The sequence below is a fragment of the Nocardia barduliensis genome, assembly GCF_013315795.1.
Classification (GTDB): Bacteria; Actinomycetota; Actinomycetes; order Mycobacteriales; family Mycobacteriaceae; genus Nocardia; species Nocardia barduliensis.
In genome coordinates, this window is sequence record NZ_JABLTE010000008.1 from 55968 (window position 1) to 113638 (window position 57671).

Consider the following 57671-nt stretch of genomic DNA (forward strand, 5'->3'; position numbering starts at 1 on the left):
ACAGGACTTGTTGGTGCCGATGAAGCCGGTCGGCCCGCGCTTGATCCAGCCGGTCACATAGGTGCCGGTGACCACCGGGCCTTCCGCGCGCTCCGAGACCACCCGGCCCGCGTCGTTCGGGATCACCGCGGCTTGCTCGTCGAACGGCAGACCCGGCACGGCGACACCGCGGTAGCCGACCGAGGTCAGCACCAGGCCCGCCGCCAACCGCTCGGTCTCCCCGGTCGCGACGGCACGCACGCGACCGTCCGGGTCGGTGACCAGCTCGTTGCGTCCGACCTCGATGCCGGTCACCCGATCGGTCCCGAGGATCTCGGTGGGCGCGGACAGGTAGCGGAAGACGATGCGCTTGCGCTCGCCGACCGGTCGCGTGCGCGCGCTGTGCAGTAGCGCCAGCTTCTGTTCGACGTGGAAGGGCAGGTCCGCGCCGCGTTCGGGCAACTCCCCCTCGACCACGATGTCCACATCGCAGCCCAGCAACCCGACGAATTCGGGCACCGTGAAGGCGGATTCGAGCGGGCCGCGCCGGCCGAGCACGACCACTTCCTCGATCTTGCTCTCGCGCAGCGCGCGCAGCGCGTACGGCGCGATGTCGGTGCCCGCCAGCGTCTCCGGGTCGCTGGTCAGCACCCGGGCGACGTCGAGCGCGACATTGCCGTTGCCGACGATCACGGCCCGCTGGGCGGACAGATCGAAGGCATAGTCGGCGTAATCGGGATGCCCGTTGTACCAGGCGACGAAGTCGGTGGCCGACACCGTGCCCGCCAAGCCCTCACCCGGAATGCCGAGCTTGCGATCGGCGGAGGCACCGACCGCGTAGATCACCGCGTGGAAGTGGTCGAGCAGTTCGGCGTGCGAGATGTGCGCGCCGATCTCGACGTTGAGGTACGAACCGAAGCCCGGCTGCGCGGAGATGACGTCGAACAGCTCGCCGACCTTGCGGGTCTTGTCGTGGTCGGGCGCGACGCCGTGCCTGGCCAGCCCGTAGGGCACCGGCAGCCGGTCGAACACGGTCACCGACACGTCGGGCTGGGTCAGCAGTTCGTCGGCGGCGTACATCGCCGAGGGCCCCGACCCCACGATCGCCACCCGCAGCGGCGCGCCCTCGGTGTGGATCCGCGCCGCGGGCACCGGTCGCGCCAGCAGCGGGCGCGGGCGGGTCTGCCGGTAGAAATCGGCGTTGATCTCGATGAACGGCTTCTGCTCATCGGTCAGCTTCTTCGCTGACACGATGGCGTCGACCGGGCACGCGGTGGCGCAGGCTCCGCAGTCCACGCACGCCTTCGGGTCGACGTACAGCATCTCGGCCGTCCGGAAGTCCGGTTCGTCGGGCGTGGGATGGATGCAGTTGACCGGGCAGGCGTATACGCAGGACGCGTCGCTGCAACAGGATTGGGTGACGACGTACGGCATACCGGCTCAGGCGACCTTGCTCGCGGCGCGCAGGGGTTCCGACCGGTACCGGGTGCTGGGACCGTCGATGCCGAGCGCCTTCCACACCGCCTTGGCGACCGGGTTCATCAGTCCGATGTCCTTGGCCAGGGCGCGCACGTCGCAGAAGTAGTCGCTGAAGACCTGCTTGGCCTCCTTCGAACCGTAGAACAGCTCCTTGCGGACCTGCTCCGGGATGTCGAACTCGGTGAAGAACGAACGCGGCGGCGTGACGATGGCGCGGCCGAGGATCCACATGACGATCGGCATGGCCAGCGACAGGATGAACTTCTGCGCGGGCTTCGCCTCCGGGACGTGGTTCTTCAAGAACTCGTGCGCGAAGGAGATGTGCCTGGCCTCTTCGGCGACGTGAATGGCCATCACGCCGCGCATGATGGGGTGCACGTCTTCGCCCGAGCGCAGGATCTGCTTCTGGATGTGGTCGATCGGTTCCTCACCGGCCAGCACGGCCATGAAGAACAGGTTCGGGAACCAGGCCGCCACCGGCGCGCCCAGGTACTTGAACTTGCTGACCAGTGGGCCCATGCCGGGCACGTCCAGGCCGATCCGGTTGACCATCTCCTGGAACATCAGGGTGTGGTTGTGCTCCTCGATCATCTCGTGGGAGCAGTACCGGAATTCCGGCGAACCGTTCGGCAGGCCGAAGTTGTGGATCACCATGCCGCTGATCAAGATCGACTCGAACTGCAGACCGACCTTGGCGATGTTCGCCTGCCGGTACTTGCCGACGGCGATCTTCTGCTCCTCCGACAGCGCCTGGTACCAGGGATGGCGAGCCACCGTGTCGGCGGATGCGGGCAGAATCCAGCGCTCTTCACCCGTGTCGGCGGCGAAATCGGGGTTATCCCAGTCGATGTCCTCGAACGGGTCGAAATGCTTGTTGACCGATCCCTCGGAGAGCAGAAGAAGCTTCGCGGCGTACTCCTGCGCCTTCTCCAGATCGGGATCGACTGCGGGTGTCACGGCTGCGGACATCGTCGTCACTGCCTCTCCTCGATGGAACCGTTTAACTGTATCCCATAGTTACACCAACGGAGAGTCACGTCAACCCAGCAATTGCTAGGGCCGCCCGGCGATGCGCGCCCTCATCACGCGCACCGCCGGACGGCCCTGTTCCTCGCGAACCTTCGGGGCCTAACTCACCGGCACCCCGTCCCCGGCCGCCAAGATCGAGGTCCCGAAACCGAAGATCGCCGAGGCGCTCGTGAGGACCATCACCCGGCCCAGCCTGCGCCGGGTCCGGCGCGACAGCATCAGGGCACGCGTGGTGGCGCGACGACGGGCACGGCGGCGCCTGGCGTGCCGCTGTTCTGCCACGACCTCGGCCACCACGGCCGCCCGCCTGCCGATGATCGCGGCGCCGTCGGCGGTGGTCCGTTCCGGGTCCGGTGCGGTGATCACCGGCCTGGCCAGTTCCGCGGCGAGCACCTCCGCCACCTCCACCGGCCGCGCCGCCCCGCCGACCACCAGGACGCAATCGACGTCGGCCATGGTCACGTCCGCGACCCGAAGACAGCGGTAGACGAGTTCGATGGACTCGCGGACATGACGGGCGCGCAGTTCACCCGCGATCGTGTCGGCGACCGACTCCGAGACCGAGTTCGAGGTCAGGCCCGGTCCGGCATGTTCGGCGATCAACGCGCCGAACGCGCGTCCGCCGAATTCGGTCGATCGCAGCGACACCCCGACGATCGGATTGTGCGGGCAACCGGCACCCACCCGGACCAGCGTGACATCCAGTCCGGCGCCGCCGAGATCGTAGACCAGCGCGAGACCCGGCATCAACGGACCGCGGTCGGCTTCCAGCCAGGCCGCCGCCGCGACCGGTTCGGCGACCAGCGCGACCTGCGTGAGCTCGACCCCGTCCAGCGCCGCGCGCAGCGCGTCCACCTGCTCGTCCGCGTAGCGGGCCGGGTAGGTCAGCGCGATGCCGAGGCCGGCGGCACCCGCCGGACGATCCCGCACCGCCTCACCGATCAGGCACTTCGCCACCGTGGCGACGAGGTCCGCCGGCGCGAGCGCGCGGTTGCCCACCCGCGCCCACGTGCTGGAACGCTGCGTCAAGTCGGCGAATTCGGTGACCGCGCGACCGTGCCGGGAAATCATGCCGACCTTGGCAACGCCGGTGCTGTCGAAAGCCAGCGTCGTGCGCCGCGTGATGGTCTGCGGGCGCTGCGTTTTGCGGCGCCCCGGCGGAGCTTTGGCCGAACCTTCCTCCGCGAGAACGGAAACCGTGTTCACCGTACCGATGCTCAACCCGAGACCAACCGCCATCGCAATCCACCCGATCGCCGTGCCGATTTGCTTCGAACGTCGTCCAGGCAACCACTCCGCGATCTTCGTGCCAAGCCCGGACAACCGATTGTCCGCAAGCCGCCTGTCCGCGAGCGCGCCGTGTGCGGGCTCCGCGACGCCCTCACCTGGCCCGCCAGCACTACACATGCCGTCCAGTCGGATTTCCTTGCGACACGCGGGGATAGACGGTGCCCGGTGGAAGTTTGCCGGTTTCCCGCTTCCGCGACGGACCGCTATCGTCGATGCCTTCCCACATGCGGAGACTTTCGGCGACTAGCCCACACGGGATGGTGCGCGAAATTAGCCGAATCGGAAAGCTGCCGAGCGTGCGTCGGCAGCGGCACCGACACCGGTCGCCGAGCCCGGGTCGATCGCTGTTACGGAGGCGGTGTAGACCGCGCCTCCCCCAGGCCCGGCGGTCAACCGCGTCACAGCCCGAGAAAGATTGCCCACACCTAAAATGTCCGATAACGCAGCAATCTCCCAGCGTTACTACCCCTTCCGGAGCGCGGATGCGCCCGCCTCCCGCAACTCGCTGGTGGTGGGCAATTCCGGGATCCGGGTGGCACGCACGTAGACCGTCTCCCCGTCCGACAGGCGCAGTGCTTCCGCGTCGCCCCGGGTGACTTGCGCGGCGAACAGGTCACCGGTCGCGGCGTTGCGCAGCTCCACGCGCACCTCGAAACCGAGATGGACCACGCGCTCGACCGTCGCCCTGGTGACCCCCGCGGACTCCGCGGTGCCCTCGTGCTCGGCCAGCGCCATGCCGGGGTCACGGCCGACGCGAATGTCGTGCGGCCGCACCAGATGTCCGTTGAGCCGGGCCACCGCGCCGAGGAACGACATGACGAACTCGTTCGCGGGCCGGTCGTAGACGTCCTCCGGGGTGCCGATCTGCTCGATGCGGCCCTTGTTCATCACCGCGATCCGATCGGCGACGTCGAGCGCCTCCTCTTGGTCGTGGGTGACCAGCACGGTGGTCACGTGGACCTCCTCGTGCAGGCGGCGCAGCCAAGTGCGCAGGTCGGCGCGAACCTTCGCGTCCAGCGCGCCGAACGGTTCGTCCAGCAGCAGCACCTGCGGGTCGACGGCGAGCGCGCGGGCCAGCGCCATGCGCTGACGCTGGCCGCCCGACAACTGCGCCGGGTAGCGGTGCTGGAAGCCGTCGAGTCCCACGATGCCGAGCAATTCGTCGACCCGCTTGGCGATCTCGTTCTTCGGGCGCTTGCGGATCTTCAGGCCGAAGGCCACGTTGTCGCGCACGGTCATGTGCTTGAACGCCGCGTAGTGCTGGAACACGAAGCCGATGTCGCGCTTCTGCGGCGGCACCCGGGTGACATCGCGTCCCGCGATGCTGACCACGCCGGAGTCCAGCGACTCCAGCCCGGCGATCGAGCGCAGCAGCGTCGACTTGCCCGAACCGGAGGGGCCGAGCAGCGCGGTGAGCTCGCCGGAGGGTATGTCGATGGTCACGTTGTCGAGGGCCGCGAACGTACCGTAGTTCTTGTTCGCGTTGGTCACGGTGATCACTTGGCGCCCCGCTTACTTTCCAGGAGGGTCATCAGCAGAAGGGTGACGAGGGCGATGCCCATGAGCAAGGTCGCGGCGGAGTAGGCGCCGAAGGTGTTGTGGTCGTTGATGTAGCGGCCGTGCACGAGCAGCGTCAGCGTCTGCGACTTGCCGGGCAGCGCGGAGGACACCATGATCACGGCGCCGAACTCGCCCAGGGCGCGGGCCACGGTGAGCACCACGCCGTAGGTCAGGCCCCACCGGATCGCGGGAAGCGTGATCCGCCAGAACGTCTGCCACTTGGACGCGCCCAGGGTGGCCGCGGCCTGCTCCTGGTCGTCGCCGATCTCGTGCAGCACCGGCTCGACCTCGCGCACCACGAACGGCAGCGTGACGAAGATGGTGGCGATCACCATGCCCGGCAGGTTGAAGATGACCTTGAAACCGACATCCTCCAAGCCGCCGAACCAGCCGCCCACGCCCCAGAGCAGGATCAGCGAGACGCCGACCACCACCGGCGAGACCGCGAACGGCAGGTCGACGATGCCCTGGACCAGATTGCGGCCAGGGAACTTTCCGCGCACCAGCGCGAGCGCCGTCACGATGCCGAAGACGACGTTCACCGGTACCACGATCGCCACGATCAGAACGGACAGCTGGAACGCCGAGATCGCCGCGGGCGTGGTGATCGAGTCGACGAACGCGCCCACCCCCCGCTCGAAGGTGCGGTACAGGATGATGATCAGCGGCAGGACCAGCAGCACGAACAGGTAGCCGAGCGCCACCGTCCGCAACGAGACGCGGGTCAACGGATGCAGTCTCATCGGGCTCGCTCCGTCCCGTGGGAATGCCCGCTCCCCGGCGACGCGGGGAGCGCTGCGCGGTTGTTCGTCATCGGGTCGACTGCTCCTTGCGCGCGCTGCGTTCGGCGAGCAGCCGCAGCACCAGCAGCGTCGCGAACGAGATGGCCAGCAGCGCGACCGACACGGCCGCCGCGTTCACCGGCCGGTCGATCTCGATCTGCTTCTGGATGTACTGGGAGGCCATCTCGGTCTTGCGCGGAATCGCGCCGCCGATCAGCACCACCGAACCGTATTCACCGATCGCGCGGGCGAAGGCCAAGCCGCCCCCGCTGATGATCGCGGGCGTCAGCGCGGGCAGCACGATCCGGCGGAAGGTGGTCCAGTTGTTCGCCCCCAGCGACAGCGCCGCCTGCTCGACCTCCCGATCGGCCTCGATCAGCACCGGCTGCACCGAACGCACCACGAACGGCAACGTGACGAACGCCAGCGCCACCACCAGACCCGGCTGGGTCGCGTTGAGGTGGATGTCGATCGGGCTCTGCGGCCCGTACAGCGACAGCAGCACGATGCTGGCCACGATCGTCGGCAGCGCGAACGGCAGGTCGATCAGCGCGTTGACGATGCCTTTGCCGGGGAAGTGGTCGCGGACCAGCACCCAGGCGATCAGCGTGCCCATCACCACGTTGATCAGCGCCACCACCACCGAGACCAGCACGGTGATGCGCAGCGAGTCCAGCGCGGCGGGCGCGGTGACGGCGTCGGCGAAGCCGGACCAGCCGTCCTCGAAGCTCGTCACGGTGAGCGCCGCCAGCGGCAGCAACACGATGATGCTCAGCCACAGCACGGCGGTGGCGATGCCCAGCGGGCCCACCGAGCCGGTCACGCGCAGCCATGACCAGTTCCAGCGGCGGCCCTGGCGCGCGGCGTCGGAGACGCCGGGACCGTCCGCCTGCGCGGTCCCGGCGCTACTGCTGTTCGTCACAGTCGTCCAGTATCCCGTGTAACGGGGGTCACCCGGTCACTTGGTCGCGTTGTCATAGATCACCGCTACCGAGCCGGTGTTCGCGGTGAACAGTTCCTTGTCCACGGTCTTCCAGCCGCCGAGGTCGGCGATCGTCCACAGCTTCTGCGGGGCCGGGAAGTCCTTGGCGTAATCGGCGGCGACCTTCGGGTCGACCGGACGGAAGCCCGCGTCGGCCCAGGCCTTCTGACCTTCGGCGGTGAACAGGAAATCGCGGAAGGCGACGGCCTTCTGCTGGTTCTTGCTGTTCTTCAGCACCGCGACCGGGTTCTCGATCTTGAACGTGACCGGCGGGACGATGTGCTCGATCGGATCGCCGTTGCGCTCGGCGAAGATCGCCTCGTTCTCGTAGCTCAGCAGCACGTCGCCGGTGCCCTGCAAGAAGGTCTCGGTCGCCTCACGGCCGGACTTCGGCTGCACCTTCACGTGCTCGTTGGAGACCAGCTTGCTCAGGTAGTCCAGGCCGGCCTGCGGGTTCTTGCCGCCGTCGCTCTTGGCCGCGTAGGGCGCGAGCAGGTTCCACTTGGCCGAACCGGAGCTGAACGGGTTCGGGGTGACCACCTCGATGCCCGGCTTCAGAAGGTCGTCCCAATCCTTGATGCCCTTGGGGTTGCCCTTGCGCACGACGATAGCGACCACCGAGCCGAACGGGATTCCCTTGGTGGCATCGGCGTTCCAGCTCGCGTCCACCAGGCCCGCGTCGACGAGGCGGGTGATGTCCGGCTCGACCGAGAAGTTCACCACGTCGGCCTCGGCGCCGTCCTTCACCTTGCGGGACTGGTCGCCGGAGGCGCCGTAGGACTGCTGGATCTGCACGCCCTTGCCCTGCTCGGTCTTGTTGAACTCGGGAATCACCTTGTCGAAGCCGGGCTTCGGCACGGCGTAGGCGTAGAGATTGAGGGTGCCGCCGCTGCCGTCGGAATTGTCTCCCCCGACCGTGTCGCTGGCTCCACCGCCGCACGCGGTTAGCGCGACCGCGGCGAGTGCGGCGAGGGCAACGGCGCTGTAGCGCCGACGCGGCGAAAGCCAAGATTTGCGAGCCATCGGGGTGGACCTTTCGTACGGACCGCCAGTTGTCCGGTAATACATCGGTGGCGGGCGACAATCTATTCGGTTCAGCAGACCTGCCGGTCGAGCGATCCGGCAGCAGCGCGACTATCGGCCCAACGGGCCGCCGGGGAGAGGGGCATATCCGCGAGAAGCGCGCCAGTCTGCTGCGAAACGAGACGCGGATGTGCCCGGTTGCCGATCAGCGACAGTAGATGTCCGCGACCGCGAGATCGCCGACAGCAATCAACGCCAATTCATGGCGGACCTGCGGGACGGCGCTCGAAGACACGGGCAGACTTTATCAGAGCGGAGGACGGAGTTCGAATCGAAGAGTCGCAGGAAGAGGCGGGTTTCATCCGATGGCCAGCGGCCGGGATCGTCTACGCGCCGAGTTCCCCGGCCTGGGTACCCGCACTCGGACCCATCCCGCCGATCGCACCGCTTGGTTATCTCACGGTCACCGGCGGCTCGCTGTGATGCTGCCCACGCTGGGCATACCGGCCACGGCGGCGAGCACGTCGCCCATGTGCCGTCGCGATGTTCGGCGACCGGCGGAGCGGCGCGAGCCGACCGCACCGGGCGAACTCGGCAGGTGCGCGTCAGCGGGTGATCAGCCAGGCGACGACGATGAGCGCGAGCAGGGCGAGGAGGGCGAGCTGGACTCGCGAACGAGGCATCAGTGCGCCCCGCTCTGCACGGGGGTGCGGCCTTCGGCGACCGGCTCGGGCTCGAGCATCGCCGCCGCACCGGCCGGAACGGGCCGCACCGGCGCGCGCTGGCCGCCGTACCGGCGATCCCGCATGCGCAGCACGGCACGCAGCACCCGATCGAGCCCATAGGCGATGGCGAAGCTGATCGGGACCATGCCGACAAGGACGACGAGGAACTGCGGGATGAACGGCAGTCCCGCCACCCACAGCTCGAAGCCGTCCCACCATCCTGCGATGCGATGCACGACTCCAGCCTAGTGGGTCCGGCGGCCGGCCCCACCGGACCGCCGGCCGCGGCGGCCGACGGGCGGCGCCGAGCGGTGGACGCCGGGCGCGCATCGGCCCGAAGATGGGGTATGGCGTCCTCCGATGACCTCACCCTGAACGACTCCGACGGCCTGCCGACGAGCCTGTCCGAGCCGACCAGCCTGTCCGAACCGCACCGTCGCGGCGCCTACCCGCCGATCGACGACTACGCCTTCCTCTCCGACTGCGAGACCAACTGCCTCGTCGCCAGCAACGGTGCGGTGGAGTGGATGTGTGTGCCGCGCCCGGATTCGCCGAGCGTCTTCGGAGCCGTCCTGGACCGCAGCGCAGGCCACTTCCGGCTCGGGCCCTACGGCGTCAACGTGCCCGCCGCTCGCCGCTACCTGCCCGGCGGGATGATCCTGGAGACCACCTGGCAGACCGGCACGGGGTGGCTGATCGTGCGCGACGCCCTGGTGCTCGGGCGTTGGCACAACAACGATCAGCGCAGCAAGACCCATCGGCGCACCCCGATGGACTGGGATGCCGAGCACCTGCTGCTGCGCACGGTGAAATGCGTGAACGGCACCGTGGAGCTCGAGATGAGCTGCGAGCCCGCGTTCGACTTCCACCGGGCCACCGCCCGCTGGGAGTACACCGGCAAGGTGTACGAGGAGGCCACCGCGGTGCGCAGCGACGATCCGAGCGCGGGTCCGACGCTGGTGCTCACCACGGATCTGCGCCTCGGCCTGGAGGGCCGGGAAGCGCGCGCTCGCACCAGGATGACGGAGGGCGACGAGGTCTTCGTCGCGCTCACCTGGTCGGAGCTGCCCGCGCCGCGCACCTTCGAGGAGGCCGCGAACAAGATGTGGCAGACCACCGAATGCTGGCGCCAATGGATCACGCTCGGCAAATTCCCCGATCACCCGTGGCGCAACTACCTGCAGCGCAGCGCGCTCACCCTCAAGGGCCTCACCTACGCGCCGACCGGCGCGCTGATGGCGGCCGCGACCAACTCCCTGCCGGAAACCCCCGGCGGGGAACGCAACTGGGACTACCGCTACACCTGGGTGCGCGATTCCAGTTTCGCGCTGTGGGGCCTGTACACGCTGGGCCTGGACCGGGAGGCCGACGACTTCTTCGCGTTCCTCAACGACGCGACCACCGGCGACAACGGCGAACCGGTTCCGCTGCAGGTGCTCTACGGCATCGGCGGCGAACGGCAGCTCGACGAGTTCATCCTCGATCACCTCAGCGGCTACGACAATTCCCGGCCGGTGCGCGTCGGCAACAACGCCTACCAGCAGAACCAGCACGACATCTGGGGCACCATGCTCGACGCGGTGTACCTGCACGTGAAGTCGCGCCAGCAGGTGCCGGAGACCCTGTGGCCGCTGCTGGTCCGCCAAGTGCACGCCGCCATCGAGCACTGGCAGGACCCCGACCGGGGCATCTGGGAGGTGCGCGGCGAGCCGCAGCACTTCACCTCGTCCAAGGTGATGTGCTGGGTGGCCCTTGACCGCGGCGCGAAACTCGCCGAGCTGCACGGTCAGTACGAGCACGCAGGCGAGTGGTACGCGATCGCGGAGGAGATCAAGGCCGACGTCCTGGCCAACGGTGTCAACTCCGAAGGCGTGTTCACCCAGGTCTACGGCGGCGACACACTGGACGCCTCGCTGCTGCTGGTGGTGCTCACCCGCTTCCTGCCGCCCGAGGACGAACGCGTGCGCGCCACCGTGCTGGCCATCGCCGACCGGCTCACCGAGAACGGCTTGGTGCTGCGGTACCGCACGGAGACCACCGACGACGGCTTGAGCGGCGAAGAAGGCGCGTTCACCATCTGCTCGTTCTGGCTGGTCTCCGCGCTGGTCGAGATCGGGGAGATCCAGCGTGCCCGGCATCTGTGCGAACGCCTGCTCGGCTTCGCGAGCCCGCTGCGGCTGTACGCCGAGGAGATCGATCCGCGCAGCGGCCGCCACCTCGGCAACTTCCCGCAGGCGTTCACCCACCTCGCGCTGATCAACGCCGTGACCCACGTGATCCGCGCCGAGGATTCCCGGCACGCGGGCCGGTTCCAGCCCGCGCATACGCCGCAGGGTCATCCGGTCTGACCCGGCGACCGGCCTACGCGGGGACCAGCCCGTCGGCCTCCTCGCGCAGCACCCGCAGTTTCCCCAGCCGCGCCTCGAGGTCGGCGATCCGCTCCGGTGCGTGGTCGCCGTACTTGCCGTAGTTCTCCTCGGCCGAGCGCAGCGCCTCGTCCGCGCTACGGGAAACCTCGGTCGCGATGTCGGTGAAGTGGTCGCGCAGCACCCGCTGCATGGCGCGCAGGCGGTTGCGCGACTCCTTGCCGACCTGGAAGATCACGTCGTCCATCAGGCGGGCGACCGCCACCTTGGCCTCGGCGCGGCGGCGCAGCTTGCGGTTCTTGCGGTCGTCCCACAACGCGTTGACGCCCAGCAGCACGCCCGCGCCCGCCGAATACCAGTTCACCAGCGACATGCCCAGCAGGCTGGTGGCCAGACCGACCATCAGGATGCCGCCGTAGGAGCCGCGCAGACCGGTGAGGAACTGCTGGGTCACCCCCGCTTTGGCGCTCTCCAGCGGCTCCAAGGGCTGCACCGCCTCGAGCACCTCACCGGGGTTGTCCAAGCGCAGGTCCGGTAGCGGCGCGGCGCGGTTGTCGGCCGGGAATTTGGCGGCCACCTGCTCGCACAGCTCCATCGAGCGGTAGTGCGCCACGGCGAAGTTCTCCTCGACCGCCTCGCAGATGCGCGCGTCCAGATCGGCCCCGAAATCCTTCCACCGGCGCGCCGGATCGGTCTGCGCGATCTCGGCCTCGGCGTCGCGGATGAGGCTGCGCAACCGGTGGCGCAGATCGTGCTCGATGTCGGCCATCAGCTCCGTCGCGCCGTCGACCAGGGTGACCTGCCAGTTCGCGGTGCGCTGGCGCAACTGGTCGGCCTCGTCGCGGGCGCGCACGAGCTGGTCGGTGATCTCGGCCCGGCGGCGCGGATCGCGCAGCGCCTCGGCCTCGGTGCGCAGCGACAGCGCCAGGTGATCGCAGACCAGGCGGATGTCCTGGACGGCGGCTTCCAGTGCCACCGCGTCGGCGCGGGCGACCACGTAGTCGCGCAGGTGATCGATCAGCTGCGGCACGCCGGATTCGATGTCGCGCTGATAGTCACCGGTCAACCCGGCCTGCCGGTGCAACTCCGCCGACACCGGCGCCACCGCGAAACCGAGCCCCGCCGAGTCGAGCAGTTCCCGATTGCGCTGCTGGGTGTGCGACCAGTGCGGATAGACATCGATCTTGTTCAGCACGCAGACCACCGTCGGGCAGATCCGCTGGATGCGCTGCAATTCGGCGATCTGCTCCATGGTCAGCTCGGCGCTCGCGTCGCCGACGTAGAGCACGGCGTCGGCGGCGGCGATCATCGACCAGGTGGTGCGGTTGTCGCCGAGCGCGCCCGGGGCGTCCATGACCACGACACCGTCGGCGAGCAGCGGACTCGGCTGGGTGAACTCGGCGCGGACGACACCCTGGGTGGCCAGCGCCGGACCGGGATCGAGCGGATCGACCGACTGACGTTCGGTGCGGCCGTACTCGGTCTGCCGCACCAGCGTCGCGGTCGGCTCGGGGCCGTACTCGACGATCACCGGGACGCTCAGATCGCTGTTCGTCGCACTGACCGAGGCACCGACCAGGCTGTTGACCAGCGTGCTCATGCCGTTCTTCGGAGGGCCGACGACCACGAGCCGGACCCGGGGATCACTCACCCTGGCGCGGACCATACTCAGTCGGCTGCCGAGGTCGTCGCGTCCCGCGGATCGGGCCGTCTTCCGCAACTCGTCGAGGATTCGAATGAGCGGGGCCATCGCGTCCGGATGTTTCACCGTCGCAGCCTTCAGCCCGGCAGCGGCAGACAACCCTCCTCCTTACTCTCGGTGACTCTGGTTTGGTACCCCCTGCGGACGCTCCGCAGTCCTCGCCGACCTCTCGCGCCTGCTACATCAGCGAGACGTCCGACAAATCCGACGGCTGGTGGTGCATACCCGCGATGGCCGAGTCCGGCAGCAACCCGCTCGAGAGACCGCTGTAGGAGGCCGACGTCAGTCCGGAGTGGTCGTAGCCGTGCTCGGCGACCATCGAGGTGTCGGCTGTCATCGGCGCCGAGATCCCTTGCGGCTTCGGGTCGATCACTTGCGGCTTGATCGGCGCCTGGGTGGGCGCGGGCACCACCGGCGCCGGTGCCACCGGAGTGTGCGGCTCGACGGTGGGCGCGTGCGCCGGTGCGCTGTAGGTCGGCTGGTCCGGCGCGGTGTACGTCGGCTGCGACGGCCTGCTCACGGTCGGCACGTCGTCGGTCGGCAAGTTGTGCGTCGGCACGTCGTCGGTCGGGTAATTGCTGTGCGAGGTGCCACCGGTGCTGGGGCGGCCGGTGACGCCGCCCGGTGTCGTCACGTCGTCGTCCGGGGTGGTCGAGCCGTTCGTCGGCGCGGGGGGCTGCGTGACCGTCGCGCCCGGGGTCTTCGTGATGGGAGCGTCCGGCGGGTTGGTGACGCCCCCGTGCGGCAGCGTGGTGGCGCCCGGGAGCTTCGTGACGTCGTGATCCGGCGTCTTCGGCACGGACGGGGTGGTCACCTCACCCGGCACGCTCGGCGTCGGCGTGGTCTTCACGATTGTCGTCGGAGCCGTCGGCGTGGACGGCTGCGTCGGCTGGGACTGCTGCGGATCGGTCACCGGCGTGGGCTTCACCGCGGGCGTCGGGCGCACCGCGTCGAACAGCGCGGGGACCGCCGCCGCCGGAGCGGTCAGCACGGACGGACCCTCCGGCGCGGCGAGCACGTTCGCGATCGGGGTGGAAGCGGCATCGGGCTGGATCGTGGTCTGCAACGGGGTGACCGCGACCACCGGAGCGGCGGCGACCGCCGCGGGCGCGGCGGCAGGCGGCGGGGCGGCGGGAGCCACCGACGCGACCGGCGCGACCGCGGCAGCGGGGGCGGGCGCGACCGGCGCCGAGGCGGCCAGCGGCTGCGCGACGCCGGAGACGGCATGCGGCTGCGCGACTCCCGCCGACGCGGACTGCGCCACGCCGGCCTGCGTCCCGGACGTGCCCGGCGACGTGAGCCCGCCGAGCAGACCGGGATGGCCGTGGCCCGGCGCGTTCGTCTCGGTGACCGCGCGCTCGGTGCCGTCCGGCACGTGGATGCCGTCGGCCAGCCAGTCGGTGTACTGGTCGAGCTGGTCGCCGACGTCCCCGGCCGCGACGTCGACCTGCATCTCGGAGGTGAAGTAGATCCCGTTCGGGCCGATCCCGAAGTCGACCGACCACTGCGTGCCGACGAACATGCCGAGATCGCCGCCCTGACCGACACCGTCGAACGCGTCGTCCACCGGCTGCACCGCACCGAGTCCACTGTTGCCGGGCAGGTCGAAGACGGTGGAGCCGGGCGCGACGAAACCGTTCGGCCCGGGCAGGCCGAACCCGTGCCCGGCTTGGCCGAGCCCGTGGCCCGGCAGGCCGAACCCGTGCCCGCCGGGGGCGTCGAGCTCGTTCGCCGAGTCCGGCCGGGCTCCGGGCAGCGGCATACCGCTGGACACGTTGCCCTCGGTCCCCGGGATGGTCAGTCCGTTCCCCGAACCGCCGTCCGTGCCGGGGATGCCACCCAGGCCGGGGACACCGCCGCCGGAGTATCCGGGCAGGTGCATCCCGTGGCCGCCTGCGTCGCCACCGGGCAAGGTCGGCAGCGGGAATCCGGCGTCGGTGCCGCTGTAGTCGTCGCCGAACGCGGGCAGCGATCCGGCGGGCCCGACACCGGCGCCCGGCAGGGTGAACCCGGGCGTGGGAAGCGAGCCGGGCGCCGGATTCCCATGCGCGACCGGGACATTCGAGCCGTGCGAGGAAAACGGCGCAGGCTCGACGACCTGGTCCGGGAAGGTGATCACCGGACTCGGCTGGTCCGGATCGGGATCGGTGTTGTGCGCCCAGCCGGTCTGCCAGCTGTCGAGGCGGGACTCGCCGGGCTGCGCGGGAACACCGCCGCCGTTGGCGGCTACCAGGGCCCCGCCGGTGACATAAGCGCCCGCCCGCGCGACCCGCGCGACACCGGTGGCGACACGGTAGGCGGTGTCGCCGGCGCGCTCGGCCCCTTCGGTGTCTTCGTCGAAGGGCAGATCACGCGTCATAGAAGGCTCCACTCTCGGTTCTCCAGCATCCTCACCACGCCGGTCCGACAAGTGAAGATCACCCAACAGTATTTCAGGAATACTCCCCTGTCACATTCCCCAGGACTGTAGAGAATGCGACCGTGGTGAGCAACACAACCCTGCCATTCGAATTACCGGATCGGAAGCCCTATTTCCGGTGGGCTTCCGGACCGCGCTCCGTCCCGAATACGCGGCGCTACCAGGCCCGATCGCGAACGTCGTGATCGCGGCGGCGGGCGGCGGCGAACGCGCGGGGGAAAACTAATAGAACTCTAAGAGTTGCCAGAGGAGTGCTGAAGATCCGCGCCTTACTGTCGAATTCAGCGAACCACCCGTTCGGCAGCAACGACGCGGAGGAGACCACGCCGTGGGCGCATTAACCGGAGGACCCGGAGCCCGGGCCGCGACCGCCCGGCCGAAGCTCGTCGCACCCGCCTTTCCGGCCGGACCGTGGGATTAGATTGACGCCATGGCCGGACAACGAATCCTGGTCGTGGACGACGAGGTCCGCCTCCTCGCGTCACTGCGGCGCGGACTGGAACTTTCCGATTTCGAGGTCGTCACCGCGGCCGACGGCGCGGCGGCGCTGAGCATGGTCCGCACCGCAACGCCCGACGCGATGGTGCTCGACGTCAACCTGCCCGAACTCGACGGCGTCGGCGTGGTCACCGCGCTGCGCGCGATGGGCAACGACATCCCCATCTGCGTGCTCAGCGCGCGCACCGCGGTCAGCGACCGGATCGCCTGCCTGGAGCGCGGCGCCGACGACTACCTGACCAAGCCGTTCGACCTCGGCGAACTGGTCGCGCGGCTGAACGCGCTGCTGCGGCGCAGCCAGAAGCCGGTGCAGCGGCCGGATGAGGTGCGTACGGTCGGCCAGGTGCGCATCGACCCGGCCGGACACCGGGTACTGGCCGCGGGCCGGCCGGTGGAACTCACCAAGCGCGAATTCGAGGTCCTCGCCCTGCTCGCCGAGCACACCGGGATCGTGCTCGGCCGCGAGCAGATCCTGTCCGCCGTCTGGGGATACGACTTCCCCACCGACACCAACGTCGTCGACGTGTTCGTCTCCTACCTGCGGCGCAAGCTGGAGGCCGACGGCGCGCCCCGGGTCATCCACACCGTGCGCGGCGTCGGCTTCGTCCTCCGGGAGGAACCATGAGCGGGTCACCGTCACTGCGCACCCGGGTGGCCGTGGTGTCGGGGGTGGTCGCGGCGCTCGTCGCGCTCACCCTGACGGTCACCTTCACGGCCCTGCTCGGGGCCACCGGCGAACGCCAGTTGGACGAGACCGTCTCCTCGATGGCGGTGCGCGTCGCGCCGCCCTTGAAAGCCGCTACCGCGCAACCCGTTCCGCCATCCGCGGCCACACTGTCCCCCGAGCAGGCGCCCGCCGACGCGGCGGACGCTCATCGCCCCGGGGTGCCGGGCGACGCGGCGCTCGCCCGGGTCGACGGACTGCCCGGCGTGCTGGTCGCGCTCGATCCCGATCGCGACGTCGTGGCGGCGGCCATCCAGCGCAGCCAGCGCATCGGTCTGGCCATCGGCGTGGCGGGCGCGCTGCTGGCCGCGCTGCTCGGCTGGTACCTGGCCGGATTCGCCGCGCGCCCGCTGCGCAGGCTGGCCGACGCCACGCACAGCATCGACACCTTGGAGCAACTGCCGCCGCTGTCGGGCCGCGGCGCGCGCGAAGCCGAGGAGCTCTCCGACGCGATCACCCGCATGCTGGCCCGGCTCGAGGCCGCCCACCGCGCCACCAACCGCGCGCTGACCGGCGCTCGCGACTTCGCCACGGTCTGCGCGCACGAGCTGCGCACACCACTCACCGCCCTGCGCACCGACCTGCAAGTGCTGGCCACCAAGGAGATTCCGGCACGGCAGCGCGGGGCCATCCTGGCCGAGGTGCTCTTCGCCGAGCAGCAGATCGAGAACACGCTCACGGACCTGGAACGCCTGGCCGTGGGCGAACTCACCGGACCGGACGTCTTCGAACCGTTCGACCTCTGCGACATCCTCGACCGGGCGGTGCACGACGCGCGGCGCAGACACCCCGAGGTCCGGGTGGAACTCGCCGAATGCGCCCCGGTCACCGTGACCGGCCTGCCGGGCGGCGTCATGCTCATCGTCACCAATGCCGTCGCCAACGCCGTGCAGCACGGACGTGCCGAAACCGTCCTGGTGAGCGCCCGGTCCGCCGCGCAGGACCACGTGGAGATCGTCATCGACGACGACGGCCGCGGCATGCCCGAGGCACTGCGCGCCGACGCCTTCGACCGCTTCGTGAAGGGCCCCGGTTCCCCCGGCTCCGGCCTCGGCCTGGCCTTGGTCCGCCAGCAGGCCGAATTGCATTCCGGCACGGCCGAATTCGACGAAAGCCCGCTCGGCGGCGCCCGCCTGCGCGTGCGACTGCGCGCGACGGGCTAGCCGCCTACTTCTTGTCCTTCGGCTTGTCCGAAGCGGCGTCGGAGGACAGCGCCGCAACGAAGGCCTCCTGCGGGACGTCGACGCGGCCGATCGTCTTCATCCGCTTCTTGCCTTCCTTCTGCTTCTCCAGCAGCTTGCGCTTGCGGCTGATGTCACCGCCGTAGCACTTGGCCAGCACGTCCTTGCGGATGGCGCGGATGTTCTCGCGCGCGATGATCTTCGAGCCGATCGCCGCCTGGATGGGCACCTCGAACTGCTGGCGCGGGATCAACTCGCGCAGCTTGGTGGTCATCTTGTGGCCGTAGGCCTGGGCCGCGTCGCGGTGCACGATCGCGCTGAACGCGTCCACCGCCTCGCCCTGCAACAGGATGTCCACCTTCACCAGCTGCGACTCCTGCTCACCCGACTCCTCGTAGTCCAGGCTCGCGTAACCGCGGGTGCGCGACTTCAACGAGTCGAAGAAGTCGAAGATGATCTCCGCCATCGGCATCGTGTACCGCAGCTCGACCCGGGTCTCGGACAGGTAGTCCATGCCGCCGAGCTCACCGCGGCGGGACTGGCACAACTCCATGATCGAGCCGATGAACTCGCTCGGCGAGATGATGGTGCACTTGACCACCGGCTCGAAAACCTTACGGACCTTGCCCTCCGGCCAGTACGACGGATTGGTGACCACGTGCTCCGCGCCGTCCTCCATCTCCACCCGGTACACCACGTTCGGCGCGGTCGAGATCAGATCCAGATCGAACTCGCGCTGCAGGCGCTCGCGCGTGATCTCCATGTGCAGCAGGCCGAGGAAGCCGCAGCGGAAACCGAACCCCAGCGCCACCGAGGTCTCCGGCTCGTAGGTCAGCGCCGCGTCGTTGAGCTGCAACTTCTCCAACGCGTCGCGCAGGTCCGGATAATCCGATCCATCCACCGGATACAGGCCGGAGTACACCATCGGACGGGGCTCGCGATATCCGGTGAGCGGTTCGGTCGCGCCGCCGCGCGCACCGGTCACCGTGTCGCCGACCTTGGACTGGCGCACGTCCTTCACGCCGGTGATCAGATAGCCGACCTCGCCGACGCCGAGACCCCCGGTCGGCTTGGGCTCCGGGGAGACGATGCCGATCTCCAGCAGCTCGTGCGTCGCGCCGGTGGACATCATCTTGATCTTCTGGCGCGGGGTCAGTTTGCCGTCCACCACGCGCACATAGGTGACCACGCCGCGGTAGGTGTCGTAGACCGAGTCGAAGATCATCGCGCGGGCCGGGGCGTCGGCGTCCCCGACCGGCGGCGGCACCTGGGCGATCACCTGGTCGAGCAGATCCGGCACGCCCTCGCCGGTCTTGCCGGAGACGCGCAGCACGTCCGACGGCTCGCACCCGACGATGTGCGCCAGCTCGGCGGCATAGCGCTCCGGGTCCGCCGCGGGCAGGTCGATCTTGTTCAGCACCGGGATGATCGTCAGATCCTTGTCCAGCGCCAGATACAGGTTGGCCAGCGTCTGCGCCTCGATACCCTGCGCGGCGTCGACCAGCAGGATCGCGCCCTCACACGCCTCCAGCGCACGGGACACCTCGTAAGTGAAGTCCACGTGACCGGGCGTATCGATGAGGTGCAGCACGAAATCGGTGCCCGCGTGCTCCCCGGTCCGCGGCGTCCACGGCAGCCGCACATTCTGGGCCTTGATGGTGATGCCGCGCTCGCGCTCGATATCCATCCGGTCCAGATACTGCGCACGCATCTGCCGCTCCTCGACCACACCGGTCAGTTGCAGCATCCGGTCGGCCAGCGTCGACTTGCCGTGGTCGATGTGCGCGATGATGCAGAAGTTCCGGATCCGGGCGGGATCGGTGAACGTCGTGTCGGCGAAGCTGGCGGGCACTCCACTCCTCATGGGTATCGGCAAACTGCCGTCCATCGTCCCATGCTGCTGTGTTGGTTTTTGCAGCGCCTGCGGCGCTGCGTGTTCACGGCGGCTGTGTTTGTTTTGCAGCGCCTGCGGCGCTGCGTGTTCACGGCCCCGAGAAGTCTCGCGTTCGAGCGACCGAGACTCGCGCCTACGGCGCATGCGCTTCGGTCGCCCGAACGCGAGACGGGCCGCGAACGGTGCTCGTAAGACTCGCACCCGGTGGGCTGAGAGGGTGGGTGAGTGGCGGGCTTGTTGTTTACCGGCAGGCGTGACACGAGCCGGGGCGGGCCACGACGTCCAGGCATGACCGCAGAAGTAGGCCGCGGTGGTCGTCGGGCAACGCTGATTCGCCGCGCCGAGAGGCTCGCTCCCAGCGGCGAGACTCGCGACAATGTCGCATGCGCTTCGGTCGCTCGGACGCGAGACGGGCCGCGAACGGTGCTCGTAAGACTCGCACCCGGTGGGCTGAGAGGGTGGGTGAGCGGCGGGCTTGTTGTTACCGGCGGGAGTGTTTACCAGCCCCTCTGGCACGGGCTTGCGCGGGGACAGCGTTGAGGCCATGGACAGAGAGGTGGGCCGCGACAGTCGTGTGCAGCGTCTGACGCGCTGCGCTGCCCCCATCGCCGGGCGCATCGAATGTTTCGGCGGCGATCGTCGCCCTGAGCATCGACGCGCTGTTCGTCTTTCCCGACGACATTCGTCTGCTCGGTCCGGGTGGGCGCGGCCGTCCGACTTCGTGGGCTGCTCGGATCGAAGATGGCCTGGCGACACAGCGGATCACGGGCGGGTGATATGCGGCGGGCGCGCCGTTATTCTCCAGAGATGGCCCGAAGTTGGAACTCCCTCGGCAAGCAGATCGGTCTCATCGCTCAGCAGCAGGGTCCCAAGATCGTCAAGCAGCAGGGGCCGAGACTGGTCGATCGGCTGGTGGGATCGCTGGCTCAGCGGCGCGCGCCCGGCCGGGTCTCGGTGCGGCCCGCCGCGTCGGTTCCGGTCCCGACCGCCGAGCGGGCGCGGCAGATCGTCTACTCGCCGCAGCTGGACGGGCGCGCCGATCCCGGGGAGATCGTCTGGACGTGGGTGCCGTTCGAAGAGGACCCGAGCAACGGCAAGGACCGGCCGGTGCTGGTGGTCGGCCGCGACCGTCGCACGCTGCTCGGCCTGATGTTGTCGTCGAATCCGGAGCGTGCCTTCGACCGCAATTGGATCGGCATCGGCAGTGGGTCGTGGGACCACGACGGCCGCCCGAGCTGGGTGCGGCTCGATCGGGTGCTCGATGTGCCCGAGGCGGGCATCCGCCGGGAGGGCGCCATCCTGCCACGCAAGACCTTCGACTTGGTCGCCCACCGGCTCTGCGCCGAATACGCCTGGCACTGAGGGTGCGGATGTGGTGCCCCACCTGTTCTGCTGTTCCCCATCCCGGCGCTGATCACCCCGGTGTGCACCGGGCCGCGGGAGCGGACGGCGGGCTGACCTCGAAACGTTCCGGTGCAGCCGGTCAGGAGATCATTTCGCGGGAGCGGCCGTACAGCAGGCCGTACAGCAACGCGCCGAGCGCGCCGCCGATCAACGGGAACACGATGAACGCCCAGACCTGCCCCATCGCCCCGTCCTGGTAGGGCGCCACGGCGAGACTGCGGGCCGGGTTGACCGAGGTGTTGTCCACCGGAATCGACACCAGGTGGATCACCGCCAGCGTCACGCCGATGGACAGACCGGCCAGCGGCACGTCGGAGATCTGGTCGGTCGAGGACAGCACCACGAACACCAGCAGCGCGGTCAACATCACCTCGACGATGATCATCGCGGCCAAACCGAACCCGTTCTGCACCACCACCTCGCCGAGCGGCCCGCGGATCGCCGCCGGGCTGTGCTCGCCCCACCCGTTCGCGCCGAGCCCGTCGACCGACCGGTCGTACGACGGCAAGTTCTTGGCCAGCGCGAACAGCACCAGACCGGCGAGCAGTCCGCCGATCAGCTGCGCGATCACGTACCCCGCCGCGGACACGCCGCTGAGCCTGCCGAGCAGCAGATGCCCCACGGTCACCGCCGGGTTGACGTGGCAGCCCGAGATCGGCCCGATCGAGTAGACGAGGAACATCAGCGACAGACCGAAGCCCAGCGCGACGCCAAGCGGACCGACCTTCTCCCCCGCCAGCACCGCGGTGCCGACGCCGCCGATCACCAGGACGAAAGTGCCCAGCGCCTCGGCGCCCCATTTCTTGCTCTCGGGAATCGGTTTGTTCTCGACAGCCTCTTCGACGACTTCCTGGGCCGTAGGAGACATCTGTCCACCTTCCGCGTTCCAGACATGCGCTCGGACGGGTCGTGGTACCGCTTCGACAACAGAGCCGCTCGACAGCGACGGTCGCTTCGAGACGCTACGCGAGTCGGGTGATCTCTACAACAACATCGGGGGTGGATCGCGCCGCCTCCGGTCCGGTGTCGATTTCGTGCGCCGGACGGCGGCTGGTACCCTCGATCTTCGGCGCTGCGTTACCCGATCACTCCGGGTGTGTCGCGCGCTCGGCGAACTTTCCCAGGACAGACTCACCAGACAGGAACACGAGGAACAGGCGTGGCCAACATCAAGTCCCAGCTCAAGCGGATCCGCACCAACGAGGAGGCGCGCAAGCGCAACCAGTCGGTCAAGTCCGCCCTGCGCACCGCCATCCGCAGCTTCCGCGAGGCCGCTGCCGCGGGCGACAAGGACGCCGCTGCCGAGCGCCTGCAGTTCGCCAGCCGCAAGCTGGACAAGGCTGCCTCGAAGGGCGTCATCCACGCCAACCAGGCCGCCAACAAGAAGTCCGCTCTGGCGCTGGCCCTCAACAAGCTCTGATCCACCCGGTACCGCGCGCCGGTACCGCCCGCTGTGACGCAGCCGCCGTGGCCACGATGACCATGGCGGCTTTTGTCGTGCCCGACACCTTCACCCAGGGTTTGGGCATTCGGCCCGCGCCGTGTCAGAGGTTCCAGCTACCATTCGGCGCATGGTAACCGTGTATGCCAATCAGACGGTCGTTCGCGCCGAGGATCTGCCGGACGTGATCCGCGCGGCCGAGGTGCTCGGATTCGGACTGAAGATCGAGAATGTGCTGGTTCCCGACGACGACGGCGGTTACTCGTTGGAGTGGATCGTCACGCGGGACGAGGACGTGCCCCCCTACGAGGAGTGGGAAGGCCGCTACGAGGACGCGGACGACGACGGGGAACTGGTGCTGAGTTCCGCCGAATAGCCCTGATCAAGGTGCATCCAGGCCGGCGACGAGCCGGTCGAGTGCCGCTTGGGAGTCGGCGTCCGCGGCGCGGTAGATGATGATCCGCTGGTCGGGGTCCTGCACGGGCATCAACACCTCGTAGCTGACGACCAGCGGACCCACCACCGGGTGCCGCAACGGTTTGTTCCCCCGCCCCTGTACCCGCACGTCGTGGCGGGCCCAGGCCTGCTCGAACTCGGCGCTGGAGGCGGTGAACTCGGCGATCAGGTCGGCCAATGCCCGGTCGTCCGGGTGCGCGGCCCAGGCCGCGCGCAGATCCGCGATGCCCTCACGGATGATGCGTTCGCGCTCGACATAGAAATCCCGCAGGCCAGGGTCGAGCAGGCACAACCACATGGAGTTGCGCTGCCGCTGCGGCAGGGCGCCGAAGTCGGTGATCAACGCCGCCATCTCCCGATTCCAGGCCAGGATGTCGTAGCGGTGGTTCACCAGCATCGCGGGCAGCGGCGACAGATCGCACACCAGCATCGCCAGCGCGGGCGCGGGCACCGTGCTCGGCTTGCCGCTGTCCGGCTGCCGCTGCCGGGCCAGATCGAACAGATAGGCGCGCTCGTCGTCATTCAGGCGCAACGCCCGCGCCAGCGCGTGCAAGACCTCCACCGACGGCCGCAGGCCACGCCCCTGTTCCAACCGCACGATGTAATCGGTGCTCACGCCAGCGAGCTCGGCCACCTCTTCCCGCCGCAGCCCAGGCGTCCGGCGGGTCTGCCTGCGCTGCGGCAAGCCCAGATCGTCCGGCGTCAGCCGCTCCCGGCGGGCCCGGAGGAACGCGCCCATCTCCTGCACTCGATCCGTACCGCTCCCCGCCGCTGCGCAGTCACGCGCGCTGCCGCCTCCGGGCCTGAGCTCGCGGCGCTGAGTGGGATTTGCGCCACTCCCGGGCCCTGCGTGGTCACGCGCGCTGCCGCCTCCGGGCCTGAACTCGCGGCGCTGGGCCGAATTCACCGTGCCAGTCATCGTCATCGATCCTACGGCTGCCTAGGACCGGCTTTCCCAGGAAGAAGCTTCCCTTACTGGGACTCGCGCGCCGCCGAACACTGTGTATCGACAACACGGCATCGCGAAACACAAGGAGTTGGACATGTCCGGAGCTCGCACCCTCGACACCTATCGGCTGCTCGGCCGCTCGGGCCTTCGGGTGTCTCCACTGTCCTTGGGAACCATGACCTTCGGCGCCGATTGGGGCTGGGGCGCGGACCGGGACGAAGCCCGCAAGATCTTCGACACCTACGTCGAGCGCGGTGGCAACTTCATCGACACGGCCAGTCAGTACACCAACGGCACCTCCGAGCAACTGCTCGGCGAATTCACCGCGGACAACCGCGAAAGTCTGGTGCTGGCCACCAAATACACCATGCTGCGCCGACCGGGCGACCCGAATTCCGGTGGCAATCAGCGCAAGAGCATGGTCGGCTCGGTCGAGGCCAGCTTGCGCAGGCTGAACACCGACTACATCGATCTGCTCTACCTGCACGCCTGGGATTTCCTGACCCCGGTCGAGGAAATCCTGCGCGCGATGGACGATTTGGTGCGCTCGGGCAAGGTGCTCTACGTCGGCATCTCCGACGCCCCGGCCTGGCAGGTCGCCCGGATGCAGACCATCGCCGACCTGCGCGGCTGGTCACCGCTGATCGCGCTGCAGATCGAGTACAGCCTGATCGAGCGCACCGTCGAACGCGACCTCATCCCGATGGCGCGCGAACTGGGCCTCGGCGTGGTCCCGTGGTCTCCGCTGGCCAGCGGCGTGCTCACCGGCAAGTACAGCCGCGCCGATCTCGCCCACGAGGCGGAGAGCTCACCCGAGGGCAGCCGCAAGAACGTGGCCGCCGCCAACGGCTCGCTCACCGAACGCGGTCTGGCCATCGCCGAGGTGGTCAAGCGGGTCGCCACCGAAATCGGGCGGACGCCCTCGCAGGTCGCCCTGGCCTGGACACTGCGCGACCCCGCGGTCACCGCACCGATCATCGGCGCGCGCACCGCGGCGCAACTGGTGGACAACCTCGGCGCACTCGAGGTGGAGTTCGACGCCGACCAGCTCGCCCGGCTCGAACAGGCCAGCGCGGTGGACCTCGGCTTCCCGCACGAATTCCTGGCCCGCCCGATGACCCAGAGCGTCACCTTCGGCGACTTGAAGATCGAAGGGCGCTGATCGCTGCGATGAATTCCGGCGCACCGCCTCGTCGGTAACGGTGACAAGCACCGACCGCGGAGGGTGACGATGGACTTGGACAAGATCATGCTGTGGACCCGCACCGAACGTCTCGGCGTCGCCGACTTCCTCGACGATCTGGACGACCACGAGTGGACGGCCGACTCGCTGTGTCCGGGCTGGACCGTGCACGACGTCTTGGCCCATCTCACCCTGTCCAATCGGGTCACGCTCGCGGCGACGCTCCTCGGAGTCGTCCGGGCGCGCGGCGACTGGAACCGGATGACCGAGCGGATGGCACGCGAGCGCGCGCGGCGCTACCCACCCGCCGAGCTGATCGCGCAACTGCGCGAAGGGGCCGGATGGACGCGGCGAGCACCGGGCGCCGGACCGCTGGACCCGCTGGTGGACACCATGATTCATGGCCAGGACATCGCCCGTCCGCTCGGCAGGCAGCGTGCGGTGCCCGCCGAGCAGGCCGTCGTCGCGCTGGAACACGTACTGCGAAGCCCGTTCTACGGCAGCAAGAAGCGTCTGCGCGGGGTACGCGTGGTAGCCACCGACGCGGAATGGTCGGCCGGTACCGGGCCGGAGGAAATCCATGGACCGCTGAGTGATCTGTTGCTGCTGGCGACCGGTCGGGCGGCCGGGCTCGCGGGGGTCACCGGGACAGCTGTGGAACGACTCGCCGAGGCGCTATAGGTCGGCGCTCGGACCGAGCCGGGCTGGATGCGGCAGCATCCGCTGCGCGAGCGGTTCCCGGTGGCTGGGCTGCAGCGGTCCCGATCATGTGCGTGGTGGGCGAGCCGGACCGGGGCTCGATCAGCTCGCGCCGTGCAGGTCCAGGATCTGAGTGAGGGCGTGTTCCAGTGCGTATCCGGCGTCGGCGGCGCCGCCCTTCACGTCGGCGTTGAGGGCGGCGACCACCTGGAGGGCGGAGCCGATGGTCGCCGGGGTCCAGCTGCGGGCTTGGGCCTGCGCCTTCTTCACCTTCCACGGCGGCATGCCGAGCTGCTGGGCCAGCTTGAACGGGTCGCCGCGCCCGGCCGAGCCGACGCGCGCGATGGTGTGCACCGAGTCGGCGAGCGCGTCGGCGAGCAGGACGTGCGGCACGCCGCGGTCGTTCGCCCAGCGCAGCGCCTCCATCGCACCGGGGCGATCCCCCGCCACGGCGAGCTCGGCCACGTCGAACCCGGAGACCTCGGCCTTGCCCGAGTAGTAGCGGCGCACGGCCGCCACGTCGATCTTCCCGCCGGTGTCGGCGGCCAACTGCCCGCACGCCGCGGCCAGCTCACGCAGATCCGAGCCCACCGCCTCCAGCACCACTTGGACGACCTCGCCGGACACCCGCACCCCGGCGGTGCGGAACTCACCGCGCACGAACTCGACACGCTCGGCGGCCTTGCTCAGCTTGGCGCACTCGTGAGTGACGGCCCCGGCTTTCTGCAAGACCGGTACGAGCGCCTTGGCCCGTCCGCCGCCGGAGTGCAGAACCACCAGCACCACGCCTTCGGGCGGGCTCTGCACCGCCTCGGTGATCACCGCCACCGCGTCCTTGCCCGCCTCGGCGGCCGACTCGAGGATGATCACCCGGTCCTCGGCGAACAGCGACGGGCTCAGCAACTCCGCCAGCTCCGCGGTACTCGCGTCACCCGCGCGCAAGCGGTCGACCGGCACCGCGTCCGGATCCGGCGCCAACGCCCGCACCTGCGCGGTCAGCCCCGCCAGCGCCCGCTCGATCAGCAGTTCTTCTTCCCCCAGGACCAGATGTACCGGCGCGGGACGCTCGCTCACGACAGCGTCCCCTCGATGCCGGAGGGCGTCGCGCCCGAAGGCTCTGCCGCATTGCTCCACTCATCGCGCTCGTCCACAGGCCGATCCTACGGTCCCCGACCGACACCCCATCGCGACCACACGGCGGATCTCCGACCCGCCGACCGGCGGGCACTCGCGGAAGCGGCTACCGACCGCGTGGTCAACGGGAACTCGTCACGCGTAGGTGTGCCCCGCCGCCGATGACAGCGATATCGCCTCGGCGGTCCGTCCGGGCCACCGTCGCACCGAGGGCGGACAGCTCGGCGAGAACGGCGGGGTTGGGGTGTCCGAACGTATTGTCGGCACCCACACTGACCAGCACCAGGCGAGGACGCACCGCGTCGAGGAATTCTCTTGCGGTGGTGCGTGACCCGTGGTGCGGCAGTTTGAGGATGTCGGCCTGGATGGGAATCCCGGCCCGCATGAGGGCTCGCTGGCCCGCGACCTCGATGTCACCGGTGAGCAGTATTCGTCCTGCGGGCGTGCGGGCGGTGACGACGATCGAACGGTCGTTGGCCTCCTCGGTTTCGGCTCCCGGGACCGGCCGCGGCCCGTCCCGGGACGGCGCGAGCACCTCGAGTTCGACCGAGCCGAAATCCAGCACGTGTCCAGCCGACAATTCCAGCAGCGGCACTCGCGCCCGCTCCGCGACGGCCGCGACCTGAGCCAGTCCCGAATCCGGGATGTGCGCGTCGCTCGAAGCCCCTGGGACCTGACCGTTCTCCTGTCCGGCTGCGCCGCAGTTTGTTCCAGTCCGGACGGGAAGACGAACGAGGGGAAGACGGCCAGCTACCGACTCTCCCGGCACTCCCGCCGAATCGAGCAGAGGGGCGGCCCGAGTGATCAGCGCATGTCTCTTCGCGGCGTGCGCATGCGCAGCGGGCACGGGACCGCAGCCACCGTCGGCTTCAGGAGCCGGTCCAGCGTGTTCGGACCGGATCCGCGCCGGAAGCCCATCGAGTTCGTGGACGCCGACGGCTATCGCGTCGACCGCGCGGCCGTGCAGTGCGCCGGTGAGTCCGCCGATGTGGTCGGCGTGCGGATGGGTGAGGATCAGCAGCGGCACACGTTCGATGCGCAGCCGGTCCAGGCAGGCGCGCATCGGGCGCGGGTCCGGTCCTACGTCGATGACGACGGCGGCGCCGGGGCCGACCGCCAAGGCGAGGCCGTCGCCTTGGCCCACGTCGCACGCCGCGAGGACCCAGCCGTCCGGCGGCCAGCCCGGATGCCAGAGCCGCACCGGAACCAGCACGGCCGCGACACCCAGCGCCGCCGCGGCGGCGATGTGCCGCACGGCTCGTGCGCGCAACGCCGCGATCGCGCCCGCGACCAAGACGCTCGCGACCAGCCCGCCCGCCAGCCCACCTGGCACCCCCACGGACGCGCCCGGCACCGCGGCCGCGTACTCGGCCACCCACAGCAACCACCACAGCGGGGGTGCCGCGCAGCGCAGAGCCAAGTCGGCGAGCGGCGACCATAGGCACGCCAGCACCGCACCACCCGCTCCGATGACGGTGATCGGGGCGACGACCGGGGCTACGAGCACATTCGCGAGCACCGCGACCAGACTGATCCGCCCGGTGAGCGCGATCATGATCGGCATGGTGACCACGAAGGCACCCGCGGACACCGCGACTATCTCCGCGGGCGCCCGCCACCAGCCCCGCGCGCGCAACCAGTCGGCCCAGCTCGGCGCCAACAGGATCAGGCCGCCCGTCGCGACGACCGACAGCGCGAATCCCGCATCGACCGCGAGGCCGGGCCACAGGGCCAGCAGCGCGATGATCGCCGCGCACAGCGCGGGTAGCGCCTGTTTGCGGCGACCGGTGAACACGGCCAGCAGTGTGATCGCGCCCATCGCACCGGCGCGCAACACGCTCGGGTCCGGCCTTGCGACGACGACGACCATGAGCAGCGCCGCTGCCGCGACGCCCGCCGCGGCGCGGGGACCGAGCGTCAGCAGCCGCACGAGCAACAGCACGGCGGACAGGAGGATGGTGAAATTCGCCCCGCTTACCACGGTCAGGTGTTGCAAACCGGCGATCTGGAAGGCGTCGCGCACTTCGTCGGTCAGTGCGGAGGTGTCACCGACGACGAGTGCGGGCAGCAGACCTGCGGAGCCGGGCGGAAGTGCCCGTGCCGCCGACGCCGCGAAATCGGCGCGCACGGAATCGGCGACACGCTGCCACCAAGGCAGCGGTCCGGCGATGCCGGGCGCTCCTTGCGCGTGGAGCGTCACGACGGTGAGATCGGGCCGGCGCGGCTGATTCACCCGGGCCCGGAACTCGACCGGCCTCCCCGGTGAGAGGTCGGCCCACTCCGGGCCGGAAGCCAGGATCACCACCGCCCCACCGGCTCGTACCGTGGCGCCGCCGCGCCTGTACTCGCGCAGGTCCGCCCGGATCACCCACTGCCGTTCTGCCCCGAACAGTTTGGCGCGCAGCGGTTTCGGATCGTCCGTCAGTGTGACCACCACATGCAGTGACTGCCCTGTCGCCGCGCGCAGCGGATGCGTCGCCACTCGATGTTCCCGCCATGCCGCCGCGGCCGCGAACCCGGCGCCGAGCACAACGGCCGCGAGCGCCACCACGGCCACTGCTCGCCGGCGTTCGCTGCGGTGCGCGATCGCCCATGACAGCAGGACCCACAACCCGATAGCTGAGACCGTCAACAAGGCCGCCACCAGCACCCCGGCCCGCCACCCCGCCGTCAGTGCGACAATGGTCGCGCCCCAGCAGCACAACGCGGCAGGTAACAGCCGAGCGTCCAGCACCTGCGCGAGGCCGGACTCCTCCACCGCAGCGCCCTCCTTCGGACTCCGAAAGCGCCCGGCACCGGCGGTCATACCCGCACCAGATCACGCAAGCGAGCCAGGCGGGCCGGGCCGATGCCGTCGACCTCGCCGAGTTGCTCCACGGAGGCGAAGCGCCCGTTGCTCGTCCGCCAGCTCACGATGGCGCGAGCCGTGACCGGCCCGACACCCGGCAGGGCATCGAGTTCGGCCTCGGTGGCCGTATTGAGATCGATCCGGCCCGCCGGGCTCGACGGACGACCAGGGGCGGCGGCCGACCCGGACGGTGCACGCCCACCCGCACCGATTGTGCTGCTGCCTTGCGGCTGCGCTCCCGTGCTCGGCCCGGCCGGACCGACCAGCACCTGGTCACCATCCGACAATCGCTGAGCCAGATTCAGGCCGCTGGTATCCGCGCCTTCGCTCGGGCCGCCCGCCGCGGCGAGCGCGTCGGCGACGCGCGAGCCCTCCGGCAGCCGGACCAGACCGGTGCGCTGGACCAACCCGACCACGCTGACGACCAGTTCGGCGGGCGCCGGCCCGGGCGTGCCACGTTCCTGCGGTTTTCCAGGACTGCCGACCGCCCTTGCCGACGCAGCCGCGCCGGTGGCCTCCAAGGCAGAGGTTTGCCGGACCGGCAACGGTGGCACCGTGTTCGCGATCGGGCGCTCGCGGAACACGAACACCCCGGCGATCACCATCGCGGCGAGCCCGACGAGCGCGAGCGTGCGCACCCCGCGACGGCCCGGATCGATCCGCATGCCCCGGAACCGTTCGGGCACAAGACGTTGCCGTCGACCCGGATCCTCCAGCCAGCTGGGAGACCGCACGCGACCGACATCGTCTTCGTCCTCCCGGTCGCCAGCCGGGGCGACCGGCAGCCGCAAGAGCCCCCACTTTCCCGCGTCGCCCGCACTGTCGCCGGGCAGCGGTTCACTCATCTGCGCAGCGCCATCGGAGAACCCGCTCTCAGCTGCCGACCGGCGACGCTCTTCGTCCTTCTCGGACTCGGGGGCACGGATGTCCACCTGCTCGACCTCCCGAGAGGCGGGCCACGCTTCTCCAGCCACCGGAGCGGGGCGAACGACACGCGTCGTGCCACTGGTCTTCACTCCGGATTCCGCCGCGTCCGGCGGCTTTTCGCGTAAGACCGATGGTCGTGTGACCGGGCCCGGCTGCCCCTGGCGTGGCATGGCGGCTCGGGCGTGTTGCCCGGGCCGCGATCTATCCGGCTGTCCGGTCTGCCGCTCGAAGACTCCACTCGGAGATCGCGCCGTCGCCCACTCGGCAGGTCCGCGCTCGGCCGATCCGGGCTCGACCGGCCCGTGCTCGGCCGCCCCCGGTTCGGCCGTCCACGCGCCCACACCGGCCGTTCTGCTCGCGCCGACCCGGGCGGTCAGCTCACCCAGCCGCCGTCGTACCCGCTCGCGTTCGTCCTGTCGTAACATGGCGGCGACGGTAGTGCCGCGACGTGTCGAAGGACGCGGTCCGACCAGCCGATTCGACGAACCTGTTGATAACCGCCGCGCTGTGCACAACCCCTACTCGACCAGTCGGCGACTCGGCCGAACACGCCGTGCGCTCAACATACGAACCTCCCGGATCAGGCACATCGAGAACCGGCCGGAACGTCCGGCTCCTGCCCCGATTCACACCGCCGCCACCGAGCCGGCTCCGGACCGGTTACCAACGCGAGCAAACCAACTGCATCGTGCATCGTCACAGAGAAGTGAGTGGCGCGGTCCCACCGACGACGCCGTGGAACTCCCGCGCAGCGGACCAGGCGTCACCCGAGATCCTTGGCGAAGCAGTTCGACAGGGGCAGAACCTCGTACGGCGAGAAGATCGGGATCCGGTGATAGCCGCTGCGCTTGTAGAAGCGAACGGCCTCCGGTTGCAGTTGCCCGGTTTGCAGGATCAACCGGGGGCGTCCCGCCGTGCGGGCAGCGTCCTCGGCGGCGGCGAGCAGCAACGCCGCGGCGCCCGAGCCGCGGTGCGCGGGGCGGACGAACATCCGCTTGACCTCGAGATCCTCAGCGTTCCACCGCAGAGCGGCGTGGCCGACCGGACCGTCCGAGTACGCCACGAAGGTGCTGTGCACGGTGGCCGGATCGACCACATTCGGATCGGTGGGCAGCCGCCGCGCCAAGTGGGCGTAGCGCGGCCCGACCTCGGCCGCCATCTCCGCGCGCAACGTCACCGCGTCCGGATGCTCCCAGTCGACCGAGCTCACGGTCAGCGGCGGACGAACCGGCGGCCTCGACGAACTCATGCCCCGACGCTAACCGCGCGTCCGGCGTCGCGGTCGCATTCGAATCACCGAGATTTGTTGTCCCGGCGGCGGTTCGGCGGCGTTCAGTGGCAGCCACCCGGGACGACGAGCACGCCGAGCGCTCCCACTCCGAGGTGCACCGCGAGCGCGGGCCCGAATTCGGCGACGATGAGCTCCCTGATGCCGGGGACGAGTTCCCGCAGCTGAGCCGCGATGGTATGGGCGGCGTCCTCCGCGCCGAGATGCTGCACGGCCACCGCCGCGCCGTCCTCGCCGGCCGCGTCGACCGCGGCCGCGACGAGTTTCGTGTACGCCTTGGACCGCGTGCGAACCTTCTCGCGCAGTTCCAGCCGCCCATCCACGAGGTGCAGCAGCGGCTTGGTGACCAGCTCGCTGCCGAAGAAGGTCGCCGCCGACGACAGCCGGCCACCGCGACGCAACTGTTCGGTGCGATTGACCAGGATGAACGTGCGGGCGCGCGCGGAGGCGGCGACCGCCGCGTCGTAGACGACCTCCAGCGGAGCGCCTGCCTGTGCCCGCCGCGCGGCCGCCAATGCGGGCAGCCCGGTGGCCAGCCCGGCCCCCAGCGAGTCGACCAGGCGGACCCGGTCGGCGGCGTCCATGTCGCGTACGGCCTGCCGACCGGCCTCCCACGTCCCGGACAGTCGGCGGGAGAGATGCACCGCGACCACGCCGTCGCCGCCACTGCGTTCCAGTGCCCGCTCGTAGACCTCGCGCAGCTCACCGGGCGAAGGGGCCGAGGTGGTCACGGTGTCGGAGGCGTAGTCGATGTCCACGGGGTCCACGCCTTCCCGCATCGCCCGGTCGCCGACCAGGACGTGCAGCGGGACGACGGCGATATCGAGTTCCTCGAGGTGTTCGGCAGGGAGACCGGCGGACGAATCGGTGACGACCACGACTGCCACGGACTACCGAACCTCCTGCAGGGTCTTCACCATCGCGTTGGCCACCGCCGTGTGACCATCCCAGCCCCAGTGGATGCCGTCCGGGTTCGCCTCGCCGGAGAAGATGTTCTCGCGCACTGCTTCACCCAGGTCGACCAGCGGCACCGAGGTCCGCCCCGACCAGGCGCGCAGTGCCTCGACCGCGCGTGGTCGCCCGGAGTGCACGCGCCCGTAGGCCGCGCAGTCGTGCACCGACGGCAGCACCGCTACGAACGGCAGGTCAGGGCGCAACTGCGCCAGCGCCGTGCGGGACTGTTCCAGGTAGTCGACGCTCACCTTGGGCGGAAGCGCCACCGGCCTGCCGAGTTTCGACAGCTTCGGCTGCAGCCAGTTGTAGGTGGCCCGGACGACGCGGCGCAGGGCGGGCGGCCGCACATAGCGGATCAGTTCGCGCAGCGCGGTCGGCAGCGGCGACGGCAGCGTGTCCATGCCGCCGACGGCGAAGACCACCGCGCCCGCGCGCGGCACCGCCGCCCACACCCGGGGATCGCCGATCAGCGCCCAGTAGGCGTCCCGGCAGGTCCAGCCGATCCGTGCCACCAACTCGACATCCCAGTCCAGTTCGGCGGCCACCAGATTCGGCCAGATGCGGGGATGGTCGGCGGGCAGTCCGCCCTTGGGCCCGAAATAGGACAGGGAGTCGGCGATCACCAATAGCACCGGGCGCGCGGACTCCGCTGCGGGCTCGTCGCGTACTACGGATTCCGAAGCGGAAGCGGCGGGCTCGGCTCCAGCGAGTTCGGCGTCACCGGACTCGGCCGAGTCGTTGCCGATCACGGAATCAGGAGCGGGCGAGGTTGGCGCGGCCGAAACAAGTTCGGCTCCCCTGGACACGGCGGGCTCGACACCGACGACGGATTCCGAATGGGAAACGGCGGGCTCGGCCGGAGCAAGCTCGGTTTCCCCGGATACGGCGGACCCAGGGGTCACTGTGGCGGGCTCCAGCACGGTGTCGGTCGACGGGGGCGATGTGGAAATCACGTCGGCCGCGAACTCGTCCGCCGATTCGCCGAGCGCCGCCGAGGACCCGTCCCCTACTGGCGCAACCGATTCCTCATGCGCTGCCACGGACCCGTTCGCCGCCGAGGCGACCGTTCCACCGAACGCTTCCGGCGACTCGGCGATCGTTTCCGGAGCGTCGTTCGCAGTGCCGAGGGGCGAGTTGTCACCGCCGACCTGTGGCTCCACGCCGATGACGTCCGTGACGACTTCGGCGGATCCGTCGTCCTCCGCATCGGATTCCTCGGCGGGCTCGGATGACGCGCCGGATTCCGTGGCCGACGATGGCTCGGGCGTAGCCTCGGGTTCGCGGGAGGCCGATGGCGGACCGCCGAACAAGGCGTCGGGCAACTGCCGCTCGGCTTTCGCCGACACCTTACGGAACAGTTCGTCCGGGACCGATCTGATCGGCTCTTCAGAGGACATCCGGTGCTACCTTCGCCGCTGCGTTCCACACATCCAGACGCCATCCGGGCTGTTCGATGCTCGGGCCGTGACTGCTGAGCTGCACCCAGCTGGTGTTGGCCAGTCCTCCGAGGATGGGCCAGTTCTGCGGCGGCAGGTCGAGCAGCGCGGCCGTGAGGGCGGCGATCAGCCCGCCGTGCGCCACCAGGATGATAGTCCGGCCGGGCCAGTCCTGCCGCCCGACCAGCAACTCCTGCACCACCGGCAGCGACCTCGCCCCGACCTCGAGTTTGCTCTCGCCGTTGGGCGGCGTGTAGTCCGCGTTCAGCCGCCAAGCCATGCGCGCGCCCGGATAGTCGGCGTCGACCTCCAGGTGGGTCAGACCCTCCCAGTCACCGAGGTTGGTCTCCCGCAGCCTGACGTCGGGGACGACGGTGAGCCCGGTGTGCTCGGCCAGCGCCGTCGCGGTGTCGAAGGCCCGGCGCAGGTCCGATGAGTGGATTGCGATGGCGTTGCGCGAGACCAGCTCGCGTGCCGCCTCTTTGGCCTGTCTGCGGCCGAGTTCGGTGAGATCGGTGTCGATCTGGCCCTGCATGCGGTCGGTGGCGTTCCATTCGGTTTGCCCGTGGCGCAACAGGATCAGGGTGCGCACGCCGGCATGTCTGCTCACGATCGTGCCTCGTCCTCCGTCGCCGCGGCGCGCGTCTGCGGCGCGGCCCCGGTGATGCCCTCCACCGGCACGACGGGGCAGTCCTTCCACAACCGTTCCAGCGCATAGAAATTGCGCTCGTCGCTGTGCTGGATGTGCACGACCACGTCGACGTAGTCCAGCAGCGCCCAGCGGCCTTCGCGGGTGCCCTCGCGCCGGACCGGCTTGTGCCCGGCCGCGCGCAGCTTCTCCTCCACGTTGTCGACGATGGCGTTGACCTGACGTTCGTTGGGCGCGGACGCGATCACGAAACAATCGGTGATCACCAGCTGCTCGGACACGTCGAGCACCACCACGTCGGATGCCAGCTTCTCGTCGGCGGCCCGCGCGGCCACCTGCGCGATCTCCACCGACTCGACCGACGCGGTCATCCCCGCACCTCGCTGTGCTCGCTCACGCTCAGCTACCTTCCGCTGCTCCGGGCACATACAGGTGCCGCTTCGATATGTACTGCACCACGCCGTCGGGGACGAGGTACCACACCGGCCGGTTCTCGGCGGCGCGGCGACGGCATTCGCTCGACGAGATCGCCAGTGCCGGGATCTCGATCATGGTCACCGCATCGGACGGAAGATCCCGCAGATGCTCCTCGAGATGATCGATGTTCAGCTCGTACCCCGGACGGCTCACCCCGACGAACTTCGCCAGTTCGAACAGTTCCGCCCAATCCTGCCATGTGAGGATGCTGGCCAATGCGTCCGCACCGGTGATGAAGTACAGCTCGGCGCCGGGATACTGCGATCGCATCTCGCGCAGCGTGTCGACGGTGTAGGTGACCTTGCCGCGGTCGATGTCCGCGCGGCTCACCGAGAACCGGGGGTTGGACGCGGTCGCGATGACGGTCATCAGGTACCGGTCCTCGGCGGGGCTGACCTGCTTGTGCGATTTCTGCCACGGCTCCCCGGTGGGGACGAATATCACTTCGTCCAGGTCGAACCGGTGGGCGACCTCGCTGGCGGCGACCAGGTGCCCGTGGTGGATGGGGTCGAACGTGCCGCCCATCACCCCGAGCTTGCGGCCGCGCCGACCTCTCTCGTGCATGACTGCCGAGCTTAACGGGTCGCGTCCAGCCCGCACGGGCCGGTTGAGCGGGGCGGGCGCCGATCTGGTGACACCCGCCCGCACTCCGGCGCCGCGTTCAGGCGCTGGTCTCCGTCACGCCGCCGATCTCCAGCATCCGGGCCAGTTGTGCGCGGGTGTGCGCGAGTTCCTCGGCCGCCTCGGCCGACCGGTCGGCCAGCGCGGCCAGTTCGGCGGTCAGCGCCCGCATCGACGGGAGCCAGTGCCCGGGATCGGCTCCGGCGGACACCTGGAGCCAGGCCGCCGACCGCAGGCAGCGCGCCCGCGCCGCCACCTCGCCCAGCCGGGCCGACAGCTCGGCCGCCCGGTGGTAGGCCGCCACCGCCTCCTGGTCCCGCCCGCAGCGCTCGAGCGCGGTGGCGGCCGACCACGCGAGGTCGGCGTGCAGATCGGTTCGCTCCGGGACGCGCTCGACCAGCCGGGCACCTTCGAGGAACTGATGCGCGGCCTCGCGGTGCCGGTCCAGCGCGAGCAAGGACCGGCCGAACTGCGCGCGCACCGCCGCCAGTTCACCGGACGGATACGGGAGAGCCCCGCTGACCAACGCCTGCTCGAACAGGGCGACGGCTTCGCCGTGGCGCTCGGCGCGGTGGAACGCGCGCGCGGCGACGACGGTGTGATGCAGCATGTCCGGTTCGGACAGCCCTTCCCAGCGCGCGGCGGCGCGCACCGCGGCGTCGGCCAGATCGAGCTCGCGGTCCGGCTGACCGGCGACGGCGATGACCAGCTGCGCGCCCAGCCGGGCGGCCTCCTCCCCGGTCAGCACCGGCGTGCCGAGCACCAGCGCTTCGCGCAGATACGCTTCCGCTTCCTCGGGTGTATCGGCGAGCCGGGCGGCGCCGAGTTCGGACAACCTGCGCACCTCAGCGGCCCGGTCACCGGAGAAGTCGTCGACCGCCGCACCGGCGACCGGATCGCTGCCTGCACCGGGCAACATGCCGTCTTCGGCCCCTCCAACGACCGGACCATTCCCCGCGTGAACCGACACGCCGCCGTCAGCCGTCGAACCGGCGTCCGGAACGCTTCCGGCGCGGGGCGCCCCCCTCCTGGCCTCGGCCGCCTCACCAGCGGCCGGACCACTCCCGGCACGAGGCAACACGCGGCCGTCGGTCATCGAACCGGTGTCCGGAACGCTGCCTGCGCGAGGCACCATGTTCTCCTCGGCCGCCTCACCAGCGACCGGTCCGCTTCCGGCGCGGAGCGACATGCTGTCGTCGACCACCCCATCCGCGACTGGACCACTCGCGACACGGGGCAACACGCGGCCGTCAGCCGTCGAACCGGCGTCCGGAACGCTTCCGGCGTGAGGCGGCGAGCTGTCCTCGGCCACCCCATCCGCGACCGGACCACTCCCCAGGCGGGGCAGCGTGCTGCGGACGCCGAGCGGCAGCCGGTCCAGCAGCGGCGTGGCGGCGAGCCGGGCGGCGGTGCGCAGGCTCACCGCGTTGTTGCCGTTGCGGGCGTCGTAGCGTGCGCACAGCGCGCCGATCTCGACCTCCAGCTCCGCACGCACCGATTCCACTGTTCCGTCCGCCAAGGGGAGCTCGCCCAGCCGCAGGGTCACCAACCTGCGCAGCAGCACGCACACGCCGGTCGCGAACGCCAGCCGCGCGCCCGCGTCGGCGGCGGAATCGGCGAGCCAGCTCGCGTGTTCGGCGAGGATCTCCAACCCGCGCGCCTCGTTGCCGGTCAGCGCGCAGAATTCCAGGTGCAGCGCGACCGACGGACGCAGGTCCTCGGTGTGCCGGACCAGCGGGTACCCGGTCAAGTGGGCGTCGCGAGCGGCGGCGACGCGACCGGTGCGCACCAGCGGAAGCAATGCCTCGGCCAGCACGCGGTGGGGTTCTTCGGCGCAGGTGCGCTCGCCGTCGAGCACGGGTCGCCAGTGCGCCAGCCCGGCTTCGTCGTCGCCCAGATAGACGCTCGTCACGCCCCATTCGCTGCGCTCGCAGGCCTCGCAGTCGGACATGCGGTCGCGCGCGGCGGCCATCGCGGCCTCCAGCCACGTGGCGGCGGCCGCGGTGTCACCGGTCTTGCGGGCGAACTCGGAACGCAGCGCCAGCACCGGGCGCGGACTGTAGCCGCGCTGCCGATACCGGCTCTCCAGCTCGCCGAACCAGCGATCGATCGTGGCCAGCGGGATCGACGGGTTGTCGATCATCCCCCAGGTCATCCATTTCAGGTACCAGTGCACCATGTACGTCATCGCGCCCAGTTCGGCGGGGTGATCGTCGTAGATGCGCAGCAATCTGCCGTACGCGACGGGGACCAGATCGCGTTCGCCCGCGTAGGTGTAGGACCGCGCCAGTTCCAGCAGCACCCTGCCTTCGAGCGCCCGATCCGATCCCGCCTTCGCGGCGGTGGCCAGGCTCTCCAGTCGCTCGGTCCGGGTCCGGCCGTGCGGCAGCGCGCAGACCTTCGTCAGCGCCGTGCCGATCGCGGTGGCGTCCACAGTCACTCCGTCTCTTCGCCGCGGCCCGCGGCGCGTTGCGTGGCCCAGCCGAGCAGTTCGCCGAAGGCACGGTTGAGCAGTGCCGTGTCGGCCGCGCTCAGCGGACGATGCGTCATCAGCAGGGCTTGCCCGTACAGCGATTCCACGGCCGTCTTCAGCAAGCCCGGATCGCCGATGCGGGCCAGTCTGCGCACGACCGGGCTGTGGTGGTTGAGCACCAGTTGCGCGCGCGGCGTGCCGACGGCCAAGGCGCCGAGGATCTCGGTCCACAGCTCGTCGGCGCCCTCGGCGGTCTGCGCCCTGGCGCGTTCGTTGCGTGCGGCGCGGCCGTCGAGGTAGAGAGCGGGCACCGAGACCGGGTGAAAAGCGCGCAGGATCACGTCACAGGACAGCGGGTCGAGCGCGGTGCGCGCCACGCCGAGCACCGGCACCAGGGCCAGTTCCTCGCCCGGGTCGACCGGGTCGAGCGCCGCGGTGATCGCGTCGGCGTCCAGTTCCACCACCTCGACGCCCGGCAGCAGCCGGGGCAGCTGCGCGACCAGCTCGCGGTCGTAGGCGTAGCCGCCGTTCACCACGCCGATCCCCTGCGCGGCAGCGGTCGCGGCCACCTGACGGAACTCCTCGACCGTCGCGGTCATCCGCACGGTGCGGTGACCACGGGCGAACTCGGTGAGCGGCACCCGCCCGTCGGTGGTCTCGAAGTGCAGGTGCGGCAACATGATCCGCAACAGGTCGAGGGAGTGCCTGGCCATCGCCTTCACCCCGAGCGCGTGCACGGACAGGAACGCGGCCAGCCGCTGCGGCTGTTCGGCGGCGATCTCGGTGAGCCAGTCCCGGATTCGGTCGCCGAGCACCTCCCGGACCACGGCGAGCCGTTCGTCCTCGTAGAGTCCCTCCCGCGACGCGGTGGGACGCAGCGTGTCGGTGTCGAGCACACAGCGCACGAAGAACGCCCAGTCCGGCAGCACGCCGCGCACCGCGTCACCCAGCAGCATCCCCTTCAGATACACCCGATGCGCACTGCTCTCCGACGGGTTCCCCGGCTGGGACAGCACATACGCCACGCCGCTCACACCGGCCGGACCGGCGTCCAGTTCGATCACGTCGAGTGGAGGAAAGCCCAGCGTGCGGTGGCCGTAGTCGAGCAGGGCGACCCGGCGCTCGGCCTGCGTCGGATATGCCCGACGCCAGACCGGAACGCCGTCGGTGACCGTCGTCACTGCGCCGTCCGCCTCCACCGTCACCTCGTAGGGCAGCAGCGACCCGAACTCACGCGCCAGATCGATCACCCGCTGCGGCTGGAACCACGCCTGGGCTCCCCCGCGCGGAGCCAGCCACACCGTGGTACCCGGCTCGGGATGCGCACTCGGGTCGAGCGAGCGCACCGAGTACGTGCCGTCGGCGGCGGCCAGCCACTCGACGGGCGGTGCGGCCGGGTCGGTGGCCGTTCTGGTGACCACCCGGATGGTCTCGGCGACGGTGAAACAAGCCAGCAGTCCGATCCCGAACTGTCCGAGGAACTCCCGGCGTGCGCCTTCGATCTCGTCACGCTTGGCGGAACGGCCGATGGTGGCGAGGAACCGGTGCACGTCCTGCTCGGTCAAGCCGACACCGGGATCGCTGAGCCGCAGGCCGGACCGGTCCACGGTGAGCCGGATCGCGGTGGGCCCACCCGGTTCCAGCAGGGTGCGCGCGGTGACCGCGTCCACGGCGTTCTGCAACAGCTCGCGCAGATAGACCCGCGGGCTCGAGTAGAGGTGATGCGAGAGCAGATCGACTATCCCGCGCAGATCGACCTGGAACGAATAGTTGTTGTGCGCCGCCGCCGAATCGCGCGGCGTTCTGTTCACCATGGCTGCCGATCTTTTCGGCGCGCGCCAAAGGTTCCCTTAACGAAGGCTTTCGGTCAGGTGGGACGCTTGGACTTCGGCAGTTTGCGCACGATGGCGTCGTAGGAGAGATCGACCAGCTCGTACAGTTCGTTATCCGGGACGGCGCCCGCGAGCTGGATGACGTTCCAGCCATATCGCCCGATGTACGCCGACGCCGTCACGTCGTCCGGGTACACCCGGACCAGTTCGTCGGCCTCCTCGCGGGAGCCTCCGCATTTGAGGCCGACCGAGGTGGCGCCGAGGAACGCGAAGATCTTGTCGCCCACCTTGGCGACGACGTCGCCCTCCCACGGCTCGTCCTGCCAGGCGCCCGGCTTGGCCAGGCAATAGCTCAGCAGCGCGGCGTCGTCCATGCTCTTCTCCTACACCGGCAGCAGCCGGGACACGACCGCGGTGAGCTGTTTGGCCGAGCGGCATTCGTGCATCTCGATGACCTCGCCGTACCTGTCCGCGGCGGAATCGCCGGAGCCCCACTGGTCGCGCCGTTCCGGATTGAGCCAGTGCGCGTGCTTGGCGACCTCGACCAGCGACCCGAGGGTGGCCAGTCGCGGGTCGCGGTAGTTCGTGCGGGCGTCGCCGAGGATGAGCAGCGACGTGCGGCTGGTGACGGCGTCCGGGAAGTCCCTGGCGAATCCGGCCAGCGCGTTGCCGTAGTCGGAGTGCCCGTCCGGCCCCGCGACATTAGCCTCGGTGAAGATCCTGGTCATGGCGTCCTCGAGCTGGGTGTGCGGATCGAAGAACCGGGTCACCTCGTCGACCTGGTCGACGAACGCGAAGATCCGCACCCGGGAGAACTGCTCGCGCAGCGCGCTCACCAGCAGCAGCGTGAAGTTGCTGAAACCGGCCACCGAGCCGGAGACGTCGCACAGCAGCACCAGGTCAGGGCGGCCGGGCCGCGGCTTACGGTTCACCAGATCGATCGGCACCCCGCCGGTCGACATGGATTTGCGCAGGGTGCGGCGCAGGTCGATCTCACCGCGGCGGGCGTGCCTGCGTCGCGCGGCCAAACGCGAAGCCAGGATGCGGGCCAGCCGCTGGACGCCCCGTTTGAGTTCGGCGAGTTCGGCTTGGGACGCGCGCAGGAAGTCGACCTCTTCGGCCTGGCGGGTGACGCTGTAGCTCGCCACCCGCTCGCGGCCGAACCGTTCGGTGGCGCGCCGCCTGGTCTCCGCCTCGACGGAGGCCGTGAAACCGGCGATCCGCTGCCGTGCCGCGCGGCGAGCGACCTCCATGTCGAAATCGCTGGTGTCGGGCCCGAGGGACAATCCGGCGAGAATCTTCGCCAGCAGGGTGTGCGGCTGCACCTCTTTCAGCGCTTTGTACGCCGAGAACGACGAGCCGCTGGCGGATTGGTACCGGCCGAGGCGCTCGACCAGTTGCGCGGCCAGCGCCTCCAACTGCTGGGTCGCCGCGTCTTGCGTGAGCAGTTGCGCGAGCAGTTCGCGCAGGGCCGGGATGTCGACCTCACCGGCGGGCGTGCGGGGAATCTCGATCGCGTCCTCGGCCGCCGTGCGTTCGCCGAGCGCGACCGGGAACCACAGGTCGAACAGCACGTCGAAGATCGCGCGGTGGGTGGTGCGCCGCAGCAGGGCGCAAGCCAGACCCTCGCGCAGGACCTCGCGGTCCATCAGGTCGAGCACGGTCACCACGCGGCCCGCGTCCACCGTCTCCGAAGGCCCGACCGGTATCCCGCGCGCTCGCAACGCCTCCACGAAACCGACCAGATGCCCCGGCAACCCGTGCGGCGCGCTCAGGTGCGCGGCCTCCGCGGGGACCGATCCCGCCGCCATGGCTCAGGCCAGCTTCAGTTCGGCCAGCGCGCGCTGGTGGTCGCTCTGGTGTTTGAGCACGACGCCGAGGGTGGCGCGCACGGTGGTGTCGTCCAGGTCGCGCAGGCCGAGGGCGAGCAGTGTGCGGCCCCAGTCGATCGACTCCGCGACCGAGGGGAGCTTCTTCAGCTGCATGCCGCGCAGCACGTGCACGATCCGCACCAGCTGCGCGGCGACCGCCGCGGACAGCTCGGGCACCCGGCTGGCCAGGATGCGCCGCTCCAGTTCCTCGTCCGGGAAGTCCAGGTGCAGGTAGAGGCAGCGGCGCTTGAGCGCCTCGGACAGCTCGCGGGTGGCGTTCGAGGTGAGCACGACGAACGGCTTGCGGCTGGCGGTGATGGTGCCCAGTTCCGGCACCGTCACCGCGAAATCACTGAGCACCTCGAGCAGCAAGCCTTCGATCTCGACGTCGGCCTTGTCGGTCTCATCGATCAGCAGCACCGTGGGATCGGCCCGCCGGATCGCGGTGAGCAGCGGACGCGAGAGCAAGAACTCCTCGGTGAAGACATCGGCCTTCGTCTCCTCCCAGTCGTTCTCGCTGGAAGCCTGGATCCGCAGAATCTGCTTGGCGTGGTTCCACTCGTACAGCGCGCGGGCCTCGTCGACGCCCTCGTAGCACTGCAATCGCACCAGCTCCGCGCCCGAGGTCTGCGCGACCGCGCGCGCCAGCTCGGTCTTGCCCACCCCGGCCGGTCCCTCGATCAGCAGCGGCTTGCCCAGCCGATCGGCGAGGAACACCGACGTGGCGGTGGCCTTGTCCGCCAGGTAGCCCGTGCTCGCCAACCGCTCGATCACGTCGTCCACCGACGCGAAGACCGGTTCCTGTACTGCGCTCTCCGACACCACCCGGCACCTTCCTTCCGAACCACTCCCCACGCTACGGCAGCGCGGCGCCCGCGCCGACTCGGCGTCGGTCGCGACCGCGCCCCGGCCCGGGTCAGACCGGCCGGATCTGGCCTTCGCCCCAGACGATCCACTTGGTGGACGTCAGTTCCGGCAGGGCCATCGGGCCGCGCGCGTGCAGCTTCTGGGTGGAGATGCCGATCTCGGCGCCGAAGCCGAACTGCTCGCCGTCGGTGAACGCGGTGGAGGCGTTCACCATCACCGCGGCGGCGTCGACCCGGCTGGTGAACTCCCGCGCCGCGGCGAGGTCGCCGGTGACGATGGCCTCGGTGTGGCCGGTGCCCCAGGTGTTGATGTGCTCCACCGCCGCGTCCAGGCCGTCGACCACTTTGAGCGCGATGTCCAGCGTGAGGTACTCCTCGCCCCAGTCGGCGTCGGTGGCCGGGACCTGGCCGGGCAGGTCGCCGTGGATGGTGACGCCGTGCCGCTGCAGCGCTTCGGTCAGCCGCGGGACCGCGGTGTCGGCCAGTGCGGCGTCGATCAGCACGGTCTCGGCCGCGTTGCACACGCTGGGACGACGGGTCTTGGCGTTGATCAGGATCTGCTCGGCCATGTCCAGGTCCGCGGCGGCGTGCACGTAGACGTGGCAGTTGCCGGTGCCGGTCTCGATGGTCGGCACCTGCGCGTCGCGGACCACCGCGTTGATCAACCCGGCGCCACCGCGCGGAATGACCACGTCGACCAGGCCGCGGGCCTGGATCAGATGGGTGACGCTGGAACGGTCCCCGCTCGGCAGCAGTTGCACGGCGTCGGCCGGGATGTCTTGCGCGGCAAGCGATTCGCGCAGCACCGCGACGAGCTCGGCGTTGGACCGGGCGGCCGAGGACGAGCCGCGCAGCAAGGCGGCGTTACCGGACTTGAGCGCGAGACCGAACGCGTCGACGGTGACGTTGGGCCGGGCCTCGTACACCATGCCGACCACGCCGAGCGGGACGCGCACCTGTTTGATCTCCAGACCGTTCGGCAGGGTGGAGCCGCGGACCACCACGCCGACCGGGTCGGGCAGCCCGGCCACCTGCCGCAATCCGGACGCGATGCCGTCGACGCGGGCCTTGGTCAGCCGCAAACGGTCCAGCAGCGATTCCGGGGTGCCCGCCGCCTGTGCCGCGGCGATGTCCTCGGCGTTGGCGGCGAGAATCCGCTCGGCGGCGGTCAGCAGGGCGTCGGCGGCGGCGTGCAGGGCGTCGTTCTTCTGCGCGGTCGTCAGCTGGGCCAGCACCCGCGACGCGACCCTGGCCTTGTGCGCGGCCTCGTGCACGACCTCGCGAACATCCGGCTGGGTGGTCGTTCCTACCGTCATGTGCTACAGCCTACGCACCCGGTTCGGCGCCGAATCCACCCGCTGGGCGGGGCGGCGGCGGTGCGTGCGGGCGGCAGGCCCGGGGACTACCGTCCGGCACATGACGGCCGAATGGGACGCCCCCGCGATCGTGGTGCTCGGCAGCATCAACATGGACTTGGTGACCACGACCGGACGCAGGCCGGTCCCCGGGGAAACGGTGCTGGGCACCGGCTTCGCGATGGTGCCGGGCGGAAAGGGCGCGAATCAAGCCATAGCGGCGCAGCGCGCGGGTGGCGATGCGCGTTTTCTGGGAGCGATCGGCACGGACGTCTTCGCCGCCGAACTGCGCAGGACACTCACCGATGCGGGGGTGTCGACCGACCGGCTGCGCACCGTCGCCGGGCCGAGCGGCGTCGCCACGATCGTGGTCGACGGCGGCGGCGAGAACAGCATCATCGTCGTCGGCGGCGCCAACGCGCGGATGACCGACCTGACCGAGCACGACCTGGCGGCCATCGCGGCGGCCGACATCCTGTTGTGCCAGTTGGAGATTCCGGTCGGCACCGTGGCCGCCGCGGCGCGCCACGCCCGGGCCAACGGCACGACTGTCCTGCTGAACCCCTCACCGGTCCGCCGCCTGCCCGCCGAACTGTGGGCCGATGTCGATGTGGCCGTGGTGAATTCGGGCGAGGCCGAGCGGCTGGGCGCGGACCTCGATTCGGTCGCGCACCTGGTGATCACCCGCGGCGCGACCGGCGCGGACTATCGCGGGCCCGGCGATGCGCGGCTGTCCCGGCCCAGCCCGCGAGTGGATGTCGTGGACACCACGGGTGCGGGCGACGCGTTCACCGGCGCACTGGCCGCCGCCTGGCATCGCGGGCCGGAATGGGCGCTGACCTGGGCGTGCGCTGCCGGAGCGCTGGCCACCACCAGGCTCGGAGCGAGCAGTTCGATCCCCACCCGCGAGGAGATCACCGCCGCGTTGTCCGCCGAGTAGCGCCGCGCGCCGACCCGGCTGCCGGTGCGTCCGAGCCGATAACGTGGGGGCGCCGATATCGTGGGGGCATGGCCACCACGCCGGATCGCATTCCCGCCGACGGCGACACCGCCCTGACCGACAAGCTGGACGCGGCCATGGTCGCGCTGAGCTTCGTCGACAACGCGGGCATCACGCGGGTGAAGGCGGTGCCGAAGCAACGGCTGGACCTCGCGTCCTGGTACGGCGTCGGCGTGTCCCCGTGCTTCGAGACCTTCGCCTTCGACGACCTGATGGCGGTCGGGCGCTATCTCGGTGGTCCCGACGGGGATCTGCGGCTGATCCCCGATCTGACCATGCTGACCGAACTGGCCTGCCAGCCCGGCTGGGCATGGGCGCCCACCGACAAGTACACCCAGGACGGCACCCGCTTCGCCGCCTGCCAGCGCCATTTCGCGGCGCGCCAGGCGGACGCGGCACAGGCGGCGGGGCTGGGAATATCCATGGCATTCGAGACCGAATGGTCCGTGGGCCGGGCCGACGACACCGACGGCTTCACCCCCGCGATCCACGGCCCCGCTTACGGCATGGTGCGACTCGGCCAGGTCGCCGAGTACGCCGCGGACCTGGTCGCGGTGCTGGAACGGCAGGGCATCACCGTCAACCAGTTCCATCCGGAATACGCACTCGGCCAACTGGAATTGTCGGTCGAGCCCGCCGAGCCGGTCACCGCCGCGGACGAGGCCGTGCTGGTCCGGCACACGATCCGGCAGGTGAGCGCGCGGCACGGCTGGCGGGCGCTGCTGGCGCCGTGCATCGAACCCGGCGGCACCGGCTCCGGCGCGCATCTGCACCTGTCGGTGCACGACGAGCAGGGGCCGCTGTTCGCCCACGGTGACGGTCCGCACGGGATGCGGCGGACCGGCGAGGCGTTTCTCGCCGGAATCCTGCGCGAACTCCCCGCTCTGGTCGCGGTCGGCGCGGGCAATCCCGTGAGCTTCCTGCGGTTGGAGCCCTCACGCTGGGCCGGCGTGTGGCAGTGCTGGGGTCGCGAGACCAGAGAAGCCGCGCTGCGCTTCGTCACCGGAGTGCGCGGCACCGAGGGCTGGGCGGCCAATGCCGAGATCAAGTGCTTCGACGCGACCGGAAATCCGTACCTGATCGTCGGCTCGGTGATCGCCGCCGGACTCGCCGGGGTGACCGAACATCTGCGCCTTCCGCTCGAAATCACCGGGGACCCGGTGACTTTCGACGCCGAAGCGCTCATGATGTCGGATGTGCGCCGACTGCCGACCACACCGACCGAAGCCGCCGATCGGCTCGCCGCCTCCGGGCCGCTCGCCGAAGCGATGGGCGCCGAACTACACGACGCGCTGCTCACCGTGCGGCGCGCGGAAGCCGAGCGGTACGCCGAGGCGAGCGCCGAAGAACTCGTCGCGCTGACGCGTTGGCGGTTCTGACCGTGCTCACCGACGGTGTTCCGCTCACCGACCACCACTGTCACGGCGTCGCCACCGAGGCGCTCGACCGGCCCGGCTTCGAGCGCTTGCTCGGCGAAGGCGCGCACGGAAGCTTCGATTCCGCCCTCGGGCTCGCGGTGCGCCGCTGGTGCGCCCCGGCACTCGACCTGCCCGCCCAGGTGAGCCCGGACGTCTACCTCCGGCACCGCGCCCGGCTCGGGGCGCGCGAGGTCGCCGTGCGGCTGTTACGCGCGACCGGCGTGACCCGATGGTTCCTGGATACCGGGATCGGCGGCGGCACAGCGGATTTCGCCGGTCTGGTGGACGGCGAAGTGCGGGAGGTCGTCCGGCTGGAGGAAGTGGCCGAGCGAGTCGTCGCGCAGGTCGGCGCGGTGTCCGGGGTATACGAGCGGATCGAGGCGGAGCTGCGGGCGCGGGCCGCCCATGCCGTGGGGCTGAAGACGATCGTCGCCTACCGGTGCGGTCTGGACTTTCCGCTGCGCGATCATCCGCCGACCAGTTTCGCGCCCGAGCATCGGCTCACCGATCCGCAGGTACTCGGCTGGCTGGTCGGCCTCGGCGCGCGGATCGGCGCCGAGTTCGGCATTCCTTTGCAATTCCACACCGGGTTCGGCGACCCCGATCTGCGCCTGCGGCGCGGCGATCCGGCGCTGCTCACCGATTTCCTGCGCCGGACCGCAGGCACCGGCCTGTCGGTGCTGCTGCTGCACTGCTGGCCCTTCCATCGCCACGCGGCCTACCTCGCGCACGTCTTCGATCACGTCCACCTGGATCTCGGCCTCACCATCCCGTACGTCGGACAGCGCGCGGGCGCCGTGCTCGCCGAGACGCTGGAACTCGCTCCGTTCCGGGCGCTGTGCTACTCCTCGGACGGTTACGGACTTCCGGAGCTGCACTATCTCGGCGCCCTGCTGTGGCGGCGCGGGCTCGGCAAGCTGATCGACGAGTGGATCGCCGACGACGCGATCACCACCGCCGACGCCGAAGGGCTGGTCGCGGCCATCGCCCACGGCAATGCGGAGCGCGTCTACCGCGCCGCGCTCGCCCCGACCGGCCGCTGACATCCCGGCATTCCGACCGGTTCGATATTCGGGTGCGCCGGGGGTCCCCGGTCCCTACCGTTGGAGATGAAAGCCGACGAAAGGATCGAGACCATGTTTCCCGTCGAGCTGCGCGGCACCAAGGCGCAGACGCTGATGTGGGCCCACGAGCACGAGGTCGAGCAGGCCGCGCTCCAGCAGCTGCGCAACATCGCCGCGCTGAAATGGGTCCACGGCGTCCGCGTGATGCCGGACGTGCACCTCGGCAAGGGGGCCACGGTCGGCTCGGTGATCGCGATGCGGGACGCGGTTGCGCCCGCCGCGGTCGGCGTGGACATCGGCTGCGGCATGGAGAGCGTGCGCACCGACCTCACCGCCGCCGATCTGCCCGACAACCTGCGTTCGCTGCGGACGCGGATCGAGGCGGCGGTACCGGTCGGCTTCCAGGCCCACCACGACGCCGTCGACGTCACCCGGCTCGGCGCCCAGGTCGCCGGGCTCGGCGCGAGCACCGCGACACTGCGCGCGGGCTGGGACCGCTTCTGGGGATCCTTCGGCGCGCTGGACGACCGGGTGCAGGCACGCGAGTCCAAGGCGCACAAGCAGATGGGCACCCTCGGCGGCGGCAACCACTTCATCGAGGTCTGCCTGGACCAGGACGACCACGTGTGGATTCTGCTGCACTCCGGCAGCCGCAACATCGGCAAGGAACTCGCCGAGCGGCACATCGCGATCGCGCGGAAGCTGCCGCACAACGTCGACCTGCCCGACCGCGACCTGGCGGTCTTCCTCGCAGGCACGCCGGAGATGGACGCCTACCGGCGTGACCTCACCTGGGCCCAGGAGTACGCGGCGCGCAACCGCGCGGTGATGCTCGCCCTGGTCTGCCGCGCGGTGAGCGCCGAATTCGCCGAGCGCGGCGTGCGTTTCGAGCAGCCGATCAGCTGCCACCACAATTATATGGCGGAGGAACTGATCGACGGCGTGCCTATGTTGGTCACCCGTAAGGGTGCTGTGCGGGCGGGCGCGGGTGATCTCGCGCTGATTCCCGGCTCGATGGGCACTCGCTCGTATGTGGTGCGCGGAAAAGGGAATCCGGCGTCGTTCCAGTCCGCTTCGCACGGCGCGGGGCGGCGGATGAGCCGCAACGCGGCCAAGCGGCAGTTCACCGTGGCCGATCTCATCGCGCAGACCGAGGGCGTCGAGTCGCGTAAGGACGCGGGCGTGGTGGACGAGATCCCGGCCGCGTACAAGGACATCGACTCGGTCATCGAGGCACAGCGGGACCTGGTCGACGTGGTCGCGACATTGCGCCAGGTGCTCTGCGTCAAGGGCTGAACGTCGCGTAACTGCGCGCCGGGCGAATTGTTCTCGCCCGGCGCGCAGTTCGCTCGCCGTGCAGTCCCCTCGGCGCCCACGTGAGTTCGCGGCCTGTAGGTGGTGGGGATCGACACGCTGCGGACCTCGGCATGGAGTGCCCGCCGCGAGGGCAACCTCCTCGATACCATCGGGTATGCCTTGGCGGACGTTCTTCGCACCTTCTCCGGAATCCGACCCGGCGGCAGGACCGCCGGAGATTCCCGGTGTGCGACGGTCGAAGGTGACCGCCCGTGGCGTGCGCTTCCACGTCACCGAGGCGGGTCCGGCGCACGGACGTCCGGTGCTCGCGCTGCACGGCTGGCCGGAGCATCACTACGCCTACCGGCACCTGCTCGCCGATCCACCAGACGGACTGCGGATCATCGCGCCCGACCTGCCCGGCTACGGCTGGTCGGGCCCCGCGCCGCACCGGTGGGCCAAGGACGACGTCGCCTCCGACCTGCTGGCGCTGCTGGACGCGCTCGGACTGGACCGCGTCCTGCTGATCGGCCACGACTGGGGCGGCTATATCGCCCACCTGCTCGTGCTGCGCGCGCCGGAGCGCTTCGACGCTCTGCTGGCGCTCAACATCGCCCACCCGTGGCAGACGCCGCGCGGTTTCCTCCCGCACGCGTGGCGGTTTCTGCTCTACCAACCCGCCGTCGCGGCTTTCGGCACCTACCTGCACCGGCATACCCGCTTCCTGGAGCAGCTCGTCTTCCCGCGCGCCGTCCGCGATCGCGCGGAATTCGGACCTGAGGTGGCTCGCACGTACGCGGACCGCTTCCGCGATCCCGTCTGCGCCCGCACGGCCACCGACACCTATCGCACCTTCCTGCTGCGCGAAGTGCCCCGGTCGGCCGGGCGCGGCGAACGGCGCCGGGCGACGGTCCCGATCCGCGCCCTGTTCGGCGTCCAGGACGCGGCGATCCATCCGTCGCTCGCGTCGGAGAAGACCGCCCGTGCCGACGACTACCGCCTGGAACTGGTCGATGACTGCGGCCACTTCATCAACGAAGAGCGACCTGACCTGGTGCGCGCCCGGCTGGTCGAGCTGGCGGCGGAGACCGCGCGACCCGCCTGACCACGCCGTCAGGCGAAACCCGCTTGGTGCGCACGGGGGACTCCGACTTCGATGACGTGGGCACCGCGCCCCGGAAGCGGCGAACGCGCTGCACCGCCCACGGTCGGGCGGGCCGCCACCTGTCGGAGTCGTCGGGCACGATGGAGCCCATGACCACGGCCACCGACGCGTCCTCGATCGACCTCACGGCCCCTGACGTGCGCGAGCATGCCGAACAGCTGTTGCGCGAACTGGCCGGGGCGGGCGCCGCGCTCCGAGAGGACCAGTGGACCGCCATCGAGGCGCTTGTCGTCCAGCGGCGCAGGGCGCTGGTCGTGCAGCGCACCGGCTGGGGCAAGTCGGCGGTGTACTTCATCGCCGCCAAGCTGCTGCGCGGGGCCGGGCGCGGGCCGACGGTGATCGTGTCGCCGCTGCTCGCGCTGATGCGCAACCAGGTGGCGGCGGCGCGGCGCGCGGGGGTGGTCGCCGCCACCATCAACTCGGGCAACGTCACCGAGTGGGACGAGATCCACGCACAGGTCGCGGCCGGCGCGGTCGATGTGCTGCTGGTCAGTCCGGAACGACTGAACAACCCGGACTTCCGGGATCAGGTGCTGCCCCGGCTCGCCGCCGACGCGGGGCTGGTGGTGATCGACGAAGCGCACTGCGTGTCGGACTGGGGCCACGACTTCCGGCCGGACTACCGGCGTATCCGTACGCTGATCGCCGACCTCGGCTCCGACGTCCCGGTGCTCGCGACCACCGCGACCGCCAACGACCGGGTGGTCACCGACGTCGCCACCCAGATCGGCACCGACACCTTGGTGCTGCGCGGCACGCTGGACCGCGAATCGCTGCACCTGTCGGTGGTGCGCTTCGACGACGCCGTGGAACGCACCGCCTGGCTCAGCGGCCAGCTGCATCGGCTGCCCGGCTCGGGCATCGTCTACACCCTCACCGTCGCCGCCGCGCACGACTTGGCCGACGTGCTCAACTCGCACGGCCACACCGTCGCCGCCTACACGGGCCAGACCGACCCCACCGAACGCGAGGCGTTGGAGGCGGCGCTGCTGAACAACGAGGTGAAGGCGCTCATCGCCACCTCCGCGCTCGGCATGGGATTCGACAAACCCGATCTCGGGTTCGTGGTGCACGTCGGCGCGCCTTCCTCGCCCATCGCCTACTACCAGCAGGTGGGGCGCGCCGGGCGCGGCACCGATCGTGCCGAGGTGATCCTGCTGCCCGGCCCGGAGGACGCCCGGATCTGGAGCTACTTCGCCTCGGTCGCCTTTCCGCGTGAGCACATCGTGCGTGCTGTGCTCGACGCGCTGGACTCCGAGCGCGCGCTGTCCACCGCGGCGTTGGAACCGCTGGTGGAACTGAACCGCTCCCGGCTGGAGATGGTGCTGAAGGTGCTCGACGTGGACGGCGCGGTACGCCGCGTCCGCGGCGGCTGGATCGCCACCGGCAGGCCCTGGACCTACGACACCGAGCGCTACGAGCGGCTGTCCATCGCCCGGGAGACCGAGCAGCAGGCCATGATCGACTACCAGTCGACCACCGGCTGCCGCATGGAGTTCCTGCGCCGCCAACTCGACGACCCGGGCCTGTCCACCGAACCCGCCGATTCGCCCGGCTGCGGCCGCTGCGACAACTGCACCGGCAGCCGCCCGGACCGCACCGTGGCCGCCGACGCGGTGGCCGCCACCAAGGCCCGGCTCGACCGTCCCGGCCTCGATCTCGCACCGCGCAAGCAGTGGCCCACCGGCATGGCCAAGCTCGGCATCCCGCTGTCCGGCAAGATCACCGGCGGCGCCGAGACCGGTCGCGTGCTCGGCAGGCTCACCGACCTCGGCTGGGGGCAGCGGCTGCGCGCACTGCTCGACGGCCCGGACGACCCGGTTCCGGACGCGGTCTTCGACGCCTGCATCGCCGTGCTGCGCGAATGGGACTGGGCGGCTCGCCCGACCTCGGTGCTCGCCCTGGAATCCCCGCGCTACCCAGTGCTCACCGCCACCCTCGCCGCCCGCCTCGCCGAGGTCGGCCGCCTGCACGACCTCGGCACCCTGCGCACCCGCCCCGACCGGCCGCCGGTCTCCGCGGCCAATTCCGCACACCGTGTCGCCGGCCTGTTCGACTCGTGGGAAGTCCCCGACCTCACCGACGTGCCGGGCCCGATCCTGCTGGTCGACACCCTCACCGACACCGGCTGGACCTTCACCGTCGCCGCCCACACACTCCGAGCGGCCGGAGCCGACGCCATCCTCCCCTTCGCCCTGGCCACGCCGACATAGCGACGACGTTCGGCGACCCACCCCCGCCACACCATGGTGGCGGGGGCCCGGGGCATCAGTTCATGCGGCGGTGGGGTCGAACTCGGCGGTCACGCGGTCCACGAATTTCCTGGCTTCGGGGCTGTTGTGGTCGGTGGGCAGCTCCACGGGCTGTCCGTTGATCGGGACGGTTACCGGCCGACGGTTCGCCGGTACCTTCCCGTCACCGTCACCATCGCCGCGCGGCACACCGGCCGTGGCCAGGATGCGGCCCATCACGGTGTCGGCGCCGACCGGCGGGAGGGCTACGACGCCCTGCGGCCACTGGACGCCTTTGATTTCGAAGAAATCATGGTAGCCGGCTATGTGCTGGTACCCGACCTGTTGGAAGTACAATTCGTCCGGCGTCGAGCCTTGCGTTTGATCGATTTCTTTGTTGAACGTGCCTTGGAACACGCCGCTGGTGGGGTCGAAGTGTGCGTATTGACCTGCTACGGACGCCTGCGACTCGAGCACTTCGAAAACAACCTCCATGCCATCGGGAGCAGGCCGGTTGTACTGGGAGTAGAGAGCCTTGGCGCCATCGATGTCGGACGGGTTCCACATATGCGGGACGATGTCGAGGTCGTTGGCGTAGCGCTGCACTCGTTGCAGGCGTTGGGTGGCGTAGGTGACGAATTCCTGATTGCAGAAACTCGGTCCGGCCGTCGAGAGCACGCTGATCCTGGCTTTCTCGGAATTGTCCCATAGCCACTGGGTGTCGCGTAGGAACAGGGCCAGCGTGGGCGATAGGGCACCACCGAGGCTGTGGCCGGTGACGGTCAGGTCGATCGCCTTGTCGCCGAGCGTGCTCAGGAACTCGGGCAAGGTGTGACCGGCACCGGGGCGAGGGCCGGAGGGCTCGAGATTTATGAGGGTTTTCACCCCGATGGCCGTGCCGATCGTGTGCAAGGCGGCGTTATTCGCGAACCACGGCGTCTGGAGAATGAAGGAGTCCTCGATGAGCCAGTCGAACACCAGTGCGTCGCTGCTGCCGGCCATGGCGATCACGTACCTGGAGCGATCCTCGATGCTTCGCACCATGTACAGGGCGTTGACCGCGTACAAGTCGGTGTCGAACAGCGCGACTCCCGGACCCCAGACGATCTCCCACCCTCCGATGACCTCCTGGTTGGTGTCGAGACACTGCTGGATCTTCTGAGAGAGCGTCCCTTCCAGGTCGCTGTCTTCTTTGCTGATGCTGTTGACCAGATTCGCGTACTCGCACAGCTGGTATGTGATCTTGTCTTGCAGAGTCGGCTCATTCATCGTCGTGGATCGTGCAGTCATGTACCGCTCCTTGTCGTATGAGTTTCATCCGAAACAGAGAGGAGAAAGCGGTGACGCCAATTCACACGCCGCGTCCGCATCGGGGACAGATCGTCCCGGACCGGTAGCTGCGGATACGAGTCTAATCGGAAATGGGAGAGTTGACTCTGGGACGAATATGTCGATGGTCAGGCGGGCTAGGGCGAGGGTGACGGTAGCCGAGTAATCAAAGACTGAGCGTCGCCCGCAAGCGTGCGTCGAGGGATTCCGTTTCCTCCTGGGTGAGCACGCCGAGGTGTTCGGTGAGCCAGGGGCGGTAGGCGCGGTGCAGTTTCAAGGTGTCGGCCCAGCCGTGCTCGGTGTGGGTGGCCAGCACGTGGCCGGGGTCGGCGTCGCGCAACGGGACGACCTGGAGCCAGCGATAACGTGAGGTGATCATCGCCGAGTCGGAGACGAGCACGACCCGCATGCGTCGCGGGAAAGGAGTGCCGTCACTGAGCGTCGGGGCGTAGCGCCAGACCTCTCCGCGTCTCATGCGGCGCTGCCCGCGTCGTCTTCGGCGACCTGGGTGAGCGTCACGTCGTCGTAGGCGGCGGCCAGCTCGGCCTCCTCGTCGATGGTCAGCGCGGTCAGGCTGTCGTGCACGAGCGTGCTGCGCAGCGCGGCGTTGATCACCGCCGACAGGCTGCGGTTCTGGCGATCGGCGGCTTCCCTGGCCCACTCGGCCACCTGGGGGTCCAGTGTGACGGTCACGCGCGTCGCCTTGCTCACATCCGTATGCATACCAGAGCGGTGCGACGACCGGAACCGGCTCGAGGCGCCCGCTGTGGGAATGCCTGATCATCGCCATGGGCGGCGCTTCGGACCGCCCCCGATCCGGCTACGCCTATTAAGGTCGATTCGTGGCAAGCAAATCCGCGGGGTCGGCGATCGAACTCGAGGTCGGTGACCACACGATCCGTATCTCCAATCCGGACCGGGTCTACTTCCCGGAAAGCGGCGCGACCAAGCTCGATCTGGTGCGGTACTACCTGAGCGTGGGCGACGGCATCGTCAACGCGTTGCGCGCCCGGCCGTGCATGCTGCACCGTTTTCCCAAAGGGCTCGCGGGCGACAAGGTGCATCAGAAGCGGCTTCCCGCGGGCGCACCGGACTGGATTCCTACAGTGCGGGTGTACTTTCCGCGTTACGGGAGGCACGCGGACGAGCTGTGCGTGGAGAAGCTCGCCGATGTCGTCTGGGCGGTGCAGATGTCGACGGTCGAGTTCCATCCGTGGAATTCCCGCGCCGCCGACACCGAGCGTCCCGACGAGTGGCGTATCGATCTCGACCCGATGCCGGATTGCCCGTGGTCGCGGGTGCAGCGCGTCGCGGGAGTGGTGCACGAGGTGCTCGACGAACTCGGCGCCGTCGGATGGCCGAAGACCTCCGGCGGCAGGGGCCTGCACGTGTACGTCCGGATCGCGCCGGAGCAGGGCTTCCAGGACGTGCGCCGGGCAGCACTGGCCTTCGCCCGTGAAGTCGAGCGCCGCGCACCTGACGACGTGACCACCACCTGGTGGCGCCGCGACCGCGATCCGAAACTGCTGTTCGTCGACTACAACCAGAACGCGCGCGACCACACCATCGCCGCCGCCTACTCCGTGCGCGGCGTCCCGTCCGCCACGGTCTCGACCCCGGTACGCTGGGACGAGATTCCCGACATCGATCCGCGCGATTTCACCATGTCCACCGTTCCCGCTCGCTTCGCCGAACTCGGCGATCTGCACGCGGGCATGGACGACGCGGTGTTCGATCTGGATCCGCTCCTGGAGTGGGCCGAGCGGGACAAAGTGGACGTGGAGCTCGACGAGGAGCACACCGATCGGCGCGAGGCCTAGCACCGCGCCGAACCGGCGCCCTGCGACCGGTCGTCGCACGCCCCGCGGTGCTACGGTCGCAATGTCCATCCTGCTCGCGACCACGTCCTACTGCTCCGAAGGAGGTCCGTCCATGAACCGACCGGCAGTAACGATCGCGATCGGCCCCACCGACCCGCCTCCCACGCTGGTGGAGAAGGCCGTCGTAGAGGCGGGCGCGGTGATCTCCGGCCTCGACGAGGCGCGGGGGCTGATCTGGGTCGGCGGCCCCGGCGAGTTCCCGGACGAATTGCCCGCCGGTGTGGAGTGGGTGCAGTTGCCGGCCGCCGGCGTCGAGGACTGGTTCACCGCGGGCGTCATCGCCCGGCATCCCGGCGTGCGGTTCACTTCGGCCGCAGGCGCTTTCGCGGCGAGCGTGGCCGAGCACGCGCTGATGCTGCTGCTCGCGGGCGTCCGGTACCTGCCCGAGCACCTGCGCGCGACGGACTGGCGGCAACAGGACTTCTTCCCGCACGTCGGCACGCTGCGCGGCAAGACGGTGACGATCGTCGGCGCGGGCGGCATCGGCCGCGCGCTGATCCCGATGCTGGTCCCGCTCGGCGCGCACATCATCGCGGTGAACCGCAGCGGGCGTCCGGTCTCCGGCCCGGGCATCCCGTCGTCCGTGGAGACGATCTCCGCCGACCATCTCGGCCGGGTCTGGCCGCACACCGATCACGTGGTGCTCGCCGCGCCCGCCACACCAGCCACCAGGCGGATCGTCGGCGCGGACGAGCTCGCGCGGCTCAAGCCGTCCTCGTGGATCGTCAACGTCGCGCGCGGCAGTCTCGTCGACACCGACGCGTTGGTGACGGCGCTGGCCTCCGGCGCGATCGGCGGCGCCGCGCTCGACGTCACCGACCCGGAGCCGCTCCCGGCGGGGCACCCGCTCTGGACGCTGCCCAACGCCATTGTCACACCGCATGATTCGAACCCGCCCCAGCTGCGGATCGCGGCCTTCGCCGATCACGTCGAGGCGAATGTCGAGCGGTTCCTCGAAGGCCGCGAACTACTGGCGCCGATCGATCCCGCGCAAGGGTACTGACCGGGACAGACGCGTGCGCCGACGTCCTGGGTCGTCGCGCCGTCAGCCGGGCAGGGCTCGGCCGAGGATCTCCTCGATGACCTCACTCTTGGCATTCGCGTAGTGCTGCACGTACTTCCATTCACGCCGGGCCAGTTCCCGTTTAGTCCGCTCGTAGTAGTTCCGGTCGTCTTCGTGCGTGCGCAACCAGTCGCGGAACGCCAGGATCCGCTCGATCTCCGGTGCGCCCGACTCCGGTGCGAACACGTGCAGGTTCACGCTGCGCCGCGCGCCGCTCTCCACCCGGCCGACCAGACAGCGATGCTGATACCAGTCCGGTTGCCGAACTCGCAGGGCGTATCCGGCGGCCTCGAGCGCCGGTAGATAGGCGGCTTCGTCGGCGGCGTCCGGAACGAGCAGCAGGATGTCGATCAACGGCTTCGCCGCGAGACCGCGAACCGACGTGGAGCCCGTGTGCTCGATCCGCAGGGCCAGATCGCCGAGCGCGGCGCGTATAGCGGCTTCTTCCTCGGCGTACCAGGTGGGCCACGCAGGGTTGTATTCCTCGACGACCACCTTCACCGCATAGGGCTGCAAGTCGCCGATCATCGACGCCGCGATCCCGTCGTCGTCCACCGTCGCCACAACTCACACTAACCGTCTTATTAGCCTTCTTAAAATGTGCCATTGACAACTGGCACATTCATGACTGATTCTGGACCCATGACAAGGTCAACGAGGACCTCGGTCCCCGGCGTTCCCGCCGCGCCCTCCACCCGCGCCACCGTGGCCGCGGCGGCCACCAGGCTC

Annotated in this window: 50 protein-coding genes (2 of these 50 cut by a window edge); 17 read left to right on the forward strand and 33 right to left on the reverse strand. The window is 69.9% G+C overall.

Annotated features, from left to right (window positions below; translation table 11 throughout):
* The 9 genes from HOV91_RS05890 to HOV91_RS05925 form a co-directional block, all read right to left on the reverse strand.
* Positions 1–1413: the 5' portion of an FAD-dependent oxidoreductase gene (locus HOV91_RS05890; RefSeq protein ID WP_174184420.1), read on the reverse strand. 177 nt of this gene lie to the left of the window's left edge; the window shows 1413 of its 1590 coding nt (coding positions 1–1413); the start codon lies at positions 1411–1413; the stop codon falls past the left edge of the window.
* A gap of 6 nt (positions 1414–1419) precedes the next feature.
* The gene (locus tag HOV91_RS05895; RefSeq protein WP_174184476.1) at positions 1420–2427 is read right to left on the reverse strand and encodes an AurF N-oxygenase family protein; all 1008 of its coding nucleotides are present in this window, start codon (positions 2425–2427) and stop codon (positions 1420–1422) included.
* Positions 2428–2586: 159 nt separating this feature from the next.
* Entirely contained in the window at positions 2587–3693 is a 1107-nt protein-coding gene (locus tag HOV91_RS05900; RefSeq protein ID WP_312884485.1) for an Hsp70 family protein, read from the reverse strand.
* A gap of 546 nt (positions 3694–4239) precedes the next feature.
* Complete coding sequence (locus tag HOV91_RS05905; protein ID WP_174184422.1) at positions 4240–5277, reverse strand: sulfate/molybdate ABC transporter ATP-binding protein; 1038 nt, start codon at positions 5275–5277, stop codon at positions 4240–4242.
* Positions 5274–6080, reverse strand: a complete 807-nt coding sequence (gene cysW, locus HOV91_RS05910) for a sulfate ABC transporter permease subunit CysW (RefSeq protein ID WP_174184423.1) — start codon at positions 6078–6080, stop codon at positions 5274–5276. Before cysW ends, HOV91_RS05905 begins: the two co-directional genes overlap by 4 nt.
* 67 nt (positions 6081–6147) lie before the next feature.
* Positions 6148–6948 carry a sulfate ABC transporter permease subunit CysT gene (cysT, locus tag HOV91_RS05915; RefSeq protein WP_174184477.1) on the reverse strand — a complete coding sequence of 267 codons (801 nt, stop codon included), beginning with the start codon at positions 6946–6948 and terminating at the stop codon, positions 6148–6150.
* Between the two features lie 129 nt (positions 6949–7077).
* Positions 7078–8124, reverse strand: coding sequence for a sulfate ABC transporter substrate-binding protein (locus tag HOV91_RS05920; RefSeq protein WP_174184424.1), 1047 nt, complete (start codon positions 8122–8124; stop codon positions 7078–7080).
* Between the two features lie 205 nt (positions 8125–8329).
* Complete coding sequence (locus HOV91_RS40765; protein WP_312038717.1) at positions 8330–8419, reverse strand: Ms4533A family Cys-rich leader peptide; 90 nt, start codon at positions 8417–8419, stop codon at positions 8330–8332.
* A gap of 387 nt (positions 8420–8806) precedes the next feature.
* Entirely contained in the window at positions 8807–9085 is a 279-nt protein-coding gene (locus tag HOV91_RS05925) for a hypothetical protein (RefSeq protein ID WP_174184425.1), read from the reverse strand.
* Between the two features lie 111 nt (positions 9086–9196).
* Here HOV91_RS05925 and HOV91_RS05930 point away from each other — a divergent pair, with 111 nt between their 5' ends.
* On the forward strand, positions 9197–11197 hold the full coding sequence (locus HOV91_RS05930) for a glycoside hydrolase family 15 protein (RefSeq protein WP_174184426.1): 2001 nt from the start codon (positions 9197–9199) through the stop codon (positions 11195–11197).
* A gap of 13 nt (positions 11198–11210) precedes the next feature.
* Here the strand turns inward: HOV91_RS05930 and HOV91_RS05935 are convergent, their stop codons facing one another.
* Positions 11211–13016 carry a dynamin family protein gene (locus HOV91_RS05935; RefSeq protein WP_174184427.1) on the reverse strand — a complete coding sequence of 602 codons (1806 nt, stop codon included), beginning with the start codon at positions 13014–13016 and terminating at the stop codon, positions 11211–11213.
* Positions 13017–13095: 79 nt separating this feature from the next.
* Positions 13096–15276, reverse strand: coding sequence for a hypothetical protein (locus tag HOV91_RS05940; RefSeq protein ID WP_174184428.1), 2181 nt, complete (start codon positions 15274–15276; stop codon positions 13096–13098).
* A gap of 490 nt (positions 15277–15766) precedes the next feature.
* On the opposite strand from HOV91_RS05940, the gene HOV91_RS05945 reads away from it, so the two are divergent.
* Positions 15767–16459, forward strand: coding sequence for a response regulator transcription factor (locus HOV91_RS05945; protein ID WP_174184429.1), 693 nt, complete (start codon positions 15767–15769; stop codon positions 16457–16459).
* Positions 16456–17721, forward strand: a complete 1266-nt coding sequence (locus HOV91_RS05950; protein ID WP_174184430.1) for a sensor histidine kinase — start codon at positions 16456–16458, stop codon at positions 17719–17721. Before HOV91_RS05945 ends, HOV91_RS05950 begins: the two co-directional genes overlap by 4 nt.
* 4 nt (positions 17722–17725) lie before the next feature.
* On the opposite strand, the gene lepA is transcribed toward HOV91_RS05950, so the two are convergent.
* Positions 17726–19627: a translation elongation factor 4 gene (gene lepA / locus HOV91_RS05955; protein ID WP_438822633.1), complete on the reverse strand. Its 1902-nt coding sequence runs from the start codon at positions 19625–19627 to the stop codon at positions 17726–17728.
* 813 nt (positions 19628–20440) lie between these two features.
* Between lepA and HOV91_RS05960 the strand changes: the two genes are divergently transcribed.
* Complete coding sequence (locus HOV91_RS05960) at positions 20441–20995, forward strand: type II toxin-antitoxin system PemK/MazF family toxin (RefSeq protein ID WP_174184431.1); 555 nt, start codon at positions 20441–20443, stop codon at positions 20993–20995.
* A 121-nt stretch (positions 20996–21116) separates the two neighbouring features.
* Here HOV91_RS05960 and HOV91_RS05965 read toward each other — a convergent pair whose 3' ends face one another.
* Positions 21117–21905, reverse strand: a complete 789-nt coding sequence (locus HOV91_RS05965) for an aquaporin (protein ID WP_174184432.1) — start codon at positions 21903–21905, stop codon at positions 21117–21119.
* 291 nt (positions 21906–22196) lie between these two features.
* Here HOV91_RS05965 and rpsT point away from each other — a divergent pair, with 291 nt between their 5' ends.
* Together rpsT and HOV91_RS05975 are read left to right on the forward strand one after the other, a co-directional pair.
* Complete coding sequence (rpsT, locus tag HOV91_RS05970) at positions 22197–22457, forward strand: 30S ribosomal protein S20 (RefSeq protein WP_174184433.1); 261 nt, start codon at positions 22197–22199, stop codon at positions 22455–22457.
* 151 nt (positions 22458–22608) lie between these two features.
* Positions 22609–22854 carry a hypothetical protein gene (locus HOV91_RS05975; RefSeq protein ID WP_043688708.1) on the forward strand — a complete coding sequence of 82 codons (246 nt, stop codon included), beginning with the start codon at positions 22609–22611 and terminating at the stop codon, positions 22852–22854.
* Between the two features lie 6 nt (positions 22855–22860).
* Here HOV91_RS05975 and HOV91_RS05980 read toward each other — a convergent pair whose 3' ends face one another.
* Positions 22861–23673 (reverse strand): helix-turn-helix domain-containing protein, encoded by an 813-nt coding sequence (locus HOV91_RS05980; RefSeq protein WP_174184434.1) that lies wholly within the window; start codon positions 23671–23673, stop codon positions 22861–22863.
* 304 nt (positions 23674–23977) lie between these two features.
* Between HOV91_RS05980 and HOV91_RS05985 the strand changes: the two genes are divergently transcribed.
* Entirely contained in the window at positions 23978–25045 is a 1068-nt protein-coding gene (locus HOV91_RS05985) for an aldo/keto reductase (protein ID WP_174184435.1), read from the forward strand.
* Positions 25046–25114: 69 nt separating this feature from the next.
* Complete coding sequence (locus tag HOV91_RS05990) at positions 25115–25747, forward strand: maleylpyruvate isomerase family mycothiol-dependent enzyme (protein WP_174184436.1); 633 nt, start codon at positions 25115–25117, stop codon at positions 25745–25747.
* 120 nt (positions 25748–25867) lie between these two features.
* On the opposite strand, the gene holA is transcribed toward HOV91_RS05990, so the two are convergent.
* The 15 genes from holA to HOV91_RS06065 form a co-directional block, all read right to left on the reverse strand.
* Complete coding sequence (gene holA, locus HOV91_RS05995) at positions 25868–26839, reverse strand: DNA polymerase III subunit delta (RefSeq protein WP_174184437.1); 972 nt, start codon at positions 26837–26839, stop codon at positions 25868–25870.
* A 181-nt stretch (positions 26840–27020) separates the two neighbouring features.
* Positions 27021–29657: a ComEC/Rec2 family competence protein gene (locus HOV91_RS06000; RefSeq protein ID WP_312884486.1), complete on the reverse strand. Its 2637-nt coding sequence runs from the start codon at positions 29655–29657 to the stop codon at positions 27021–27023.
* Between the two features lie 44 nt (positions 29658–29701).
* Positions 29702–30592 carry a ComEA family DNA-binding protein gene (locus HOV91_RS06005; RefSeq protein ID WP_174184439.1) on the reverse strand — a complete coding sequence of 297 codons (891 nt, stop codon included), beginning with the start codon at positions 30590–30592 and terminating at the stop codon, positions 29702–29704.
* An 845-nt stretch (positions 30593–31437) separates the two neighbouring features.
* A complete protein-coding gene (locus tag HOV91_RS06010; RefSeq protein WP_174184440.1) occupies positions 31438–31923 on the reverse strand; it encodes a GNAT family N-acetyltransferase in 486 nt (161 codons plus the stop codon).
* 83 nt (positions 31924–32006) lie between these two features.
* Positions 32007–32849, reverse strand: coding sequence for a DegV family protein (locus HOV91_RS06015; protein WP_174184441.1), 843 nt, complete (start codon positions 32847–32849; stop codon positions 32007–32009).
* 3 nt (positions 32850–32852) lie between these two features.
* Positions 32853–33548, reverse strand: a complete 696-nt coding sequence (gene octT / locus HOV91_RS40770) for a diglucosylglycerate octanoyltransferase (protein ID WP_174184479.1) — start codon at positions 33546–33548, stop codon at positions 32853–32855.
* 754 nt (positions 33549–34302) lie between these two features.
* A complete protein-coding gene (locus HOV91_RS06025; protein ID WP_174184442.1) occupies positions 34303–34962 on the reverse strand; it encodes a histidine phosphatase family protein in 660 nt (219 codons plus the stop codon).
* Positions 34959–35372, reverse strand: a complete 414-nt coding sequence (rsfS, locus tag HOV91_RS06030; RefSeq protein ID WP_174184443.1) for a ribosome silencing factor — start codon at positions 35370–35372, stop codon at positions 34959–34961. The genes HOV91_RS06025 and rsfS overlap by 4 nt, the downstream gene beginning before the upstream one ends.
* Positions 35373–35400: 28 nt before the next feature.
* A complete protein-coding gene (gene nadD, locus HOV91_RS06035) occupies positions 35401–36042 on the reverse strand; it encodes a nicotinate-nucleotide adenylyltransferase (protein WP_174184444.1) in 642 nt (213 codons plus the stop codon).
* Between the two features lie 97 nt (positions 36043–36139).
* Positions 36140–38533 (reverse strand): hypothetical protein, encoded by a 2394-nt coding sequence (locus tag HOV91_RS06040; RefSeq protein ID WP_174184445.1) that lies wholly within the window; start codon positions 38531–38533, stop codon positions 36140–36142.
* 2 nt (positions 38534–38535) lie between these two features.
* Entirely contained in the window at positions 38536–40386 is a 1851-nt protein-coding gene (locus HOV91_RS06045; RefSeq protein ID WP_174184446.1) for an HSP90 family protein, read from the reverse strand.
* Between the two features lie 53 nt (positions 40387–40439).
* Positions 40440–40778: an MmcQ/YjbR family DNA-binding protein gene (locus tag HOV91_RS06050; protein WP_174184447.1), complete on the reverse strand. Its 339-nt coding sequence runs from the start codon at positions 40776–40778 to the stop codon at positions 40440–40442.
* 9 nt (positions 40779–40787) lie between these two features.
* Positions 40788–42215 carry a vWA domain-containing protein gene (locus HOV91_RS06055; protein ID WP_174184448.1) on the reverse strand — a complete coding sequence of 476 codons (1428 nt, stop codon included), beginning with the start codon at positions 42213–42215 and terminating at the stop codon, positions 40788–40790.
* Positions 42216–42218: 3 nt separating this feature from the next.
* Positions 42219–43100 carry an AAA family ATPase gene (locus HOV91_RS06060; protein ID WP_174184449.1) on the reverse strand — a complete coding sequence of 294 codons (882 nt, stop codon included), beginning with the start codon at positions 43098–43100 and terminating at the stop codon, positions 42219–42221.
* A 91-nt stretch (positions 43101–43191) separates the two neighbouring features.
* Positions 43192–44457: a glutamate-5-semialdehyde dehydrogenase gene (locus HOV91_RS06065; RefSeq protein WP_174184450.1), complete on the reverse strand. Its 1266-nt coding sequence runs from the start codon at positions 44455–44457 to the stop codon at positions 43192–43194.
* Positions 44458–44557: 100 nt separating this feature from the next.
* On the opposite strand from HOV91_RS06065, the gene HOV91_RS06070 reads away from it, so the two are divergent.
* The 6 genes from HOV91_RS06070 to HOV91_RS06095 all read left to right on the forward strand — a co-directional run bounded on the left by HOV91_RS06070 (position 44558) and on the right by HOV91_RS06095 (position 52652).
* On the forward strand, positions 44558–45436 hold the full coding sequence (locus HOV91_RS06070) for a ribokinase (RefSeq protein ID WP_174184451.1): 879 nt from the start codon (positions 44558–44560) through the stop codon (positions 45434–45436).
* 68 nt (positions 45437–45504) lie between these two features.
* Entirely contained in the window at positions 45505–46875 is a 1371-nt protein-coding gene (locus HOV91_RS06075) for a type I glutamate--ammonia ligase (RefSeq protein WP_174184452.1), read from the forward strand.
* Entirely contained in the window at positions 46863–47957 is a 1095-nt protein-coding gene (locus HOV91_RS06080) for an amidohydrolase family protein (protein WP_246349870.1), read from the forward strand. Before HOV91_RS06075 ends, HOV91_RS06080 begins: the two co-directional genes overlap by 13 nt.
* A gap of 93 nt (positions 47958–48050) precedes the next feature.
* Entirely contained in the window at positions 48051–49274 is a 1224-nt protein-coding gene (locus HOV91_RS06085; RefSeq protein ID WP_174184453.1) for an RtcB family protein, read from the forward strand.
* Between the two features lie 247 nt (positions 49275–49521).
* Entirely contained in the window at positions 49522–50379 is an 858-nt protein-coding gene (locus HOV91_RS06090) for an alpha/beta fold hydrolase (RefSeq protein WP_312884487.1), read from the forward strand.
* 149 nt (positions 50380–50528) lie between these two features.
* The gene (locus HOV91_RS06095) at positions 50529–52652 is read left to right on the forward strand and encodes a RecQ family ATP-dependent DNA helicase (RefSeq protein WP_174184455.1); all 2124 of its coding nucleotides are present in this window, start codon (positions 50529–50531) and stop codon (positions 52650–52652) included.
* 60 nt (positions 52653–52712) lie between these two features.
* Here the strand turns inward: HOV91_RS06095 and HOV91_RS06100 are convergent, their stop codons facing one another.
* From HOV91_RS06100 to HOV91_RS06110, 3 genes are all read right to left on the reverse strand, one after another.
* Positions 52713–53960, reverse strand: coding sequence for a lipase family protein (locus HOV91_RS06100; protein WP_174184456.1), 1248 nt, complete (start codon positions 53958–53960; stop codon positions 52713–52715).
* A gap of 205 nt (positions 53961–54165) precedes the next feature.
* Complete coding sequence (locus tag HOV91_RS06105) at positions 54166–54474, reverse strand: hypothetical protein (protein ID WP_043721637.1); 309 nt, start codon at positions 54472–54474, stop codon at positions 54166–54168.
* Entirely contained in the window at positions 54471–54692 is a 222-nt protein-coding gene (locus tag HOV91_RS06110; RefSeq protein WP_312884488.1) for a hypothetical protein, read from the reverse strand. The genes HOV91_RS06105 and HOV91_RS06110 overlap by 4 nt, the downstream gene beginning before the upstream one ends.
* 149 nt (positions 54693–54841) lie before the next feature.
* Here HOV91_RS06110 and ligD point away from each other — a divergent pair, with 149 nt between their 5' ends.
* Both ligD and HOV91_RS06120 read left to right on the forward strand, forming a co-directional pair.
* The gene (gene ligD, locus HOV91_RS06115; RefSeq protein ID WP_174184458.1) at positions 54842–55819 is read left to right on the forward strand and encodes a non-homologous end-joining DNA ligase; all 978 of its coding nucleotides are present in this window, start codon (positions 54842–54844) and stop codon (positions 55817–55819) included.
* A 112-nt stretch (positions 55820–55931) separates the two neighbouring features.
* The gene (locus HOV91_RS06120) at positions 55932–56882 is read left to right on the forward strand and encodes a D-isomer specific 2-hydroxyacid dehydrogenase family protein (protein ID WP_174184459.1); all 951 of its coding nucleotides are present in this window, start codon (positions 55932–55934) and stop codon (positions 56880–56882) included.
* 42 nt (positions 56883–56924) lie between these two features.
* Here HOV91_RS06120 and HOV91_RS06125 read toward each other — a convergent pair whose 3' ends face one another.
* Positions 56925–57506 (reverse strand): GrpB family protein, encoded by a 582-nt coding sequence (locus HOV91_RS06125; RefSeq protein WP_217439679.1) that lies wholly within the window; start codon positions 57504–57506, stop codon positions 56925–56927.
* Positions 57507–57584: 78 nt separating this feature from the next.
* On the opposite strand from HOV91_RS06125, the gene HOV91_RS06130 reads away from it, so the two are divergent.
* A protein-coding gene (locus HOV91_RS06130) for an alpha/beta hydrolase (protein ID WP_174184460.1) crosses the window boundary here: on the forward strand, positions 57585–57671 show its 5' end (the start). 900 nt of this gene lie beyond the right edge of the window; 87 of the gene's 987 nt are visible here — the first part of the coding sequence; the start codon lies at positions 57585–57587; its stop codon lies off the right edge, out of view.

Excerpts from the sequence above, each read along its gene's own strand:
- HOV91_RS05940 (WP_174184428.1), bottom strand. The coding sequence starts at position 15,276 with ATGACGCGTGATCTGCCCTTCGACGAAGACACCGAAGGGGCCGAGCGC.
- HOV91_RS06120 (WP_174184459.1), top strand. The coding sequence starts at position 55,932 with ATGAACCGACCGGCAGTAACGATCGCGATCGGCCCCACCGACCCGCCT.
- HOV91_RS06085 (WP_174184453.1), top strand. The coding sequence starts at position 48,051 with ATGTTTCCCGTCGAGCTGCGCGGCACCAAGGCGCAGACGCTGATGTGG.
- rsfS (WP_174184443.1), bottom strand. The coding sequence starts at position 35,372 with ATGACCGCGTCGGTCGAGTCGGTGGAGATCGCGCAGGTGGCCGCGCGG.
- HOV91_RS06005 (WP_174184439.1), bottom strand. The coding sequence starts at position 30,592 with ATGAGTGAACCGCTGCCCGGCGACAGTGCGGGCGACGCGGGAAAGTGG.
- HOV91_RS06045 (WP_174184446.1), bottom strand. The coding sequence starts at position 40,386 with ATGGTGAACAGAACGCCGCGCGATTCGGCGGCGGCGCACAACAACTAT.
- HOV91_RS05895 (WP_174184476.1), bottom strand. The coding sequence starts at position 2,427 with ATGTCCGCAGCCGTGACACCCGCAGTCGATCCCGATCTGGAGAAGGCG.
- HOV91_RS06075 (WP_174184452.1), top strand. The coding sequence starts at position 45,505 with ATGGCCACCACGCCGGATCGCATTCCCGCCGACGGCGACACCGCCCTG.
- HOV91_RS05960 (WP_174184431.1), top strand. The coding sequence starts at position 20,441 with ATGGCCCGAAGTTGGAACTCCCTCGGCAAGCAGATCGGTCTCATCGCT.
- HOV91_RS05930 (WP_174184426.1), top strand. The coding sequence starts at position 9,197 with ATGGCGTCCTCCGATGACCTCACCCTGAACGACTCCGACGGCCTGCCG.
- HOV91_RS06070 (WP_174184451.1), top strand. The coding sequence starts at position 44,558 with ATGACGGCCGAATGGGACGCCCCCGCGATCGTGGTGCTCGGCAGCATC.
- HOV91_RS06100 (WP_174184456.1), bottom strand. The coding sequence starts at position 53,960 with ATGACTGCACGATCCACGACGATGAATGAGCCGACTCTGCAAGACAAG.
- HOV91_RS05975 (WP_043688708.1), top strand. The coding sequence starts at position 22,609 with ATGGTAACCGTGTATGCCAATCAGACGGTCGTTCGCGCCGAGGATCTG.
- HOV91_RS06010 (WP_174184440.1), bottom strand. The coding sequence starts at position 31,923 with ATGAGTTCGTCGAGGCCGCCGGTTCGTCCGCCGCTGACCGTGAGCTCG.
- HOV91_RS05945 (WP_174184429.1), top strand. The coding sequence starts at position 15,767 with ATGGCCGGACAACGAATCCTGGTCGTGGACGACGAGGTCCGCCTCCTC.
- nadD (WP_174184444.1), bottom strand. The coding sequence starts at position 36,042 with ATGCACGAGAGAGGTCGGCGCGGCCGCAAGCTCGGGGTGATGGGCGGC.
- HOV91_RS05985 (WP_174184435.1), top strand. The coding sequence starts at position 23,978 with ATGTCCGGAGCTCGCACCCTCGACACCTATCGGCTGCTCGGCCGCTCG.
- lepA (WP_438822633.1), bottom strand. The coding sequence starts at position 19,627 with ATGGACGGCAGTTTGCCGATACCCATGAGGAGTGGAGTGCCCGCCAGC.
- cysW (WP_174184423.1), bottom strand. The coding sequence starts at position 6,080 with ATGAGACTGCATCCGTTGACCCGCGTCTCGTTGCGGACGGTGGCGCTC.
- HOV91_RS06095 (WP_174184455.1), top strand. The coding sequence starts at position 50,529 with ATGACCACGGCCACCGACGCGTCCTCGATCGACCTCACGGCCCCTGAC.
- HOV91_RS05965 (WP_174184432.1), bottom strand. The coding sequence starts at position 21,905 with ATGTCTCCTACGGCCCAGGAAGTCGTCGAAGAGGCTGTCGAGAACAAA.
- HOV91_RS05980 (WP_174184434.1), bottom strand. The coding sequence starts at position 23,673 with ATGGGCGCGTTCCTCCGGGCCCGCCGGGAGCGGCTGACGCCGGACGAT.
- HOV91_RS06055 (WP_174184448.1), bottom strand. The coding sequence starts at position 42,215 with ATGGCGGCGGGATCGGTCCCCGCGGAGGCCGCGCACCTGAGCGCGCCG.
- HOV91_RS05950 (WP_174184430.1), top strand. The coding sequence starts at position 16,456 with ATGAGCGGGTCACCGTCACTGCGCACCCGGGTGGCCGTGGTGTCGGGG.
- HOV91_RS06065 (WP_174184450.1), bottom strand. The coding sequence starts at position 44,457 with ATGACGGTAGGAACGACCACCCAGCCGGATGTTCGCGAGGTCGTGCAC.
- HOV91_RS05920 (WP_174184424.1), bottom strand. The coding sequence starts at position 8,124 with ATGGCTCGCAAATCTTGGCTTTCGCCGCGTCGGCGCTACAGCGCCGTT.
- HOV91_RS06050 (WP_174184447.1), bottom strand. The coding sequence starts at position 40,778 with ATGGACGACGCCGCGCTGCTGAGCTATTGCCTGGCCAAGCCGGGCGCC.
- HOV91_RS05990 (WP_174184436.1), top strand. The coding sequence starts at position 25,115 with ATGGACTTGGACAAGATCATGCTGTGGACCCGCACCGAACGTCTCGGC.
- HOV91_RS06105 (WP_043721637.1), bottom strand. The coding sequence starts at position 54,474 with ATGAGACGCGGAGAGGTCTGGCGCTACGCCCCGACGCTCAGTGACGGC.